The organism is Methylobacterium sp. R2-1, from assembly GCF_014191355.1.
In the GTDB taxonomy this organism is placed as follows: Bacteria; Pseudomonadota; Alphaproteobacteria; order Rhizobiales; family Beijerinckiaceae; genus Methylobacterium.
Genome location: NZ_JACHWM010000016.1, coordinates 1 through 57,406 on the forward strand (window position 1 = coordinate 1; position 57,406 = coordinate 57,406).

Sequence of the window (57,406 nt, forward strand, 5' to 3'; positions counted from 1 at the left end):
GCCCGACTCCGCCAGAACCTTCGTGATCGCTGCCGTCAGCGACGTTTTGCCGTGATCGACGTGTCCGATCGTGCCGATGTTGCAGTGCGGCTTCGAACGGGTGAACTTTTCCTTGGCCATCGTGCAATCCTACCGCGGGACCGGCCGCAGCCGGGCGTAAAGGCGCGGTCCGCTTAGAGGCTTGCGCGGCGATGATCAAGCGGCAGGTTTGCCGGGAGCGAGAATTGCCACGGTCACAGGCTCAGGACGAGCCCTCACCGACCGGTTCGTAGAGCCGCTGCGCCTCCGGGGCACCGCCGCGGCGCTCGCCGAGATCGAGTACCCGCACCAGCATCGTGCCGTGAGGGGCGGCGACGGTGAGCACGTCGCCGCAATGGACCGCCTTGGCCGGCGCGTCAGCGCGGGTGCCGTTCACCCGGACATGGCCCTCGGTGACGAGCCGGGCCGCCATCGAGCGGGTCCGCGCGAAGCGCGCGAACCACAACCACTTGTCGAGGCGCTGACGCCCCGCGCTCATTCCGCTCTCGGAGCCCGCGCCCTCAGCGCTTGCCCCCGTCGGATTCGAGCTTCGCCTTCAGTGCGGCGAGCGCTGCGAAGGGCGAATCAGGATCGGGCTGGCGCTCGCGGCGCGGCGGGCGCTGCTCGGCATTGGGGCGGCGGTTCTCGTCGCGACGGTCCGGCCGGTTGCGGTTGCCCGGATGATCGCGGCGCGGACCGCCCTCACCCTGACCGTCCCGACGTCCATCGCCCCTGCCCTCGGCACGGGCAGGACGCCCGCCCTCCGGACGATCCTCGCGAGGACGGCGCGGAGCATCCCCCCGGCGCTCGCCATGCCGGCCATCCTGACGACCGTCTTGCCGGCCCTCTTGCCGACCACCCTCTTGCCGTCCGTCCTGTCGGCCCTGGCCGCGGCCGTGCCGCGAGCCGGAATGGCGCTGCGGACGGTGCAGGTGCCAGACCTCGACGGTCTCGGGTGCAGCCGGCTCGGAGCCGGCTTCGGTGGTCGTCGCCTCCGTGGCGGTCGCCTCGACAGCCTCCTCGACAGCCTCCTCGGTGGGGAGCGCCGAATCGGCGGCGTCGACGGCCTCGACCTCACCGGTTGCTGCAGCGTCCTCCGCGGCGGCCGCGGTTTCGGCCGGCATCGGGGCGGCGGCTTCAGAGGCGGCAACCGCGGGGGCTGAGTCCTCGGTTGCGGCCTCGGCCGGTGCCGGTTCTTCCGCCGGAGCCGCCGCGTCGGTTGATGCCTCGGTCGATTCGGCCGCGTCGGGTTCGACCTCGGGAGCAGCCGTCTCGGTCGGCACCTCGACGCGCTCGTCGGAGGTCGGCTCGGCGGCGGACTCGCTCGCCGGTTCGACGGCGGTGTCGCCCTCGGCCGCCTCCAGCGCGGACTCCTGACCCGCTTCCTCGGTCGAGCCCTCCTCGTCCGTGTCCTTCGGTGCGGCCTCGGCGGGCGGGGCGGCGGGCACGGTCGGGGCGGCGGCGAGCAGCGGCACGGTGATGGCCGGGCCGGGGCGGGTTTGCGCCACGTAGCCGAGCGATTTCAGGATCGAGGCGAAGTCCTCACCCGAGCAGCCGACCAGCGAGGTCATGTTGACGGTGGCGACGAAACCGTCGCCGTCGGCGCTGCCGGCCGGCGGCTCGCCCGGCGTGGTGCCGGGACGGTAGGCGATGGCCGGGCGGATCAGGTCGGCGAGCCGCTCGAGGATGTCGACCCGCACCGCACGCTCGCCACAGACCCGGAAGCCGGCGGCGCGGTAGAGACCCTTGGCGATGGTCGGATCGACCTTGATCGAGGTGCGGCCGGAACTGGCCAGATGCGCGATCTCGTCGAGGCCGGGCTGGTCGAGGCCGCCGTTCTTCAGCGCCCAGAGCTGGGCGGCGAGCGTGCGCGGGGCCGGCTTCAGCAGCGCGGGCAGGAAGATGTGGTAGGCGCCGAACCGGACGCCGTGACGGCGCAGATTCGCCCGCCCGTCCTGATCGAGGCTGCGCATCTCATGCGCCACCTTGGCCCGCTCCAGCACGCCGAGCGCCTCGACCACCTGGTAGCCGATGCCGCGGGCGAGCCCGGTGAGGTCGGCCGCCGTCTCGATCTCCATCAGCGGCCCGAGCAGGCGCACGACATGGGCGCGCAGCCATGCGGCCAGCCGCGTCTCGACCTTCTCGCGCGCGGCGCCGGACAGGCTGTCGTCGGCGATGAGGCGGATGCCGGGCTCGAACAGCTTGTCGCCCGGCGTCAGCTTCGCGACCGGATCGCCGGTCCAGCGGATGATGCCGTCATGCGAGAGCACCAGCGCGGCGTCGGCCGCCGAGGCGAAGCGGTCGGCCCGCGCCTCGATCTCGCCGGCCAGCGCCTTGTCGGCGGCAGAGCGCAGGGTCTTGGCTTCGTGGCCCTCGGCTTGCGGGTCGGGCACGAATTGGAAGCCGTGAAGACGGCCCACATGTTGACCCTCGACGGTGACGTCACCGCCGGAGGTGATTTCGGCTTCCAGCATCGTCTTCTCTCTCAAGCGCCGCATCAGGACGCTGGTGCGCCTGTCAACGAAGCGGCTCGCGAGGCGCTCGTGCAGGGCGTCGGACAATCTGTCCTCTACCCGACGCGTCTCGCCCTGCCAATGCAGAGGATCGAGCAACCAGTCGGGTCTGTTTGCCACGAAGGTCCAGGTTCGCCCCTGCGCGATGCGCTGGGACAGGGCGTCGATGTCGCCATCGGTGCGGTCGATCATCGCCACGTGGCGGGCGAACCAGTCGTTGGGGATGCGGCCGGCCATGCCGCGCATCAGGAAGCGGTAGAGCTGCGCCACGAGGTCGGCATGGGTCTGCGGGTGGACCTTGCGGTAGTCCGGCACGCCGCAGGTGTCCCATAGGCGCCGCACCGCCGCCGGCCCTTTCGCCATGTCGCGGATGTCGTCCTCGCGCATCAGGATTTCGAGCGCCTGCTGGTCCTCACCCATGGGGGCGCGGGTCAGACCCTGCTCGTGCGGGTGCTCGTCGAGGCTCGCCTGAAGCTTTTCGAGCGAGGCGAACTCGAGATCCGGGTTGCGCCATTGCAGCATGCGCACCGGATCGAAATCGTGCGTCTCCAGCGCCTCGACCATCTCCGGCTCGAAGGGCGGGCAGCGCCCCGTCGAACCGAAGGTGCCGTCGGAGGTGTGACGGCCGGCCCGGCCCGCGATCTGTCCCATCTCGGCCGGGGTCAGCTTGCGGAAGCGGCTGCCGTCGTACTTCCAGTTGGCAGCGAACGCCACGTGATCGACGTCGAGGTTGAGCCCCATCCCGACCGCGTCGGTGGCCACGAGGTAATCGACCTCACCCGACTGGTAGAGTTCGACCTGGGCGTTGCGGGTCCGGGGCGAGAGCGCGCCGAGTACCACGGCCGCCCCGCCGCGCTGGCGCCGGATCAGCTCGGCGATGGCGTAGACCTCTTCGGCCGAGAAGGCGACGATCGCCGTGCGGTGCGGCAGCCGCGAGATCTTTTTCTCACCCGCGAATGTGAGTTGCGACAGGCGTGGGCGCGTCGTCGTCTGCGCACCGGGGATCAGCGCCTGCACCAGCGGTAGCATGGTCGAGGAGCCGATCAGCAGCGTCTCCTCGCGCCCGCGCCGGTAGAGCAGGCGGTCGGTGAAGACGTGGCCGCGGTCCATGTCCGCGGCGAGCTGGATCTCGTCGATCGCCACGAAGGCGACCTCGAGGTCGCGCGGCATCGCCTCGATGGTGCAGATCCAGTAGCGCGGCCGGTCCGGCTTGATCTTCTCCTCGCCCGTGACGAGGGCGACGTTCTCGGCGCCGACCTTGGCGACGACGCGCAGATACACCTCGCGGGCGAGCAGCCGCAGCGGCAGGCCGATCATGCCGGTCGGATGCAGGAGCATCCGCTCGATCGCCATGTGGGTCTTGCCCGTGTTCGTCGGGCCGAGCACCGCCGTGACGCCGCGCGCGCGGGCCTCGCGGTGAAGGGTACGGAGCGTCATGCGGAGGGCGGCGATCCCTGCGGCGCTGAGGGCCGTCGGCGGAGCGGAGGGCCGCCGGGCCGGCAAGCCCTGCGACGGAGAACGGCCGCTAGCGGGACGGGGCGAATCGCTGCGGCCGTCTCTCATATGGGACGCCAGGGCCCGGCTCGCCAGCCGGAGCGCCGAGGCTGGGATAGGCGTAGATGTCGATCCGGGGCTGCGGCTGCTGCGGCGTCAGGTCGGTGCAGAGGGTTTCGGGCATCGCCGTCAGCGGGCCGCGGCGGGGCGGGCGACCTTCGATCACCTGGGCCGAGGAGAAGGCGTCGGGGCCGCAATCCGGCCCGGCCGTGAGCGGGCCGCCGGCTCGTGCGGCGCCGGAGGTGAGAAGCGGTACGGCGATGCAGACGATCCGGAGCGCGTTCGTGCGGATCGTGGGAGGCGTGCCTCGGAGCATGGAAAACCCTCTGACCGCCTCGGGCCTCATTCGGATTCGCGTGCCCAACCCGAATCCCTCATCCCGAGGTGCCGCCGCTTCCCGCCGGCACCTCGGGATGAGAGCGCGACGGAGATTTTCGTGCCGCAGAGACTCTCGGTCCGAAAAACTACCGCTGCGACAGGCTCGCATCGGCGACGGCGGCCGGCTGCGCGTCGCCGTTCGTTGCGGTCGCGGTGCCGGTCCGCGTCCAGCGGGTCGCCTCGATGATGTTGGTGCCGAGCGTCGTGCGCACGGCGATCCGCATCGGCACCAGCACCCGTGTTCCCTCCACGGGCGCGAGCCAGACCGACATATCGCGGTTCTCTTCCATGAACCTCACCCCCGGACGGTCGGGCCGGTGGCCGGCGATGGCGACGTAGCGGGCGTTGCAGACCAGCACGGGGCCGCTGTAGCCGGGCTTCTCCACCTGCCGGGTCTCGCCGTAGCTCAGCACCACGTTGAAACGGGTCGCGCCGTCGAAGACGGGGAGCGTGCGGTTGCAGTTCTCAGGATCGGTGAGGTCGGCGCGGACGCGGGCCGGCATCATCAGGGCGCTCGCCGGATCGATCACGCCGCGCTTGGCAGCGGCCGTGACCGGCACCCGGTCGCCGGTATCGAGCAGCGGCGGCGTCACCTCGGCCTGGGTGACATTGCCGTTCGCTAGCGCCATGCGCACGGCGATGCCCGAGCTGCTGGTGCGGGTGGCGATCGAGAAGGCGTTCGGCAGCGGCGCGGCGGCGATGCTGCCCGAGGAACGGGCCGAGCCCTGCCCGCCGGTGACCGCGCCGACGAGGCCGGTCAGCACCGCCGAGACGTCCATGCGGTAGCGCGAACCGTCGAAGGCGCCCGTCAGCTGGGCGTTGCCGATCGGAATGCCGGCGAGATTGACGCTGTAATCGACGGCGACGCCCGCGGGCGCGGCCTTGGTCTTGTGGGCCCGCGACGCGGCCTGTGCCGCGGCCGGAAGAGCGAGCGCCCCCGCGAGGACGAGGAGGCGGGCGCAAAGGGAAGGCTTGGCGCGCATGGTCGGGACTCTGGGCGGTTCCACGCTCCGGCCGTCTCGGGACGAGGCGGGCCGGACGGTCGAGCTTATCGCGACCCATGGTTAACAGACCGTTCGGCCGGCGCCAGTGGCAGGGCGATCGCTTGGAAGCGCTCGCCCTCGTTCGCGCTGGCCTCCGTCGCCGTCGCTCAGCTCTGCGGCGGTCGAGCCCCTCGGGCTTTCGCTCCGCTCAGTGCTTTCCAGGGCTGATGCCCCGAAAACTCCGCTCCGCGCAGCACTCTTCGCGCCGCGAAGCGGCGGCTGGCGCGGCTTCGAGCGATTGCCGTACCGGGCCGTCACCCTCGTCAGCCTTCGGGCTTCCAGGCCTGCCCGTGATAGACGAAGCGCCCGCTCTCGCTTGCCAACGCCGCGAGGCCGCTGAAGGCGGGGTCTTCCACCGTGATCACGCTGGTGGGGATGGCGCGCATCTGCTCTGCGAAGGGCGCCTTGCGCTCGAAGGCCGCGCGGAACCCGCCCTCGCGCAGGACGGGGACGATCCGCGGGGCGATGCCGCCACCGATATAGACGCCGCCAGTGGCAAGGAACGTCAGGGCGAGATCACCGCAGACCCGGCCCAGCAGCTTGGCGAACAGGGCGAGCGCGGCGTGTGCGTGCGGATCCTCCCCCGAGAGCCCGGTGCTCGTGATCTCGGCCGGGTCGCACAGGGAGCCATCACCGCCTGCCCGCACCGCGCGGATCGCCGCGCAGAGTCGGGCAAGTCCCGGGCCGGAGAGCAGCGTCTCCACCGTCACCCGCTCCTCGACGCGCTCGACCGCCGGCCAGATCTCGGCCTCTTCGGCATCGATCGGCCCGAGATCGGTATGGCCCGCCTCCGTCGAGACGATGGCGAGGCGGTCCTCGTAGGGGATCAGGGCGGCGGCGCCGAAGCCGGTGCCCGGACCCAGAACGAGGCGGGGGCCGCGGGCATTGCCCAGCTCCGGGCCGATCGGTGTGAGTTCGTCGGGCGCGATGCCGGCCGCGCCGGCGGCCACCGGCACGTAATCGTTGACAAGGGCAACGCGGGCGAGCCCGAAATCCCGGCCGATCGCGGCGGCGTCCACCAGCCAATCGGCATTGGTGAGCTGGACGGCCGGGGCATCGACCCGGCCCGCGATCGCCAGGATCGCCGAGCGGGGCGCCGGCGCGCCGCTCTGGGTCAGGGAGGCCCGGATCGCTGCGCTCGGATGAGGGTGGCCGTGGGTCGCCTCGCGGGAGAGGAGACGCGGCGGCGCGCCCTTCGTCTCGATCAGGCCGAAGCGGGCATTGGTCCCGCCGATATCGCCGATCAGCACCGGGAATTCGAACATCCGCCTCTCGCTTCTCGCCGTTCTTCGCCACGACCTTAACAGAGGGTGCGCGGGCCATTCGACAAGCGGTGAGCGAGGCGGTGAACGGCGTCAGGCAGCGGGCAGCGCGTCCGGATCGATCGGCGTGCCCTCCGCCCAGGCGGCGAGCAGCGCGCGCACCGCGGCCGGGTCGGCAAGGCGGCGACCGGCTACCGTCTCGCCGTCGCCGATGCGCACGCTGATACCGCCATCCTCGTTGACGGAGGCGAAGGCGATTTCGTCGGTGCGGTCGTCGCCGAGGAAAATCGCCTGGCGGCCGGCATAGGGGGCAGCCTCCAGGAAGGCGCGGATCGCGTGGCCCTTGGTGGCATCGGCCGGCACGATCTCGCCGACCGCCTTGCCGAGCTGGAGCCGGTAGGCGGAGCCGAGATCGCTCGCCACGGCCTTGACGATGGCTTCAGCTGCCGCCGCATCGCTCGGCGCGGCGAGCCGCCAGTGGACCGCAACCGAGGCGCCCTTGTCCTCGATCAGCACGGCTTCGTAGCGGGCCGTCTCCGCGTGCAGCCGCTCGACGCCCGCGCGCAGATCCGGGTGATCCTCCGGTCGTCCGCCGCCGAGATGTCCGTCCACCCGGCGCTCGACCCCGTGCAGCCCGGCCACGTCGAACCGAGCCGGTGTCAGGAAATTGTCGATCACCGTGACCGGCCGCCCCGTGACGATCGCGAGTGCCCCGCCGAGTCGTTCGCGCAGGCGCTCCAGAGTGCCTACGAGATCGGGATCGACCCGCACCGCATCGGGCCGCGGCGCGATCTCGACCAGGGTACCGTCGAAATCAAGGAACAGCGCATAATCTGCGGTTTGGCGTGCCTCTTGGCTCACGGCGTCGTCCTTCTCTCCGGCTGTCCATGCGCTAGCATGAGGGGCGGTTGCGACAAACCGCTGATGCGACACCAACGGAGGAGCTCGTGCGGCCCATCCCCGTCCGCCCCGGCCCGGGGCAGGAGAGCGTCTGGGACTATCCCCGCCCGCCCCGCCTGGAGCCGGTGCCGGAGCGGCTGACCGTCATCCTCGGCGGCCAGACCATCGCCGCGACCGCGGCCGGCTTCCGGGTGCTGGAGACGAGCCACCCGCCGACCTACTACGTCCCGCCCGAGGATGTCGCGGAGGGAGTGCTCGGGCTCCCACGCTGGGCCGGGATCTGTGAGTGGAAAGGCAGGGCCGTGCTGTTCGACGTGACGGGCGGCGGAGAACGGGCGCCGGGGGCGGCCTGGGCCTATCCCGACCCAACGCCGGGCTTCCGGCCCATCGCAGGTTACGTCGCCTTCTATGCCGGGCCGATGGATGCCTGCCTCGTCGGCGACGCGCGGGCCGAGCCGCAGCCCGGCGGCTTCTACGGCGGCTGGATCACGCCGGGGCTCGTCGGCCCGTTCAAGGGCGCGCCCGGTACGATGGGCTGGTGACGGTTTTCGGGCTGGCGCCACTCCGTGCGAGGCCGCTACACGGGCCTCGGACACGAACGCGAGGAGCCGCGCATGCAGGTCGAGACCGATCCCCGAGACGTCGGCCTCTGCCCTGACCGCCTCGAGCGGATCGATGCCTGGATGCGGGGCTACGTCGACAGCGGGCGCCTCGCCGGCCTCTCGGTGAGCGTGGTGCGCGGTGGCAAGACCGCCTTCTTCCGCGCCCACGGCCATGCCGACCTCGCACGGGAGAGGCCGTTTGCCGCCGACACCATCACCCGCATCTACTCGATGACGAAGCCGCTGACCTCGCTCGCAGTGCTGATGCTCTACGAGGAGGGGCGGTTCCAGCTCGACGATCCGGTCGCGCGCTTCCTGCCCGAGTTCGCGGAGATGCGGGTGATGACCGGCGGCAACCGAGCCAAGCTCGAGACCGAGCCGGCGCTTCGCCCGATCACCATCCGCGACCTCCTCACCCATACCAGCGGCCTGACCTACGGCTTCATGGAGGCGACCCTCGTCGACGCGCTCTACCGCCAGAACGAGATCGACTTCCAGACCTCGACCCTGCCGCTCGGCGAACTGGTCGCGCGGCTCGCGCAGCAGCCGCTGCTGGCCCAGCCGGGGGCGGAGTGGAATTACTCGGTCGCCACCGACGTGCTCGGTCACTTCGTGGCGGTGGTGTCGGGCCAGGACTTCGCGGATTTCATGCGCACGCGCATCCTGCGGCCGCTCGGCATGGACGATACCGACTTCTTCGTGTCGGAGGAGAAGCAGGCCCGATTTGCGGCGAACTACGCCTTCGACCGCGCCGGAAGACTCCGGCTCTACGACGACAGCGTCGGCAGCCGGTTCCTGACACCGCCGCCGCTGGCCTCGGGCGGGGGCGGGCTCGTCTCCACGGCGACCGATTACCTGCGTTTCTGTCGCCTGATCCTCAATCTCGGCGAACTCGACGGCGTGCGGCTTCTCGGGCGCAAGACCGTCGAATTGATGCTCATGAACCACCTGCCCGGCGATCTCGCCGCGATGGGCCAGCCGCGCTTCGCCGAATCGTCTTACGCCGGCATCGGCTTCGGGCTCGGCCTCTCGGTCATGCTCGATCCCGCGCGCGCCCAGATCCTCGGGACGCCGGGCGAGGTCTCCTGGGGCGGAGTGGCGAGCACCTCGTTCTGGATCGATCCGGACGAGGACATGGCGGTGCTGCTGCTCGCCCAACTCGTCCCGTCGTCCGCCCTGCCCCTGCGCCGCGAATTGCGGGTGCTGACCTACGCCGCCATCGAGAGCTGAGGCGATTCGCTGTCCCCGCCGCGTCTCGGGAGCGGAAGCGCGGCCATGAGCAGAGGTCCGATGAGCCTTTTCTCGGCCTCGGGGCGGATCGCGCCTCCGCTCCGACGGCGTGCCGCCGTGATCTCGGACGTCGTCAGGGACAACATGCCTGCCGCCCTGCTGCTGTTGGTGGGCGGGCCGGAGGCGCTTCAGACCGCCGCTATCGCGAGCGCCCTGCCCTTCTCTTGGTGCTGATCTTCATCGGCTGCGGCCTGTTGCGGACGCCGAGCTTCGCCTGAGCGGACAATCCAGCGAAATCACCGGACGAGCGCGATTACCGCGCCCTCGCCCCGGCCTCCGAGGGCGAGCGCCCGCACGACGTGACCGGCTACAGCCACGAGCGGATGATCGACGACCTACTGAAGCGATACGCGCAGTTCCGGGCGGTCCGAGGCTGGCTCTGCCGGTACCCTTGCAACGGTCTCAGCGATGCCGCCTTCGACGAGAACCGGACCATCACGCAGGAGTAGTATCGCGTTGGTGTGCAAGAAAATTTGGGTCGGCATCAAAATTTTTGTCGAGAGCCGTTTGATCGATTGATGCAGCGCAAACAGCACGTTTTGATCGATGATTTTTGTCAAGCCACGAGACAGCTTGATTGAACTTTAGTGCCGACCCTGTTTGGATTCGGCCTTAGAACAAACCAAGTTGGGCAGGAAAACATGGCTGGTTCCGAGCCTTGGAACGCCTCACTCGCGGCTGGGGTAATCGCCGAGCTGCAATCTCTTGAGGGCGCGACTCTCCCTATATTGCATGCTCTGCAGGAGACCTTCGGTTACGTTGACGCGGAAGCGGTGCCGATGATCGCCGACGCGCTGAACTTGTCGCGTGCCGAAGTTCACGGCTGCCTGACCTTCTACCACGACTTCCGTCGCGAGCCGCCGGCCGGGCGCCACCACGTGAAGCTGTGTCGGGCTGAGGCCTGCCAGGCGATGGGTTCCGATCGGCTCCACGGCGAAATCCTCTCCCGCATGGGTTGCGACTGGCACGGCACCAGCGCCGATGGCGTCACCGTCGAGCCCGTCTACTGCCTCGGTCTCTGCGCCAATGCCCCCGCCGCGCTCGTCGACGATGAGCCGTTGGCCCGCTTGAGCGCCGAAGCCCTCGACGCCGCCCTCAAGGAGGCCCGCGCGTGAGCATCACCGTCACCGTCCCACAGGACGCCGTCGCGCTCGGCCTGGGGGCCAACCGCGTCGCCCGTGCGATCTTCGCCGGCGCCGAGCGGCGCGGCCTCGACGTCCGCATCGTCCGCACCGGCACCCGCGGCCTGCTCTGGCTCGAGCCGATGGTCGAAGTGGCGACCCCTGAGGGCCGCATCGCCTACGGCCCCGTCACCCCGGCCGATGTCGAGAGCCTGTTCGACGCGAATTTCGTCGAGGGCGGCGAGCACAAGCTCCGCCTCGGAAAACCGGAAGAAATTCCGTTCCTCGCCAAGCAGCACCGGCTCACCTTCCACCGCTGCGGCGTGGTCGATCCGGTCTCGGTCGAGGATTACCGGGCCCATGGCGGCTATCGCGGCCTCGAAGCCGCGTTGAAGCTCGACGCCGAGGGCATTGTCGCCCAGGTGCGCGAGTCGGGCCTGCGCGGGCGCGGCGGCGCCGGCTTCCCGGCGGGCATCAAGTGGAACACGGTGATGCTGGCCCAATCGGACCAGAAATACGTGGTCTGCAACGCCGACGAGGGCGATTCCGGCACCTTCGCCGACCGGATCATGATGGAGGGCGACCCCTTCAACCTGATCGAGGGCATGACCATCGCCGCCGTCGCGACCGGCGCGACGCGGGGCTACATCTACTGCCGCTCCGAGTACCCGCAGAGCTTCAAGACTCTGCGCGACGCGATCGCCAACGGCGTCAAGGCCGGCGTCCTCGGCGACAACATTCTGGGTTCCGGCAAAGCCTTCCACCTGGAAGTCCGGCTCGGGGCCGGCGCCTATATCTGCGGCGAGGAGACCTCGCTGCTGGAGAGCCTCGAGGGCAAGCGCGGCATCGTCCGGGCCAAGCCCCCGATCCCGGCGCTGAAGGGGTTTCTCGGCAAGCCGACGCTGGTCAACAACGTGATGACCTTCACCGCCGTGCCCTACATCCTGGAGCACGGTGCCAAGGCCTATGCCGAGTACGGCATGGGCCGCTCGCTCGGCACCCTGCCGATCCAGCTCGCCGGCAACGTCCGCCACGGCGGCCTGATCGAGTACGCCTTCGGCATCACCATCCGTCAGGTGATCGAGGAGTTCGGCGGCGGCACGGCCTCGGGCCGGCCGGTGCGCGCGGTGCAGGTCGGCGGTCCGCTCGGCGCCTACTTCCCCGACGACTTGCTCGACACGCCCCTCGATTACGAGGCGATGGCGGCCAAGAAGGGCCTCGTCGGCCATGGCGGCATCGTCGTGTTCGACGATACCGTGGATATGGCGCGTCAGGCGCGCTTCGCCTTCGAGTTCTGCGCCACCGAATCCTGCGGCAAGTGCACCCCCTGCCGCGTCGGCGCGACCCGCGGTGTCGAGACCATGGACAAGGTCATCTCCGGCATCCGCCCGGAGGCCAATCTCAAGCTCGTCGAGGATCTCTGCGAGATCATGACCGACGGCTCGCTCTGCGCCATGGGCGGCCTGACGCCGATGCCCGTGATGAGCGCGATCACCAACTTTCCGGAAGATTTTCGGCGCGCGGGCGATCTGCCTGTCGCGGCCGAGTGAGGAGGCCGTCACATGACCCTCATCAAGGAAATCGACTACGGCACGCCGATCCGGCTCAACGAGCAGACGGTAACGCTGACCATCGACGGCGAGAGCGTGACGGTGCCCGCCGGCACTTCGCTCATGGCCGCCGCGATGCATATGGGGACCAAGATCCCCAAGCTCTGCGCGACCGATTCGCTAGAGCCGTTCGGCTCCTGCCGCATGTGTCTGGTGGAGATCGAGGGGCGGCGCGGCACGCCCGCCTCCTGCACCACCCCGGCCGAGAACGGCATGGTCGTGCGCACGCAGACCGACAAGCTGCACCGCCTGCGCAAGGGCGTGATGGAGCTCTACATCTCCGACCACCCGCTCGACTGCCTGACCTGCGCCGCCAACGGCGATTGCGAGCTGCAGGATACTGCAGGTCAGGTCGGCCTGCGCGAGGTTCGCTACGGCTATGATGGCGACAACCACGTCAAGCCGGCCTCCGACCGCTACCTGCCGAAGGACGAGTCGAACCCCTACTTCACCTACGACCCGTCGAAGTGCATCGTCTGCAACCGCTGCGTCCGCGCCTGCGAGGAGGTGCAGGGCACCTTCGCGCTGACCATCGAGGGCCGCGGCTTCGACAGCCGCGTGGCAGCGGGCCCGACCGACTTCATGCAGTCCGAATGCGTGTCTTGCGGTGCCTGCGTTCAGGCCTGCCCGACCGCGACGCTGCAGGAGAAGACGATCCACGAATTCGGCCAGCCGGACCATTCCGAGGTCACGACCTGCGCCTATTGCGGTGTCGGTTGCGCCTTCAAGGCCGAGATGCAGGGCGACAAGGTCGTGCGCATGGTGCCCTACAAGGGCGGCAAGGCCAACGAGGGCCATTCCTGCGTCAAGGGTCGCTTCGCCTACGGCTACGCCACCCACAAGGACCGCATCACCAAGCCGATGATCCGCGAGAAGATCACGGATCCGTGGCGGGAAGTGTCCTGGGAGGAGGCGGTCAACCACGCCGCGTCCGAGTTCAAGCGCATCCAGGCGGAATACGGTCGCGACGCGGTCGGCGGCATCACCTCGTCGCGCTGCACCAACGAGGAGGCCTACCTCGTCCAGAAGCTGGTGCGCGCCGCTTTCGGCAACAACAACGTCGATACCTGCGCCCGCGTCTGCCACTCGCCGACCGGCTACGGCCTGATGTCCACGCTCGGCACCTCGGCCGGCACGCAGGACTTCAAGTCGGTCGAGGAATCCGACGTGATCCTCGTCATCGGCGCCAACCCGACCGACGGCCACCCGGTCTTCGGGTCGCGAATGAAGAAGCGGCTTCGCGAGGGCGCAAGGCTCATCGTCGCGGATCCAAGAAAAATCGACCTCGTGAAGTCGCCCCACATCCGGGCCGACCATCACCTGCCGCTCAAGCCCGGCTCCAACGTCGCCTTCATCAACGCCTTCGCCCACGTCATCGTCACGGAAGGCCTGATCGCGGAGGACTACGTCCGCGAGCGCTGCGACCTCGCCGAGTTTGAGTCCTGGGCCCGGTTCATCGCCGAGGAGCGCAACTCGCCGGAAGCCGCGCAGGCCATCACCGGAGTCGATCCGCAGGAAATCCGTGCGGCGGCCCGGCTCTACGCTACAGGGGGCAAGGCTGCGATCTACTACGGGCTTGGCGTGACCGAGCACAGCCAAGGCTCGACCATGGTGATGGGCATGGCCAACATCGCCATGGCCACGGGCAATATCGGCATGGTGGGCGCCGGCGTGAACCCGCTGCGCGGCCAGAACAACGTGCAGGGCTCCTGCGACATGGGCTCGTTCCCGCACGAGCTGCCGGGCTACCGCCACGTCTCGGACGACGCCACCCGCGAGAGCTTCGAGGCGATCTGGGGGGCCAAGCTCGACAACGCGCCCGGCCTACGCATCACCAACATGCTGGATGAGGCCGTCGGCGGCACCTTCAAGGGCCTCTACATCCAGGGCGAGGACATCGCCCAGTCCGACCCTGACACTCATCACGTGACCTCCGGCCTCAAGGCCATGGAGTGCATCGTGATCCAGGACATCTTCCTGAACGAGACCGCCAAATACGCTCACGTCTTCCTGCCGGGCGCCTCGTTCCTGGAGAAGGACGGCACCTTCACCAACGCCGAGCGGCGCATCAGCCGCGTGCGCAAGGTGATGGCCCCGCTCGGCGGCTACGGCGACTGGGAGGGCACGATCCTGCTCGCCAAGGCGCTCGGCTACGAGATGAACTACAGCCACCCGTCCGAGATCATGGACGAGATCGCCCGGCTGACGCCGAGCTTCGCGAACGTCTCCTACCAGAAGCTGGAGGAACTCGGCTCGATCCAGTGGCCATGCAACGAGAAGGCGCCGCTCGGCACGCCGATGATGCACGTGGACCGGTTCGTGCGCGGCAAGGGCCGCTTCATGATCACGGAATACGTGCCCACCGACGAGCGGACCACGGGCAAGTTCCCGCTGATCCTGACCACGGGCCGCATCCTCTCGCAGTACAATGTCGGAGCGCAGACGCGGCGGACCGAGAACTCCCGCTGGCACGAGGAGGACGTGCTGGAGATCCACCCCTTCGATGCGGAGATGCGCGGCATCGTCGATGGCGACCTCGTCTCGCTGGAGAGCCGCTCGGGCGACATCGCGCTGAAGGCCAAGGTGACCGAGCGGATGCAGCCGGGGATCGTCTACACGACCTTCCACCACGCCAAGACCGGCGCCAACGTCATCACCACCGACTATTCGGACTGGGCCACCAACTGCCCCGAATACAAGGTGACGGCGGTGCAGGTGCGGCGCACCAACCGTCCCTCCGACTGGCAGGCGAAGTTCTTCGAGGAGGATTTTTCGCTGACTCGCATCGCGGAAGCCGCGGAATAGTCGTTTCGGAGTTCGGGAGCGGGCCTTCGGTCCGCCCTCGCCCAATCCGTTCGTTCGGATCGGCCGCTTCCCCGTCATTGCGAGGCGGAGCCGAAGCAATCCAGGGCGCCGCCACATCCGGACAGGTCGCCCGGCTGGATTGCTTCGCGTCCGCTCGCAATGACGGAACGCCGAACCGGTCCGTCCGGCACGGTACCAAATTCAGAACACACGGGCCCGAGCAGGCGATGAGCGCGACCAATCCCAACGACAAGCTGGTGCGGATGGCCAACCAGATCGCCCTGTTCTTCCGGTCCTATCCGGAGGCCGAGGCAGTGTCGGGCATCCACAAGCATATCGTGGCGTTCTGGACGCCGAAGATGCGACGCGATCTCGAAGGCTACGCCGACGAGGCCGGCGAGCGACTCGACGCGCTGGTGCATAAAGCGCTGCACGAGGAGCCGGCGGTCGAGAGCCCGGTGCGCCCGGCCACCCGCAATCCCCAGCTCGCGGGCGATGGCGCCAGCGATGCGGGGTAGGGGCCGGCGGCCTGCGGCTTGAGGAGCCTCCCGCATTCGGCCTACCAAGGCGGGAGTCCGCCCTCCCCGCGGGCGTCGGGGCGGCGCATACGTGATCGACAAACTGGAGTTCCTGCTGGCGCTCGCCCGCGAGCAGCATTTCGGGCGCGCCGCCGAGACCTGCGGCGTGACCCAGCAGACGCTGTCCGCGGGGGTGAAGAGCCTGGAGGACCGCTTCGGCGTGCGTCTCGTCCAGCGCGGCTCGCGCTTCCAGGGGTTCACGCCCGAGGGCGACCGGGTGCTCGCCTGGGGCCGGCGCATCGTCGGCGACGCGCGCGCGATGCAGGACGACGTGGCGGCGCTCCGCAAGGGCCTCTCGGGCCACCTGCGCATCGCTGCCGTGCCGACCGCGTTGCCGATGGTGGCCGCGCTCACCACGCCCTACCGGGCGCGCTACCCGAACGTGCGCTTCAGCGTGATCTCAACAACCTCGGAAGAGATTTTTTCGCTGATCGACAACCTCGAGGCCGATGCGGGGCTGACCTATCTCGACAACGAGCCGCTCGGGCGGGTCATCGCCGTGCCGCTCTACACGGAGCACTATCAGCTTCTCACGGCGGCCGGCGGCCCCTACGACGACCGGGCCAGCGTCACCTGGGCGGAGCTGGCGACGATTCCGCTCTGCCTGCTGACGCCGAACATGCAGAACCGGCGCATCATCGACCAGCAACTCCGCGCGGCCGGCGGCGAGCCGGCGCCGACGCTCGAGTCGAACTCCATGGTCGTGCTGATGACCCATGTGCGCACGCTGCAATGGGCGAGCGTGATGCCGGCGATCCTCGCCGATGCGCTGGGACCCACCGAGGGCTTGCGGGCGATTCCGATCGTCGAGCCCGACCTGCGCCACGCCATCGGCCTCGTCGCCCCGCGCCGCGATCCGGCGACGCCGATGGTGACAGCCCTGGTCAACGTCGCCCGCACCGTGGCCCGCACCCTCGATGCCGACGATCCGGCCCCGACGGTTCTGCAGGCTCCTTGAGATCGGGATTCCAAAGGAATCATCCCTTTGGCGGGGCTGTCGGGGCAGCGCCCCGACGTCCCTCCCGAAGCGATCAGGTGCTGGGTCGCTGAAGGACGGCGCATTGAGTCAGCGCGCCCTGATCCTTGCGCATGAAGGCGCAGGTGACCCGGGCACCGTCCACGTCGACGGTGCTGTGGCGCTTGGCCTGCGCACCGTCGCGGGCCTGCCGGGCGGCCTCCCGCAGGCGATCCGGCGCGATCCCCGTCACGGCGTGGCCCGCCTGCACGAACAGCGTGTCGTAGCCCGCCGGCACGGTCTCGCCCTTGTACTGCGCGCCGACGGAGGATTGGTCCCCGACGCAGGAGAGCGTCAGCGAGGTCTGCGGGCCGGCATCGAACCGGGCGAAGTCGGCGCTGCGCTCGGCGACCTCGGCCTTGGTAGCGGCCCGTACCCGCTCGATCAGGTCGGTGCAGGAGGCCTCCGCCCATGCGGGGGAGGCGGCTAGAACGAGGAGAAGGGCGAGGGTGCTGCGCATGGCCCGATGTTAGGACAAACCGGAGAGACCCGTCGCCGGGAATGGGCTGAGGCGTAGCGCCGCTCCGCTCACGGGTGCCGGTTCACGGATGCCAAGGCTCGGCGGGCGCGTCCGCCTCCTCCGTCGCGTCCTGTCCGTCGAGTTGCGCCTGGATCGCGCGCAAAGCCTCCTGCACCCCCTGCCCCGAGGCCGCCGACAGAACGAGCGGCTTGCCGCCCGCGGCCCGCTTCAGCCGGGCCATCTGCTGCTTGAGCGTCTCGGCATCGAGCGCGTCCGCCTTGGAAAGGGCGACGATCTCGGGTTTGTCGGCGAGGCCGCCGCCATAGGCTTCGAGTTCGCGCCGCACCAGCTTGTAGGCCTTGCCGGCGTGCTCGCTCGTGCCCTCTACGAGGTGCAGCAGCACGCGGCAGCGCTCGACATGGGCGAGGAAGCGGTCGCCGAGGCCGACGCCCTCGTGTGCGCCCTCGATCAGGCCGGGAATGTCGGCGAGCACGAACTCGCGGGCATCCGAGCGCACCACGCCGAGGCCGGGATGGAGCGTCGTGAAGGGGTAGTCGGCAATTTTCGGCTTGGCGGCGGTGACGGTCGCCAGGAAAGTCGACTTGCCCGCATTCGGCAGGCCGACGAGGCCGGCATCGGCGATGAGCTTGAGGCGCAGGATCAGCCACATCTCCTGCCCCTCGAGGCCTGGATTGGCATGGCGCGGGGCGCGGTTGGTCGAGGTGGTGAAGTATGCGTTGCCGAAGCCGCCATTGCCGCCCTTGGCGAGCCGCACCCGCTGGCCGACTTCCGTCATGTCGGCGATCAGCGTCTCGCCGTCCTCGGCGAAGACCTGCGTACCCGCCGGCACTTGCAGCACGGCGTCGTCGCCTTTGGCGCCGTGGCAGTTCGAGCCCATGCCGTGCTCGCCCTTCTTCGCCTTGAAGTGCTGCCGGTAACGGTAATCGATCAGGGTGTTGAGCCCCTGCACGCACTCGATCCAGACATCGCCGCCCCGTCCACCGTCGCCGCCATTCGGGCCGCCGAACTCGATGAACTTTTCCCGCCGGAACGAGACGCAGCCGGGACCGCCGTCGCCGGAGCGGACGTAGACCTTGGCTTCGTCGAGGAATTTCACGGTGCTTCTCTCAGGTACGGGACGCGGATGGTGCTGGTCATCGAGGGGTGATGATCCCGATCATCACCCCTCGAGCATCGTCCTGGATATCGGATCCAGGACGATGCTCGAGGCTTTTGTTCTTGCATCGTTCCGAAAGCCGATGGTCACCTTTCGGGACGATGCTCTAGCCCGCGCGAACGGCGCGGCGGCGGCCATCCGCCGGACGCAGGCCGATCGACCAAAGATCGAGCGGACTGCACTGTCGTTTCAACTCTCGGTACGACGGCACTGGCCGTCGAGGTTGAGGTACTGGATGCTGCGCAGGCCCGCCTCGAACCACCCGCCGGCATCCGGCTGGCGGCCGTTGGCACCGCCGTCGCCGTAGAGGTTGATCTGGATCGCGCCGTCCGGCGAGCGCAGGATCGGCGCCTCGCCCGATCGGTCGTAGGTCCAGGTCGGGCGCTCGTCGAACAGGGTCTGCGATCCGTCCGCCTCCCGTTGGAACAACTGTCCGTATTCGGTGCCGCCGCCCGGAGGCCCGGCGAAGTAGAACCCGACCTTCGGCGTGCGGCCCGCGAAGTTGTAGAACTCGCAGTAGAGCCGGGTTTCTCCCCGAGACGGCGGTGCGGGCGCTGCCACGGGTTCGATCGGCGGTGGCGGTACCTCGCGGGTGATGGCGAAGATCAGGCTGCCGAGGGCGATCGCGGTCAGGCCGGCTCCGATGCCGGCGATCGTCCGTGTCCTCATAACGAGGGTCCCCCCACGACCGTCCCGCGCCGGTCGAGCCACGCCGCCCGGTCAAGCCGGAACGTGTAGCTCGGCACGGCACCGCCCCGCGCCTCGAAGACCGGTGCGGCTTCCCCGGTGAGGCGGAACCCACATTTCTCCAGCACCCGCCGCGAACCGGTGTTTCGGATTATCGCTGCCGAAGCGAGCGTCCGCCCCCCGGCATAGGCGAAGGTGGCGTCCACGATCGCGCTGGCCGCCTCGGTCATCAGCCCCTCGCCCCAGAACGAGCGCCCGAGCCAGTAGCCGAGATGCGGCTCCGGCTCGCTCGGCCGGTTCTCGACCGAGATGACACCGATCAGGTTCGCGGGCGCCCCCCGCCGGCAGAGGGCCATGATCAGCCCTTCGCCTGCGGTGTTCGTGGCCCGGGCCCGGATCACGAAGCGCTCCGCCTCGTGCAGAGGAAGCGGCGTCGGAATCCGTGCGGTCATCTCGGCCACGGCCGGATCGCCCGCGAGCCGCGAGACGGCCTCGGCGTCGCGGGCCATGGGCCAGCGCAGCCAGAGCCGTCGCGTCTCGATGCGGAAGACGTCGTCGCGAGTGAGATCGGGGAACATCGTGAGCCGGTCATGTGAGGGCGCCGCGGCGCCGTCCGGGACGACGAAGGGGGAGGATGGTGCCCCATCCTCCCCCGTGTTCCGATCCGCTCGAAGCTTCGCGCGAAGCCTTCAGCGATCGTCCGCCGGTTCGGTGTGGGACACCGGCGGGACGCTCGCTTCGTCGTCAGCGACAAGCGTCCGCCGTTACTCCGCGGCCTGGGCCAGCGGCACTACGGTTACGAACTCGCGGCCGCGCCGGGTCTCGAACTGCACCTTGCCCGGGACGAGGGCGAACAGGGTATGGTCCTTGCCCATGCCGACGTTCGTGCCGGGGTGCCACTTCGTGCCGCGCTGGCGCACGATGATGTTGCCCGGAATCACGGCCTCGGAGCCGAACTTCTTGACTCCGAGGCGCCGGCCGGCGGAGTCGCGGCCGTTGCGGGACGAGCCGCCTGCTTTTTTGTGTGCCATGGGATTGCTCCGGAATTCTGCTGGATCTGCGTTCGGGAGGCGTGCCGATTACTCGGCGGCGGCCGGGGCGGACTCGGCGGCCGGCTCGGCCTTCCGGGTCTTGCGCGGCTCGGCCTTCGAGGTCTTGCCGCCGGCGCTGATCTCGGTGATGCGCACGACCGTGAAGTCCTGACGGTGACCGCGGCGGCGGCGCGAGTTCTGGCGACGGCGCTTCTTGAAGGCGATGACCTTCCGCGTGCGGCCGTGCTGAACGATCTCGCCGGTGACGCCGACGCCCGACAGGAGCGGGGTGCCGACCTGGGTGGCATCGCCGTCGGTGAACAGCAGCACGTCGCCGAAGGTGACGGAGGCGCCGGCCTCACCCTCGAGGGTGGCCACGGTGATGACGTCGTTGGCGGCAACGCGATACTGCTTGCCGCCGGTCTTGATGACTGCGAACATCGTTGTCTCTCGTGTTCTCTGCCGGCCTCCGGCGCCATGAGGGCCTGGGCCGTCTTCTTGTTCAGGTCATCCGCGCGGGTCAGGCTGGGCCGTGAGCGCACGAACGCGAAACGCGCGGACTTCGTCGAGGAAGCCGCGCGGTGCCGGCCGGATAGTCGGGCGCGGGGGTTCTGTCAAGAAGACAGGGATTGCACCTACCGCTTCGTCAGCCCGCCGAGGACGTTCCGCAGGATCGCATCGCCGACCTCCGTGCCGACCTTGCGCGCCATCGAGCGGGCGGCGTTGCCGATGACCTGCTCGGCGAGGCTCGGCGGCGGGCGCCGGCCGCGGCCCTTTCCGGGACCATTGTGCTTGGGCGCCTCTTCGCCGCCGCCGAAGATTCCGCCGAGCAGCCCGCCGAGCATGCCCGTGAGGCCGCCCTCGCTCTGGCTCGCGGCTTCCGCCGTGGAGGAATCGAGGTGCTTGCGCTGGGCCAGCATCTCATAGGCGCTCTCGTTGTCGACCGCCTCGTCGTATTTTCCGCGCAACGGGCTCTGCTGAATGATCGCGGCGCGCTCGGCCGGTGTCAGCGGCCCGACTCGCCCCTGCGGCGGGGCGATCAACGCCCGCTCGACCATGGAGGGCGTGCCCTTCGCCTCCAGAAAACTCACCAGCGCCTCGCCGACGGCGAGTTCGGTGATCGCCTTGCCGACATCGAAGCCGGGGTTCTGGCGAAAGGTCTCGGCGGCGGCGCGCACGGCGCGCTGATCGCGGGGAGTGAAGGCGCGCAGCGCGTGCTGCACCCGGTTGCCGAGCTGACCGAGCACCGTCTCCGGCACGTCGAGCGGATTCTGTGTCACGAAATAGACGCCGACGCCCTTCGAGCGGATCAGGCGCACCACCTGCTCCACCGCGTCGAGCAGCGCCTTGGGCGCATCGTTGAACAGCAGGTGCGCCTCGTCGAAGAAGAACACGAGCTTCGGCTTGTCGAGATCGCCGACCTCGGGGAGCTGCTCGAACAGTTCGGAGAGCATCCACAGCAGGAACGAGGCGTAGAGGCGCGGCCGCTGCATCAGCTTGTCGGCGGCCAGGATGTTGACGAAGCCCCGTCCCTCCCGGTCGGTGCGCATGAAGTCTTCGAGATTGAGCGCCGGCTCGCCGAGGAATTTGTCGGCGCCCTGGTTCTCCAGCACGAGCAGCGCCCGCTGGATCGCGCCGATCGAGGCGCCCGAGACGTTGCCGTAGGTCGCGGAGAGCTCCTTGGCGTTCTCGGACAGGAAGGTGAGAAGCGCGCGCAGATCCTTCAGGTCGATCAGCGGCCACTGATTCTCGTCGGCGACGCGGAAGGCGATGTTGAGCACGCCCTCCTGCGTGTCGTTGAGTTCGAGCAGGCGGGCGAGCAGGAGCGGGCCCATCTCGGTGACGGTGCAGCGGATCGGATGGCCCTGCTCGCCGAACACGTCCCAGAACACAGTCGGGAAGCGGTCGGGCTCGTAGGTGATCCCGAGTTCCTCGGCGCGCTTGACGAAGTGGGGCTTCGCCTCGCCCGCGGCGGCCAGTCCGGATAGATCGCCCTTGATGTCGGCAGCGAAGACCGGGACGCCCGCATTCGAAAAACCTTCCGCCAGCACCTGCAGCGTCACGGTCTTGCCGGTGCCGGTGGCGCCCGCCACGAGACCGTGACGGTTGGCGAGCCGCAGGGTCAATATCTCGGGCTTCGGTCGCGGACCCGTGCTCCGGCCGACCAGAATCGTCCCCTCGCCTGCCGCCATGCTGCCCTCGTTCGAACCGTCACCGTTGCGGCGAACAGGGTATGGCGCCCCACGCGCCTGATCCAGGGCCCCTGGCAACGGGCAACCCTTGATTTCGCCGCCGCCGCATCGGACAGACGAAAAACCTGCCAGAGAGGACATATTTCATGGAAGAGCTGATTGCCCGCGTCACAAACCGCACGGGCCTCGACGCCGCGACCGCGAAGACTGCGATCGGGCACATCCTCGCTTTCCTGCAGAAGGAGGGACCGGCGACGGAGGTGAGCCAGCTGCTGGCCGCGCTTCCGGGCTCCGAGACGGCACTGGCCGAGGCGAACGCGTCGGACGGCGGCGGCGGGCTGATGGGCATGCTCGGCGGCATGATGGGAGGCGGCGTGATGGCGCTCGGCCAGAAGCTGATCTCGGCCGGTGTGCCGATGAACCAGATGCAGCCGCTCGGGCAGGAACTGTTCGCCTATGGCCGCGAGAAGGCGGGCGAGGACGTGATGGGTCCGATCGTCGGCTCGATCCCGGGCCTGAACCAGTTCGTCTGAGCCGGCAGGATCTTCCGACAAGCCCTTGCGATCGTTAGCCAGATTTCATTCGTCGGCTACCACGGGAACTTCGCGCGGAGCCCCGCAATGGCTTCGCGCAAGTCTCTGTCAAGACGAGAAGATCTCCGTCATAAAAGCGTGCGGCCTTCGTGGTGTTGTCGCCGCGCAAGAGGGCGCATCGCGCGGCCTCCGCCACGACGGGATCGTGTCGACCATGCTGCCGAATTTTTCCCCGCGTGAGGCGACGGCGGCGTGGAAGGCCGGTTGGGAGAGCAAGGTCCAGGCTCCCTTCGCCCGCTTCCGTCAGACCTTCGAGGGCGGCGACCTCGCCCTTCCCGGCGGTGCGCCGATCCTCCTGAAGAACCGGGCGAAGCGCCCTCTGCTCGAGCCGGGGCTCGATCCCAGTCTTGGCCGGATCGGCCCGCTCGAAGTACGGCTCGCCACCACCAAGGCCGAGATCCGGCGGGCGCAACGCCTGCGCTTCCGCGTGTTCTACGAGGAGATGTCGGCCGTGCCGACGGGCATGGCCGCATTCAAGCGCCGGGATGTCGATGCCTACGATGCGATCTGCGACCACCTCCTGGTGATCGACCACACCGCGACCGAGGCGAAGCCCTTCCGCAAGTCCCGGCCGAAGGTGGTCGGCACCTACCGCCTGCTGCGCCAGGACCGGGCGGAGGCGCATTTCGGCTTCTACTCCTCGGGCGAGTACGACCTCGCGCCTCTGCTGGAGCGCCATCCGGGAAAGCGCTTCCTCGAACTCGGCCGCTCCTGCGTGCTGAAGGCCTACCGCACCAAGCGCACCGTCGAACTCCTGTGGCACGGCATCTGGACCTACGTGCTGCACCACCGCATCGACGCGATGCTCGGCTGCGCCAGCCTGGAGGGGACCGATCCGGATCGCTTGGCGCTGCCCTTGAGCTTCCTCCATCATCACGCCCGCGCCCCCGAGGCGTGGCGGGCCTGCGCCCTGCCGGAGCGCTACGTCGCGATGGACCGGCTGGCGAAGGAGGCGGTCGATCCGAAGGCGGCGCTGATGGTGCTGCCGCCGCTGGTGAAGGGGTATCTCCGGGTCGGGGCGACCTTCGGCGACGGCGCCGTGGTGGACCGCCAGTTCGGCACCACCGACGTGCTCGTGGTGCTGCCGGTCTCGGCGATCTCCGCGCGCTATATCGGCCATTTCGGCGCGGGTGCGGATCGGCACGCCGCCTGATCGCGGCGGGTTGCGGAGGAGGCCGGGGCCTGCTGAGGCGGACGCCCTCCACCCCTAAGTTTCGTCGCAAGGTCATGACCGCCGTCTCCGCCCCCTTCTCCGATCGCGACCGGCTCGGCGCGATGGCCGCCGCGATCACCTGCGTGGCGGTGGTGGGCACGGGGCTCGGCCTGTCGATCCCGCTCCTGTCGCTGGAAATGGAGCGGATGGGCGCGTCGAGCGTCGTCATCGGCCTCAACACGGCGGTGGCGGGGTTCGCGGCGATCGTCACGGTGCCGTTCGTGCCGCGGCTCGCCGCGCGGGTCGGCGTGGTGCGCCTGCTGATCCTGGCGATCGTGCTCGGCGGCCTGTGCCTCACCGCCTTCAGGCTCCTGCCCGACCTCGTCGTGTGGTTTCCCCTCCGCTTCGTCTTCTCGACGACGATGGGCGTGCTGTTCGTCCTCTCCGAGTACTGGATCAACGACGCGGCCCCGCCCGAGCGGCGCGGCCTGGTGATGGGCGTCTACGCCACGGTCCTGGCGATCGGCTTCGCCATCGGGCCGACCCTGCTGACCCTGCTCGGCACAGAGGGCCTCGCGCCGTATCTCGCCGGCTCGGCCCTGTTCTTCCTCGGCCTCACGCCGCTGGTGCTGGCTCGCAACCTCTCGCCCGCACTCGGGCACGACGAGGGGGGCGGGATCGTGACCTATCTGCGCCTCGCGCCGCTCGCGGTGCTGGCCGCTGCCCTCTACGGAGCGGTGGAGGCGGGCGCCTTCGCGATCCTGCCGCTCTACGGCCTGCGCATCGGCCTCGACGCGCAGATCGCCGCTGCCCTGGTGAGCGCCGTAGCGCTCGGCAACGTGGTGTTCCAGATCCCCATCGGTCTCCTCGCCGACCGGGTGGACCGGCGCCTCGTCCTGCTCGGCGGCAGCCTTGCAGGTGCGCTCGGCGCGGCCCTGATCCCGGCGGTTTCCGCCTCGCTGCCGGGGCTCACCGCACTGCTCTTCATCTGGGGCGGGATCGTCGGCACGCTCTACACTGTGGGCCTCGCCCATCTCGGTGCGACCTTGCGCGGGCCGGATCTGGCGGGCGCCAACGCCGCCTTCGTGATGCTCTACAATGCCGGGCTGATGCTCGGGCCGCCGCTGATCGGCGGCGGCATGGACCTCGCCCCGCCCCAGGGCTTCGCCGTCGCCATGAGCCTGCTCTTCGCGCTTTACGCAGTGCCGGTGGTTCGAAGCCTCATGCGGGGAGGTGCCGGCTGAGGATCGGGTGCGACGGGCCACGGAACGCTGCCCCGGCGGCACCCGTTATCTCGTCGAAGCTGCACCGTTGTTATGTCCCTACGAAGCGAAGGAGCCCGACCATGAGCCTCATCGGACGCATCGTCACCAAGATCCTCGGCACCGACGACCGCGTCGTCGCCCGCGACGACCGCAACACCGAATCGAGCAGCCCGATCGGCCGCCTCGTGACGAAGATCCTGCGCAGGTAGTCTCGCCGCGAGGCAACGACCCGAGGGCCGGCCGCTCGAAAGGGCGGCGCGGCCCATTTTTCACGCACGCAGAGCGCCTCGGCTCCGAGCCGCTGCGTTTCGCCCTGCGAGACCGACGAAGCGGGGGTCAGCGCCCCGCCACCGCCTCCCGCACGACGCTCTTGACCAACGGCGCGGCCGGCACGTTCGGCTGCCAGAATTGGCCGGTGCGGCCGGCCTCGTAGCCGTACTGATAGAGGCTGCGCATGTAGGCGGTGTCGAAGCCGCGGGCCGTGGTGGTCTGCGGCGCGGTCTCGTCGATATAGGTCAGATTGAAGCCCATCCCGTTGCGCCGGGCGAACACGTCCGTGGCCAGCAGCGTCGTCCGGGAGCGGGCGCGGCTGGCGGTGGTGAAGGACTTCTCGACGATCGACAGGGTGTTGTTCTTGGTCACCTCGAATTCGGGCTCCAGCCGCCCGTTGATGACAACGTAGATGTCGGCCTTGCCGGCGCTCCGGAAGCGCCCGTCGCGCACCAGGAAGGATTGCGGCAAGGTGAAGACCGGTGTCACCACCGAGCCGTCGACGTGCATCTCCTGGAAGGCGCGGCCCTCGGCCTGCACGTCGAGGAGTTGGGGCGGGAACACCGCCGGGATGCTGGCCGAGGCGGTCAGCACGTCGGTGAAGAGGGAGACCGCGTTGGGCGCGCCGCTCGCGGCGATGGCGCCCATGTTCCAGATCACCGCGCGCTGCGTATCGAGATTCGTCGTCACAACGAGCAGGCGGCGACCCTTGGCGTGCTCCTCGGCAATCGCCTGGAGCAGGTCGGGCGTGACGTAGCGGGCGATCAGGTTGCGCAGCCTCCCATCGCCGAACAGGCCGGAGCCGAACAGCACGTTGGCGAGGCTCGGGCTCTGCACCAGGGATTCGGCGATGCCGCTGGTGTAGATGTCGGTGAGATAGGGATCGTAAGCCGGCCCGAGGAAGGCGAAGGGCGCGATCAGGGCGCCGGTCGAGACGCCGGAGACGATGGTGAATTCCGGCCGCTTGCCCGAGGCGGTCCAGCCGTTGAGCACGCCGGCGCCGTAGGCGCCGTCACCGCCGCCCCCCGAGAGCGCGAGATAGCTGAAGGCTTGACGCTTCTTTTGCGGGTGCGCCGCCATTGCCACGAAGTCGGCAGCACCGGCATCGGCATAGGCCCGCACGCCGACCATGCCGGGGACGGTCGCCGCCTCCGCCTCGTTCTTGGTGTAGCTCGTCCGCGGCAGCGAGGAGCAGGCGGCAGCCTGCCCGGCAACCGCCGCGGCGAGGAGCAGGCGCGACCAGCGGAAACCCTTTGGCATCGACATGACCCGAACAAGCCCGATGGAAGGGGGCCAGCCTACACCAAACGAGCTTGGCCGTATTGCGTTCCCGCATGGGGCCGCGGTGCTTGGGCGTCCGCTGGTGCCGCATTGTCACAACGTGAGCCGAGGTCGCCCGGAGCGATCGCCTCGCGCGGCCCCTCCTGTGCTCGCTCGCTTGTGCGGGACTTTGAGGGAGGGATGCCCCGACGGCCGGTGCAGCATCGTGTCCTGTCTCTCGGATTTGTCATATGTTCGAGCCGTGCCCGCAGGTTAGAGTCCCAGCGATGTCCGGAGCCGAGCACGAGACCTCGATGTTGTCCCGCGTGCGTGTTTCGGCGGGGAGGCCACTATGCTGAGCGGATCGGCGATCCTGCGGGTCGTCCTCCTGATCGTGGCGGCGGCGGGCCTGGCCTGGATCGTCCAGTCGGTCTGGCTGCATGGCCCGGAGCCGGGGAGTACGGCGCCGGCCGCCGCGACCACTCCCTCCGGCCAGCCGACGAGACCTGCGCCCGTACCGCCTCCGCCCGAGCCGGTGCGTGTGGTGAGGCCGGTCGAGCCGGCAAAGGAGCAGATGAGGGAGCCGACACGGCCCGTCGCCGAGGCCCCGCCTCCACCCGCCCCGCTGCCGGCCGATCCCGCACCGGCCCTACCCCCGGCCGCGCAGACGGCGACATCCGCTCCGCCGGACCCGGCCGTCGAGGCCGAGGAGAACGCTCCGCCCGCCGCAGTCGCCGTGGTCGATCTCAACACCGCCTCGCTCGCCGACCTGAACGGGCTGAAGGGCGGCGGCGCCATCGGTCGTGCCATCATCCAGCACCGGCCCTACACGTCCGTCGACCAACTCCTCAGCAAGCGCGTCCTCAACCGGGCCACCTACCAGCGCATCAAAGATCAGGTGACGGTGCAGTAGCGGCCCCGATCCTGTGAAGGCCTCGCGCCGATGGGCGCTTCCGGTTCGTGAGGAGGCATTTCCAAGAGCTTTTTCCAGGAGACAAGTGGGCTTGAGAGAAACCGGAAGACCGCTCTGCGGTGACCGCACCGTGCATCCGACCCTGGTACAGCGCGCGCCGAGGCCCTAAACAGGGGCGACGTTCTCTCAAGCTAAGGCCGAGGCCGCTCCATGCAAACGACATCCGGCGCACCGATCCTCCGTCGGGATCTGGGCGTCGAGGAGACGACGGAATCCGACAACATCGTCCGCTGGGACGGCGAGCGGCTCTACGTCGAGCAGGACATCTACCACAACGGCCAGCTCGTCCACCGCAAGTACCGGCGCACCATCACCGAGCCGGTTGCCCGAGCCCTGCAGGCGATCCTCAAGCGCGCGCAGCAATGACGGCGGCGGCGCGCGCCCGGCTGGTGGTGCTGGCCGCCGCGCTCTCCATGCCCCTCGCTGCCTCGACCGCAGCGGCGCAGGTGCGGGTGACCTTCGTCGCGCCCGAGCGCTACACCGATGCCCAGAACCGCTTCGGCTCGGGCCTGTCGCCGCGGGTCGTGCTGGCCGAGATGCGCCGTCTGTTCGAGGCGCTCGGCAACCCGGTGCTGGCGCCGGGCCAGACGCTGGACATCGCGGTGCTCGACATCGACCTCGCCGGGCTCGACCAGCCGAGCTTCGGCGCTGCCCAGGGCGTACGGGTGGTGACCGACATCACCCCGCCCCGCTTCCGCCTGCGCTACGCCCTGAAGGAGCGTGGTCGCACGGTGCTGGCGGCGGAGGAGACCGTCAGCGACATCAACTTCCTGCTGCGTGCCAACCGCCTCTCGTCCGGGCAGACCTTCTTCTACGAGCGCGAGGTGCTGCGGGACTGGTTCCAGGCGCGCTTCGTGCAGCGGCGTCCGCCGCCGGGCTGATCACGGGTTCCGTCACACGCCCGACGCCCGAGCCTGCGATGTCCGTATCATCACAGGCCGGACACGGGCGAGTCTCGGAGCAACATGCGGATCGTCCTCGTCGCCAACGCCGCGTCGGGCACCTTCGCCGCCGGCCTGACGACGGACGCGATCCGCGCGCGGCTGTGGGCGGCCGGTCTCGACCTCCTCCCCGAACCGGACGAAACCCTGCCCTTGCCCGAGCGACTACGGGCCGCTCTCCGTACCGAGGGCGTCACGGTCGTGGCGGTGGCGGGTGGAGACGGGACGCTCAATTGCGCGGCCGGAATGCTCGCGGGCAGCGGCGTGGCGCTCGGAATCCTACCCTTCGGCACCATGAACCTGCTGGCCAAGGATCTCGGCGTCCCGCTCGACCTCGACGCGGCGATCAGGGTGCTCGCGGCGGGGCATACCCGTGCGGTCGATGTCGGCACCGTCAACGGACACCTCTTCCTCATCAACTCGGTGCTCGGCATGCCCGCCCGCATGGTCCGTCACCGCGAAGCCTTTCGCGGGGGGCGCATCGGCATTTCGGCGCTTCTGCGACTTGCGGCGGTGGCCCTGCGCCATCTCGGACCCTATCCGCGCCTCTCCGCCGTGCTCTCGGAAGGCCGGCGGCGGACCCGACTGCGCTTTCGACTGCTCGCGGTGGTCAACAACGACTACGCGGAGGGGCCGGGAAAAATTCTGGAACGGACCCAGGTCGATGGCGGCGAGTTGACGCTTTACATCGCCCGCGGTCTCTCGCCGTGGCGCGTCGCCCGTCTGGCGCTCGGGCTCGGGCTCGGCCGCTGGCGCCACCTGCCGGGCCTGGAGCGCCGCGGTGTGACCCGCTTCGCCGTCTCCGCCCGGAGGCGCGCGCTGCGCGTGATGAACGATGGAGAGGTCCGCTTGATTGCCCCGCCCCTGCGCTACCGCCTGATGCCCCGTGCGTTCACCGTGATCGTGCCGGACCCGGTCCAGTGAGACGGCTCGCCCACATCTCCGACCTGCATTTCGGGCGCACCGACCCAGCGGTGGTCGAGGGGCTCGCCGCCGAGTTGAACCGCGATCCGCCGGACCTGATCGTGGCATCCGGCGACTTCACCATGCGGGCGCGGCGCAGGGAGTACGCGCAGGCGCGCGCCTTCCTCGACCGGCTGTCGGCGCCCTGGATCGCGGTGCCGGGCAACCACGACATCGCTTATTTCAAGCTCTTCACCCGCTTCTTCCATCCGTTCGGCCGCTACCGCCGCTTCATCGCGCAGAATACCGAGCCGACCTTCCTCGACGACGAGATCGCGGTGGTCTGCCTCAACACGGTGCGGACCTGGGCGCCGGAGACGGATTGGTCGCAGGGAAAGATCACCCGGGCGCAGATCGCCCGCACCGAGGAGCGGCTGGCGGCTTTGCCGGACCACGTCTTCCGGATCGTGGTCGGCCACCATCCCTTCATGCCGCCGCCCTGGGACGCGGAGGCCCGCCTGGTCGGGCGCGCCGACGAGGCGCTGGACGCCTTTCGTCGCCACGGTGTCGGACTGACGCTGGCCGGCCATCTCCACCGGCACTATTCCCGCTTCGCCGAGGCGCCGGAGACCGGCGTCGAACCCGATGCGGTCGCGGTCGATCGCGGCCGGGCGGAAGCATGCGGCGCGCGGCTGCTCGCGGTGCAGGCAGGCTCGGCCACCTCGACGCGGCTGCGCGGCAACGAGCCCAACGCCTATAACCGCATCGTCGTCGAGGATGGGCGAGCCACCGTCACCGTGCGGATCTGGACCGGTAAGGCCTTCGAGGATGCGCGGGAGGACGATTCCCTGCCCGCTGCCGCGGAGGCGCCGACGGGCGAACCGGCACCGGCCGGGCGCTGACCGCCCGGCCTCGTGTTTCCGAGACTCACGAAGCTCAGGGCAGCGCCGTCCGCCGCGCGCTTCCGCCCGTGAGGCTGACGGCGAAGGCCACCGCGAGGTTGAGCGCCAGCGCTACGACGCCGATGTTCAGATCCTGCACCGGCCCCGGCAGGCCGGGGGCGAGCTTGGCGAGCGTGTAGCCGCCGACCACCGTCACCGCCACCGCGGCCACGCCGGCCAGGATGCCCGCGATTGCACCCGCGCGGGTGAGCGGGTTGTTGGCCCACAGGCTGAAGAAGAAGGCCGGGAAGAGCTGCGTGACGACCGCGTAGCCGATCAGCAGGAGCTGCACGATGGTCTCGCCGCCGTAGAGGGTGAAGCCGACGCAGGCGAGCGCCAGCAGCGGTGCGATCCCCTTGGCGAGCCGGCCGGTGGTGGCGTCGGTCGCGTTCCGCGCCAGCGGCCGGTAGAGGTTCTGTGCGATCAAGGTCGAACCGGCGATCAGGATCATCGAACCCGGCACCAGGGCGGTCAGAACGCCGGTGGCGCCGATGACGCCGACGAACCACGGCGGGAAGGTCTGGAGCGCGATCTTGAACAGAGAGAGATCGACGTCCGGCCCCGTCAGCCCCGGCACTTGGAGCACGGCTGCGAAACCGGCGAAGAACACGAACAGCAGCATGAGCTGGTAGAGCGGCAGGAACACTGCGTTGCGCCGGAACGTGCGCGCATCGCTCGCGGTGTAGATCGAGGCGAAGATGTGCGGGAACATCCAGCCGCCGAGCGCCGTGAGCAGCGTGGTCGAGGCGAACCACGTCGCGCTCTGGCCACGATCCGGCAGCGCGAGGAAGCCGGGCTTCGCCGTATCGATCGCAGTGAACATCTCCCCGATGCCGCCGTAGTAGTGATAGGGCAAGTAGATCCCGAGAAACATCACCACGAACAGGATCATGAAATCCTTGAGCACGGCGGTCCAGGCCGAGCCGCGCACGCCGGAGACCATCACGTAGACGGTCAGCACCGCCGCGCCGATCCAGATCGCCAGGGTCTGCGAGATCGCGCCGTAGGAGGCCGTGGCGACGATGATGCCGAGCCCCTTGAGCTGAAGCACCATGTAGGGAACGAGCGCCACGATCCCGACCAGCGCGACCAAGATGCCGAGGCTGCGGCTGTCGTAGCGCGCGGCGAAATAATCGGGCTGCGAGAACAGGTTGCGCTCCTTGGCGAAGCGCCAGGCCGGCGGCAGGATCCAGTAGGAGATGACGTAGATCAGCGTCAGGTAGCAGAGGATGTAGTAGGTCGGCCCGCCCTTGCCGTAGGCCCAGCCCGAGCCGCCGAGGAAGGTGAAGGTGGTGTAGATCTCCCCCGCCATCAGCAGGAAGACGAGCAGCGTGCCGAAGCCGCGCTTGCCCACGCTCCACTGCTCCATGTCCATGTCGTGCCCGGAGCGCGCCCGAAGCCCGAGGCCGAGCGCCACGACGACGGCGAGCGCGATGATCGGAAGCGCCGCGTTCATGCTCCCTCCTCCGGCCCACGATTGGCGGGATCGGTGAGGTAGATCAGCGCCATGATCGCTGAGGTCGCCACGGTGCAGCCGACGAGCCACGCCAGCAGCAGCGGCATGCCGAGCACCATCGGCTCGACCCGGTTGAGGAAGAACGGCCCCGCCAGCATCCCGAGAGCGGGCAAAGCCGCGAGCCATCGAAGCTGCTTCATCGCCCGGCCCTCCCGGGTAATACCTCAGGATAACAGCCTCGTGGTCCGGTCATGCGTTCCCCGTCGGTTCGGCGCAGGACCATGAGGCAGAATTTGCACCAGGGCGAGGGGACGGATTCCTCTTTTCTGTTTGGCCGCCTCGCAAACCGCCTCTCAGGCCGCCTCGGCGCGGCGCTGCAACAGCCCCGGCAAGGCCCGCAAATTGAGCGGCTTGGGCAGGAAGCCGTCGAAGCCGGCGGCGAAGGCCGCGGCAACGTCCTCGCGGCCGGTATTGGCGGTGAGTGCCACGAGGTGGAGCGGCGCTGCGCCAGTCTCGGCCTCGCGGGCGCGGATGCGGCGGGCGGCTTCCAGGCCGTCGAGGCCGGGCATGCGGATGTCGATCAGCGCGAGATCAAACGGCCCCTTTCCTTCCGCCGCTGCCAGTGCCTCGACACCGTCGCGGGCGTGGATCACCTGTGCGCCGAGCCGCTCCAGTGCCTTGGTGGCGAGCAGCGCGTTGATCGGGTTGTCCTCGGCCAGCAGAACCCGGCGGCCCGGCTCGGCGGTCGCGGCCAGTGCTGGCCCGGCCGCCGGCTCGGCCATTGCGGGCTGGGGCGGCGCGCCGGTGGGGCCGCGGGCCGGGGTGGCCCTCGGCTCCAGCAGGCGATCGAACAGCGAGCGGGCGCGCACCGGCTTGATCAGGTAGCTGTCGAAGCCCGCCGCATTCGGGGCGCCGAACTCCCGTCGGTCGAAGGGTGAGAGCAGGATCAGGCTGCAGCGCACGCCGCTGCGGGCGGCCTCGGCGGCGAGCCGCCGCACGGCGGCGTCGCCCAGGCTGCGGTCGGCGATGAGCGCGTCGAAGGCCACGCCCGCGAGCGCGTCGAGGCCGGCTTCCGCGCTGCCGGCGACCACCGCCGCCGCGCCCGAGCGGCTGAGCCGCCGTGCCAGGAACGGCGCCTGAAACGGTGAGGCGGCGACGATCAGCACCTTCCGCGGAGCGAGGCTCGGGGCACCGGGGGCCTTTGCGCCCTCCGCCGCCGGCAGCGGCAGCACGACCCGGAAGGTCGAGCCGCGCCCCACCGTCGAACGCGCCTCGATCGTGCCGTTCATGCGCTCCACGAGGCGGCGGGTGATGGCGAGGCCGAGGCCGGTGCCCTCGTGGCTCGCGCTGTCGTCGCCCTGCTCGAACTCCTCGAACAGGATCGGGATGCGATCTTCCGGGATGCCCGGCCCGGTATCCTCGACCGTGAGGACGAATCCCTCCTCCGCTTGGGCCAGGCTGACGCCGACGCCGCCCCCTTGCGTGAACTTGATGGCGTTGCCTGCGAGGTTGACGAGGATCTGCCGCACCCGGTCGGCGTCGCCCACGCGCAGGGCCGCGAGGTCGTCGGCGATGTCGAGGGCGATCTCCAGGCCCTTGTCCTGGGCGCGAGGTGCCAGCAGCTCGACCACGCCCTCGACCAGGGCGGCGACATCGAAGGGCTCGGCGGCGAGGTCGAGACGGCCGGCCTCGATACGAGAGAAGTCGAGAATGCCGTCGACGAGGCCGAGCAGTGCCTTGCCGCTGGTGCGGAACGCCTCGACATAGGTGCGCTGCTCGGGGTCGAGCCGCGTCTCCAGCAACAGGTCGGCCATGCCCAGAATGCCGTTCAAGGGCGTGCGCAACTCGTGGCTGACGGTGGCGAGAAAGCGGGATTTCGCGACATTGGCGGCCTCCGCCCGGCTCTTCGCCTCGTCGAGGGAGCGCGCCGCCTCGACGCGTTCGGTGACGTCCTTGCCCGCCCGCAGCCAGCTCGGCCCGTCCGCGGTGCCGGCCGCCGGCATCTCGATGAAGGAGAACCAGCGGGGCACGCCGTCCACCGGCACCAGACGCTCTTCGACCACCCGCACGCCGTCGGCTCGTTGCTCGACCGCGCCGCGCTCGATCACCTGCGGCGTCAGCGTCGAGCCGATCAGCTCCAGCGGCTTCATGCCGAGCAGCGCGGCAAAACCCTCGCTGGCGAAGGTGATCCGCCCCTGCCCGTCCCGCTGCACCACGGCCTGGGTCGTGGCCTCGACCAGTACCCGGTAGCGCTCCTCGCTCTCGGCGATCTGCCAGAGCCGGTCCTGGAGCGCCTCCGTCATGTCCGACTCCGGCACGACCGGTTCGCGGCGGCGCAGCGACGCCAGGATCAGCGCCAGCATCGCCGCCGCGATGCTCAGGCCCATCACGCTCACCGCAAGGGTCATCGGTTCCACGGAAGTCCCCCAAGCCCGGCCGAGACCGGAAGCCCGGCTCGTCAGGGGAGCGACAGTGCCAGCCGCGCGTGAAGCACCGCTTGAGAAAGACGCTTAAGGGTGGATGAGCGGTAAAGGTGGATTTGTCTCGGTCGGATACCGCAGGGCTTCTCCAAGCGCCGTAAGCGGGGCGAGGGGAAGCACACAACCAAACCGATCCACTTGCAACCGGCTCACACCTCCGGAAACCGCGTGAGCAGCACGTTTCCGTCGAGCCGGAGCGCCGCGCCGACCTCGGCCAGGGCCGCATACTCCTCGCGGCCGATGCCCTCGTGGTCGGCGACATCCGCTGCGACGAGGAAGACGTTGCGGCGCTGCTCCTCGGGCCGCTCGGCGATCGCGCCGATCCGCACGAGGTTCTCGGCGCGGCCGGCACGGGTGCGGGCGCGGCCGAGCCCCTTGTAGAGCGCATGCTCCAGCATCAGGCTGTCGTAGCCCTTCTCGATGATCGGGTTCGCCCGAATGCCGGCGAGCGCCGTCTCGAATTCTTCGCTCATCAGCTCGCCGTCCGCGACCGCGACATTGGCGCAGGCCGAGACCGCCGCCTGCATCAGCGCCTCGTCGCCGGCATAGGCCTTGAGAGTGGTGCGGAACCGCTCGACCGCGTCGTGAAGAAGGCCCATATCTGACAAAACCCTGCCGTAGAGCCCCGACAACGGAGCTGCCGGTCAAACGATCCGCGCGCTTTCCCGCACCCGCGCCTCGGCCGCCTCGATCGCCTCCGGCGTGCCGACATGCAGCCATTGCCCGTCCAGGCGCAGGCCCTGGAGCCGGTTCCGCTTGATCGCCCGGTCGAACAGCAGGGTCAGGGAGAAGGATCCCTCCGGTGTGTCGGCGAACAGCTCCGGCTTCAGGATCGCCACGCCGGCGTAGATGAAGGGCGCGACCTCGCGCTCGCCGCGCCAGCTCAGCCGGCCGTCCGAGTCCATGTCGAAGTCGCCCGCCCCGTCGTAGCCGAGGCTCGTCGCGGTCGGGGCGACGAGGAGCAGGATGTCCGTCGTGTCGGGATCCCAGGTTTCGATGAGCCGGCCGAGATTGGGCCGCGGCCCCTCCAGCCAGAACGAATCGGAGTTGAACACCACGAAGGGCTCGCCGTCGAACCGGTCGAGCGCCTTCTTCACGCCGCCGCCGGTCTCGAGCAGTGCGTCCCGCTCGTCGGATACGACGATGGTCGGTGCCCCGGTGCGGTGAGAAAGGTGGCCCTCCATCAGGTCGGCAAGCCAGTGGACGTTGACCACCGCGGTCTCGATGCCGCCTTGGGCAGCCCGGTCGAGGGCGTGGTCGATCAGCGCCTTGCCGGCGACCTCGACGAGGGGCTTCGGCACCGTCGCGGTGATCGGGCGCATGCGCTTGCCCAGTCCCGCCGCGAGCACGAAGGCGCGGGTGATTTTTTTGGGATTCTGCTCGTCGCTCATGACGCGTTCACGGGTCGGTGCGGGAGGAGCGCTCAGGGCGCGGCGAGGTCGATGTCCGGCCGCGGCGCAACGAGGCTCGGCAGGTGGGTCTCGTGCCACGCCCTCAAGGGCGCCAGCGCCGGATGGGCGAGGTTGCGCGCGAGATAGCCCTCGACGCGCGGCAGGTGGGCGAGATAGCCCGGCTTGCCGTCGCGCTTGTCGAGGCGGGCGAAGATGCCGAGAATCTTGGTGGCGCGCTGCGCCGCCAGCACCGCATAGGCGCGGGCGAAGGCCTGCATGTCGAAGCCGATATCCCGGCCGCGGCGCTCGCGGATGTAGAGGCCGAGCAGCCGCAGCTCGAAATCGGCGCTGGCGTCGACTCGGGCGTCCTGAAGCAGCGAGGCGACATCGTAGGCCGGATGGCCCATCACCGCATCCTGGAAGTCGATCACGCCCACCCGCTCCAGCCCGGTTCGCTCGGCAAGCCAGATCAGGTTGGGCGAATGATAGTCGCGCAGCGTCCAAGTGGCGGGCTCGGCGATCAGGTCCTTCAGCGCCTCGGCCCACAGGTCGCGGAAGGTGCCGCGCGCCGCCAGTGACAGGGTCGTGCCGCGGATCGCCGGCGCGTACCACTCGGGCAGCAGATCCGCCTCGAACAGCAGGGCTTCAAGGTCGTAGGGCGGAATGACGTGGTCGATCCCCTCGCTCACCGGCACGGCGGCGGGAAGGTCGGTGGCATGCAGCTTGGCCAGCAGCCGAACGGCTTCGGCGTAGCGCTCCGGCCGCGGCGCGCCATTCTCGATCACCGGCTCGGCACCGAGATCCTCCAGGATCAGCAGTCCGGCATCCAGGTTCTCGCCCAGGATCTTCGGTGCGGAGAAGCCGATCGCGCGCAGCGCCCGGTCCATGCCGACGAAGGCATGGATGCTCTCGGCAAGTTTCACGATCGCGCTATAGGGCTTCCCGTCCTTGACCGGCGGTCCGTCGGACCGGGGCGGAGAGATCATCAGCACGGCGGTCTCGCCGCCCGGCTTCACCAGCCGCTCGTAGGCGCGGGACGACGCGTCGCCCTGCATCAGCACCCGCTCGGCCTCGTCCCAGCCGCTGCGGGCGAGCAGCGCCCGGATGGCGCGGGCACGCTCCAGGCGCTCGCGCATGTCGCCCGTGCCGTCGATCCGCACGAGACGGGCCTCCTCGCCGTACTCCGCCCGGAGCGACAGTTCGACGGTAAGCGTGGGGTTGTCGCGCAGGCCGAGCCGCTCCGGCCATTCGACCAAGGTGATCGCGGTCTCGGAGAGTTCGTCGAAGCCGAGTTCCACCAATTCGTCCGGCCCGCGCAAGCGGTAGAGGTCGGCGTGGATCACCGTTCGGCCGGAGCGGGTCTCATAGGGCTGCATCAGGGTGAAGGTCGGGCTCGGCACTTCGAGCCGCGGATCACCCGCGAGTTCGCGGATCATCGCGCGGGCGAGCGTGGTCTTGCCCGCTCCGAGCCCGCCGGACAGGGCCACGAGGTCACCGGGCATGAGGATACCGGCCAGGAAGGCGGCCATGTCCTCGGTCGCGCCCTCCTCGGGCAGCAGCACCTCCCAGGCGGCGCGCCGCGGAGCGGATGGCGTCGCTGATGCCGGCTGAGCCTCACCCTGCGACGGGCCGGGCCGCGGGCTTCCCGCCGTGCTGTCCGGAACCTCGCTCAACGCCCCAATCCTCCGCAAAGCCGCGAACAGCCAACCCGATCAGGGTTAAGCCTCAACCATCCTAGCGGGGGATGTTTAACCGTTTTCGGCACAAGCGGTGAGCCCCGCCCTGCGACCGAAGCCAACCTCATCCCAATCCCGTGAAGGCCCGCTCCTACTCGGCGGCCTCGGCGAGTTCGTCATTGCCCGGCGGCGTCTCGACCGGGAACAGGCAGGTGACGCGGGTGCCCGCCCCCGGCGCCGAATGGATCTCGACGCGGCCGCCGTGCAGTTCGACGAAGGAGCGCACGATCGAGAGGCCGAGGCCGACGCCGCGGTGCTTGGTGCCCAGCGTGTTGCTCTCGAAACGGTCGAACACCCGGTCGATGATTTCGGGCGCGATGCCGCGGCCGCGGTCGATCACCGTCAGCCTCAGCGCCGTGCCCTCGCGCCGCGCCTCGACGCGGACCTGCTGGCCGGGCGCGGAGAAGCCAACGGCGTTGGAGAGCAGGTTGAACAGGATCTGGCGCACCCGCTTGCCGTCGGCGAAGACGCTGCCGATGTCCTCCGGCACATCGAGGTCGAGACCGATATCGGATTCCGCCAGCCGGTCCTCGATGCCGCGGGCGGCGGCCTCCACGGTGGAGCGCACGTCAATGGTCTCGCGCTGGAGTTCCAGCGAGCCGGCATCGATCGAGGCGAGGTCTAGGATGTCGTTGATGATGACCAGCAGCGCGGCGGACGAGCGCATGATGTGCTCGGAATACTCGCGCTGGCGCTCGTTGAGGGCGCCGACGGTCTCGTCGCCGAGAAGTTGGGTGAAGCCGATGATGTTGGTGAGCGGCGAACGCAGCTCGTAGGAGACGTGGTGGACGAAGGTGTCGCGCAGCTGCGAGGCGCGCTCCAGGGCGTCGTTCTTCTCGGTCAGCGCGCGCTCGACATTGGCGCTCGCGGTGACATCGATGAAGGTCAGCAGCGTCGCGCCGAGCGGCAGGGGCTGCGAGGAGCAGTCGAGCACCGTGCCGTCGTTGATGTCGAGGCGGCAGCCATGGCCGCTCCGAGTTTCGGAGAGGCCGGTGATCGACTGGCGGATGCCGGCCCATGGGCTCTGGTCGGGCGTCAGCGCCCGGCAGGCGGCGATCACCGCATCGACATGCGGCTTGCCCGCGAGCGTCGCCGGATCGAGGCGCCAGGTCGCGGCGAAGGCGCGGTTGGCGACCGTCAAGCGCCCGTCGGCGCCGAACACCGCCACCGGCTCCTTGAGCGCTTCCAGCGTTTCGGCCTGCTCCTTCATCAGCGCGTCGTAGCGTGAGGCGAGCTTCATGCTCTCCGAGACGTCGTGGTAGAGATAGGTCAGGCCGCCCTGCGGGTTGGGGTCGGCGACGACGCGCAGGGTGCGTCCGTCGGGCAGGTACCACGGCGTGTCGGTCGGCTCGACCGCGCGGTAGGCAGCCAGAACATCGGTCTTCCACGAGCGGAAATCGGCCTGCTCGGGCAGCTTGCGGGCGGCACGCAGCCGGTCGAGGATCTCGCCATCGAGCGGGCGGCCTTCGAGGAAGGCCGGGTCGAGATCCCACAGCCGCTGGTAGGCGGCGTTGTGGAAGATCAGGCGCTGGCGCGCGTCGAACATCGCCACCGCGGTCGGCAGCTGGTCGAGGGTGCGGACGTTGGCATCCATCTGCCGCTGCAGGTCGGCCCGCACGCTCTCCAGCTCCGAGACATCCACGGCGATGCCGACGCGGCCGGTCTCCAGGGTGCTCTCGCTGACATCGAGAGTGCGGCGCGCGCCCGCCACGACTGCCGAGAGGCGCAAGGGCTGGGGAACGAGGCCGGGCCGGCGCGGCTGGCGGGCGATCTGCTCGCGGGCGCCGCGGTCGAGGAGTTCCAGGCCGTGGTTCAGGGCAGCCTCGCGGCTCGGGGCCTCGACGGCGGCGGCGTAGGCGGCGTTGACGAAGGCGAGCGCCCCCTCCGGACTCCGGTGCCAGACCGGCTGCGGAAGTGCGTCGAGCAGGCTGGCGAGCGCGCTGAAGCCGCGCTTGGTCTCGTCCAGCGTGTGGCGCAGCTCGATCAGTTCGCGGCGCTCTTCGGTGGTCTCGCGCAGGCGCAGCAGCGCCCGGCCGCCCACCGCCTGCCCCTGCGCCTCGATGTATCGCCCGGCGAGGCTGCGCAGGTTCATCCGGAAGCCGGTGCCGCGCTCGCGCAGCGTCGCGACCCCCGCCTCGAGAAGCTGCGCGTCCTGGGGAGTGAGCCAAGTGCCGAAGGTCAGCAGGTGCCGGGAGCCGCCCTGGATCCCACGCGAGTCCTGAGTCCGAAGATCCTGGGCGAAGCCCGCATCGCCGACGAGCGTCGGCTCGCCCCGCCCTGCCCAGGTGACGAGAACCTGGCGCTCGGAATGGAGCAGCATCTCGGCACGGTCGTGCGCGCCGCGGAGCTGGGCGAGTTCGTCCTGAAGCGCACGCTCCTTGCGCATCCAGCCGACGCGCTCGCGCAGGTAGACCAGCGACAGGATGGTCGCGAACAGGATGAGGCCGAGGACGACGGCGAGGCCGGCAACGTTGTGCGTCTGCATCGCTCCCAGCATCGGCCTCGCCTCGATGGACGGAGCGCCCTCGGCGAGTGCCGCGACCGGCGCCGCGACGACGAGGACGCAGACGCGCGACAGAACGCGCGCCGCCCGTTCCAGACCCATGTCCCGCCCCCACCCATACCCGGCGCTCCGCGGAGCTTGCGCCCACGGCCTGGAAAGCTCCCGGAAAGCGCCGGGCAAATGCCTGCCGTCGCGTCCGGCTTGCCGCCGCCGCGCGGGCACCTGCTTCCGAAGATTCGCGCCACTGTAACGCGGGGTCGATTCCGGCTGGAAGCGCCTTTATGGCCCCGGACGGGTGCGCCCTGCATTCCGGCGGCGCACAGCACCCAAAAGCCACACTACCGAAATGGCCCCTTGACGAATTCTTAAGAATGATCGGCGCGCCGGAGGGTACCGAGATCTGCCGTCCCGCGTTCGGCGTCGCCGGGAAAACAATCTCGCCGGAGCCGCCCTTGCCGGCCGGCGCTGGCGACGAGCGTCCGGCAAAACGAGAGAAGCCCGGCCGTGGGCCGGGCTTCTCTCGCGAATCTTGCTGTTGAGCCCGATCGGGTCGGGCACCCGGCTTGCTGCGAAGGTGCCGGGTGCTCGAACCCCGATCAGTAGCGGTAATGCTCGGGCTTGAACGGGCCGGTCTGCGGCACGCCGATATAGGCGGCCTGATCGGGGCGCAGCTTCGAGAGCTTCACGCCGATCTTCTCGAGGTGCAGCGCCGCGACCTTCTCATCGAGGGCCTTGGGCAGGGTGTAGACCTGACGCTCGTACTTGCCGGGGTTGGTCCAGAGCTCGATCTGGGCGAGCGTCTGGTTGGTAAAGGAGGCCGACATCACGAAGGACGGGTGGCCCGTCGCGTTGCCGAGGTTCACCAGGCGGCCCTCCGAGAGGAGGATGATGCGGTGGCCGTCGGCGAACTCGATCTCGTCGACCTGCGGCTTGATGTTCTGCCACTTGAGATTCTTCAGACCGGCGACCTGGATCTCGTTGTCGAAGTGGCCGATGTTGCACACGATGGCGCGGTCCTTCATCGCCCGCATGTGCTCGATGGTGATGATGTCCTTGTTGCCGGTCGCGGTCACGAAGATGTCGGCGCGGGGCGCCGCGTCTTCCATCGTGACGACCTCGTAGCCCTCCATCGCCGCCTGCAGGGCGCAGATCGGGTCGATCTCGGAGACGAGCACGCGGCAGCCGGCATTGCGCAGCGAAGCGGCCGAGCCCTTGCCCACGTCACCGAAGCCCGCGACCATGGCGACCTTGCCGGCCATCATCACGTCGGTGCCGCGACGGATGCCGTCGACCAGCGACTCCTTGCAGCCGTAGAGGTTGTCGAACTTCGACTTGGTGACCGAGTCGTTCACGTTGATCGCCGGGAAGAGCAGCTTGCCCTCCTTGGCGAGGTTGTAGAGACGGTGCACGCCCGTGGTGGTCTCCTCGGAGACACCCTTGATCGAGTCGGCCAGACCCGCGAACCAGCCCTTCGGCTTCTCCGCGAGCTTCTTCTTCAGGAGAGCGAAGAAGATCTCCTCCTCCTCCGATTCCGGCTTGTCGAGGAAGGCGGTGTCGCCGTTCTCGGCGCGGAGACCCAGGTGGACGAACATGGTGGCATCGCCGCCGTCGTCGAGGATCATGTTCGGCATGCCGCCGTCATGCCAGTCGAACAGCTTCGAGGTGTAGTCCCAGTACTCGGTCAGCGTCTCGCCCTTCACGGCGAAGACCGGGATGCCGGCGGCGGCGATCGCGGCGGCGGCGTGGTCCTGGGTCGAGTAGATGTTGCAAGACACCCAGCGGATATCGGCGCCGAGCGCCTTCAGCGTCTCGATCAGCACCGCGGTCTGGATCGTCATGTGCAGCGAGCCGGCGATCTTGGCGCCCTTCAGCGGCTGGCTCGCGCCGTACTCGGCGCGGGTCGCCATCAGGCCCGGCATCTCGGTCTCGGCGATCGAGATCTCCTTGCGGCCGTAATCGGCCAGCCCGATGTCGCGGACGATGTAATCGTTGGCAGCTGCCATCTCGGTATCCCTTTTCAGTCGTGGCCGGCGCGAAACGGTCAATCGTTTCGGCACTTCGGCCCGGCGCATCGGCCGGTTCACCCGGCCGGGTCGGCCATCCCTGTAGCAGGGCTCGCTCTAGGGAGCAATCAAGACATAAAGATGTCTTTATGCGTTTAATTCCAGGGTGAGCGATGCGTGGAAGGGAGACCCGTTCATAGGCCCTGATAGGAGACGAACCCTTTCACCCAAACCACCTGTCCGTTCGTTGTCCGCTTCCAGGCAACGACGGCGTGAATGGGAAAGCTGCTCAAACCCCCGCCATCTTGGATGAAGGCAGCCCGATGGACCGACGGGTCATCCCCACAAGGCTCTTTTGTTCGGAAGCCCTCAGTCAGTACCACTGCCTGTAGAGCGTCGGCGTCGCTGCCTGCTGGAAAGGTCGTCGCGAGACGCGACGTGAGGTCAGGGGATACCGCCTCCCGTCGATCGGCAAAGATCTTCTCAGCGGTAGGATCCTGACACCCTTCACTGAACCAGCCGCCGGCCGCGGTGACACCTTGCAGGAGCGGTGGCGTCGCAGGTTCCAGAGGAGCCGCGGAGATCGACAGGAGTACTAGGACCGGCCCCCGATCACCAGCGCCAATGCGAACAACACCGCCGCGCCGAGCGAGAGGATGTATGTTCTACCTTTCATGGGCCGGCATCCGGGACGGAAGAGTTTCCCGCCAGAAATGCACCGATTTTCTGGGTTGCGTCACCCCTCGTCACGCAACTGCCGCCGGATGATCTTGCCGCTCGTCGTCATCGGCAGGGTGTCGCGGAAGGCCAGCGTCCGCGGCACCTCGTGGGCGGAGAGCCGAGCCTTGGCGAAGGCGAGGATCTCGGCGGCGAGCGCCTCGGAAGGCGAGAAGCCGGCGCGCAGGGTGACGAAGGCCTTCACGACCTCGGTGCGCAGCGGATCGGGTACGCCCACCGCGGCGGCGAGCGCCACCGCCGGGTGAGCCGAGAGGCAAGCCTCGATCTCGGCCGGGCCGATCCGGTAGGCCGCCGAGGTGATGAGGTCGTCCTCGCGGCCGACGAAGCGGATGTAACCGTCGGCGTCGCGCCGCGCCTGGTCGCCGGTCATCCACCAGCCGTCGCGGAATTTTTTGGCCGTCGCCTCCGGTTGGCGCCAGTAGCCGAGGAACAGCACCGGGTCGGGCGCGCGCACGGCGATCTCGCCGGTCTCGTCGATGTCCGCCTCGGTTCCGTCCTCGCGCAGGACCGCGACGCGGTGGCCGGGCACCGGCTTGCCCGTCGCGCCGGCCCGCGCCACGCCGATCCGCGCGCTGGAGGCGAGGACGAGGTTGCACTCGGTCTGGCCGTAGGCCTCCCCGATGGTGAGGCCGAGTGCGTCGCGTGCCCATCCGAAGGTCTCGGCCCCCAGCGCCTCGCCGGCGGAGGCGATGTTGCGCAAGCGCGAGAGGTCGAATTTCTGACGCGGGTCGGCGAGCCCGCGCAGCATGCGGAGCGCCGTCGGCGGCAGGAAGGCGTGGGTGACGCCGAGATCCGCCATCAGACGGAACGCCGCCTCCGGCTCGAACCGGCCAAGCGGCCGGGCGACCACCGGCATGCCGAGGCGGAGAGACGGCATCAGCACGTTGAGGAGCCCCCCGGCCCAGGCCCAGTCGGAGGGCGTCCACATCAGCCCAGTGCCCGTTCTTTGGGACGCGCTCTCGGACGCCGAACCGGCGGCCCCTTCGGCGGAGAGCGCTTGAGGCGCGAAGCCGTGCATCACGCTCCAGCCCGGCAGGTGGCCGAGCAGGACCCGATGGCCGTGCAGCGCCCCCTTGGCGAGGCCGGTCGTGCCGGAGGTGTAGATCATCAGCGCCGGGTCGTCCGGTCCGGTTGCCCGCGTCTCGAACCCTTCCGAGGCGCCCTCCAGAACCGCGAAAAAGTCCTCGGCCGTGCCGACAGCGCCATCGACCGAGAGGATGGTGGTGAGATCAGGCAGGTCCGCGCGCAGCCGTTCCAGCTTGGCCAGCCCGGCCGTGTCGGTGACGACGGCACGCGCCCCGGAATCGGCGAGCCGGTGCTGCAGGGCCGCCTCGCCGAACAGGCCGGCCAGCGGGAGCGCGATCGCGCCCAGCCGGTAAGCGGCGAAGTGGGTCACCACCACCGCCGCCGATTGCGGCAGCAGGATCGCCACCCGGTCGCCCGGCCCGACGCCGCGCGCCGCGAGCGCTGCCGCGAGCCGCAGCGAGTCCGCGCGCAGCCGGCCATAGCTCACCGGCTCGGGCCGGTCATCGGCCCCCAGCACAAGGAGCGCGGTGCGGTCGGGCTCGGTCAGCGTCCAGCGGTCGCAGACATCGGCCGCGATGTTGTAGCGCTCCGGGATCTCCCAGCGGAAACCCGCAACGAGCTCTTCGTAGGTGTCGGCCGGCTGCAGCACGGCAATGTCCTCGAACCTGCGGCGGTGCCGCGCCGGCCCCGCCCCTTCTCCTGCCCGCGTCACATCCGTGCCTGGCCGGGCTCCCTCGTCCGCTTTCGCGCAGACCGGCGCAATCCGCCTTCTGCACCCAGTCTTCTGCGCTCAGTCTTGGCGCTGCGGAAAACCACCGCGGAAGGTGAAGTCGGTGATCGGGCGGCGGGCATTCGGGCGCTCCTTGGCCCTCTGCTCCTCGGTCAGGTCCGCCCAGGGCGTGGCGCGCCCAACGCCGTAGGCCGCCTCGACCCGGTGGTGCTCGGGCACGTTCAGCACCGTCACCGCCCGCTCCCGATCGAAGCCGCCCATGCCGTGGACGTGCCAGCCCTGCCGGTTGGCCTGAAGCGCGAAGGCGAGCGAGGCCGCGCCCGCATCGAGCGAGTGGCTGGCGGAGGGCTTGAACTCGTCGCCGACCTTCATCCGGCTGTTCGAGACGAGGAAGACGAGGGCGCCGGTGCCTTCAGCCCATTTCTGGTTGCCCGGCACCAGGAGATCGAAGAAGGCGTCCCATTCCGGCGTGCCGCGCAGCGCATAGAGGAAGCGCCAGGGCTGCGAGTTGTAGGAAGAGGGTGACCAGCGCGCCGCCTCGAACATCCTGAGCAGCTCGGCCTCCGGCACCGCCTCCCCGGTGAAGGCGCGGGGCGACCAGCGCTCGGCGAAGATCGGGTCGATGGCTTGGTCGGGCGTGCGAGTGATGGGACGGGTCGTCTCTTCGGTCACCGGGGGCGGTCTCCAGGCTGGCAGGGCTTTGGTGCAGCGCACGGTATGGCAGTGCCCATGGGCGGGCTAGGGGGATGTTGCCGCCTTCCTCCTGGCGCGCGAGAACAAGGTGGACGACATCGGCGCAACGAGGATGCCGACAAGGATGCCCGTGAGCGAGACCGGCCTGAACCCCCTCCTGTTGCGCGCGGACCGCGACGGCGTCGCGACTCTGACGCTTAACCGGCCGGAGGCCCGCAACGCCCTCTCCCTCCCCCTGCTCGAAGCCCTGCGCGACGCCTTCGCTGCGATGGCGGAGGACGGGAGCGTGCGCGCCGTGGTGCTGGCGGCGGCGGGCCCCGCCTTCTGCGCCGGCCACGACCTCAAGGAGATGACCGGCTACCGGCGAGAGGCCGACCGCGGCGCGAAGCAGTTCGAAGAGCTGTTCGCGCTGTGCTCAGGGGTGATGATGGCGATCCCTGCCCTGCCCCAGCCGGTGATCGCGGCAGTGGAGGGCGTCGCGACTGCGGCCGGCTGCCAACTCGTGGCCTCCTGCGACCTTGCGGTGGCGGGGGCTCAGGCACGTTTCGCTACGCCGGGCGTGCAGATCGGCCTGTTCTGCTCGACGCCGATGGTCGCACTCTCGCGCAACCTCCCGCGCAAGGCGGCGCTGCGGATGCTGCTCACCGCCGACATGGCGGACGCGGAGGAGGCGCAGCGCCTCGGCCTGGTCAACGACGTGGTGGAGGCGGGCGGCGCTCTGGCCGCCGCGCAGGCGCTCGCCGCGGGAATCGCCGCGCGCAGCCCTGACACGGTGCGGATCGGCAAGCGGGCCTTCTACGAGCAACTGGAGATGCCACTCGCCGAGGCCTACGCTCATGCCGGCCGGGTGATGACGGAGAACATGCTGGCGCGGGCGGCGGAAGAGGGAATCGGCGCCTTCCTCAGCCGCAAGGCGCGCTGACGGGCGAACCGATCGACGGCTGGCGCATTGCCTCCGCGCCGCCCTGAAGCCGTCACGAGCCCTGGGCAAACGGACTCGCATGCTCCTCAGACGCTCCCCTCCAATCCTCCCCGAGCCGGGTCCGAACACGAAGAAAATCGTGAGCTGGAACCTGCTGCGCCGCACCGGCGCGGCGGTGGATTGCCTCGTCACGCTGATCGAGCAGGAGCGGCCAGACCTGCTGCTGATGCAGGAGGCGACGAAAGAGATCGCCGCCCTGAAGGACAGGGTCGGCGGCGTCTACGCCTGGGCGCAATTGCCGGGGCGCATCCACGGGCTGGCGATGTGGAGCCCGACCCCTTGGGTGAAGCCGCCCGAGATCGTCACCCTCCCCCCGGGCGTGCTGATCGACCGGGTCTGCCAAGTGCTCGACTGGGGCCCGTTCGGCGTCGCCAACGTGCATCTCTCCCATGGGCAGGTGCTGAACCGGCGCCAACTCCGGCGGATCGAGAGCCACTTGCCGGTCCGTGCGGCGGTGCTCGGCGACTACAACATCGTCGGCCCGGCCCTGTTGCCGGGGTTTCGCGACGTCGGCCCCCGGCGGCCGACCCACGCCATGGTCGACGTGCTGCCGCTGCGGCTCGACCGCTGCCTCGTGCGCGGGCTCGTCTGCCACGAGCGCGCGGTGCTGCCGCGCGGCTTGTCCGATCATCACCCGATCGTGGTGCGCCTCTCGCCCGCATCGGAGGGCGCCGTCGCGGTCGGGCGGCTCAGAGGTATGGCAGAAGCAGTCGGACGGCTGCGTCGCGCAGGCGCACGGGGAGCGGGCGGGCGCCGACGTCGTCCAGCGTCAGACGGGACTGGCGCTTTCCCATGATGAAGGCTTCGAGGGTCCGAGCAAGGTCGGTGTCGTAGACCTCGACGTTCAATTCGAAGTTCAGGCGGAAACTGCGCGAGTCCCAGTTCGCGCTGCCGATGAAGCACCATTGTCCGTCGACGGTCATCGCCTTCGAATGGTCGAAGGGCGGACCGTCGATCCAAATCCGCACGCCGCTCTTGAGGAGCGGGTCGATATGGCCGCGGGTCGCCCAGTCCACGAAGCGATGGTCGCTCTCCTTCGGAATGACGACATCGACCTCGATGCCCCGCGTCGCAGCGAGGCAAAGCGCGTTCACGACGAGGTCGTTGGGCAGGAAATAGGGCGTCGTCAGCCGGATCGATCGTTTTGCGCAGGCGATCACCTGCAGGATCACGGTCGCGATCTTCTCGATGTCGGCGTCGGGCCCGGAGGTGACGACACGGGCGGTGACCGTGCCGGCCGGCGCCAGCGGCGGCAGCCACACCTCGCCCTCCAGTTCCTCGTCACTGACGAACAGCCAGTCGGCGATGAAGGCCTGGGTCAGGTGCTCGACCACCGGCCCCTCGATCCGGAAATGGGTATCGCGGATCGGAAAGTCCGGCTTCTCGCGGACGCGGTTGCCGTCGGAGATGTTGACGCCGCCGGTAAAGGCCACCTTCCCGTCGAGGATCAGCAGCTTCTTGTGGGTGCGCAGGTTCAGGAACGGCATCCGCCAGGGCAGCACGGAATGCATGAACAGGCCGGCCGGCACGCCGAGCCGGCGCAGGCGCCGCCACGCCGCGGGAAAGAAGTAGCCGCTGCCGATACCGTCGAGGATGACGCGCACCTCGGCGCCCCGCTCCTGCGCCGCGTGCAGCGCCGCGCAGAAGGCCCGGCCGATCTCGTCATCGCGGAAGATGTAGCTCGAGAGGGCGACGCTGCGGTGCGCCTCGCCGATCGCCGCCAGCATCGCCGGATAGGCCTCGTCTCCGTTGCGGAACATCGCGACCCGGTTGCCCGCCACCGTCGGCAGGCCGGTGATCACCTGCACCGCCCGGTCGAGGGCGTGGTAGGGCTCGGGCACGTGGGCAGAGGGCTGCGGGGTGTCGTCGAGGGCCTGCGAGGGACGCCGCTTCAGCCTCCGGGCGCGCCGCTCGACCCGGTTGATGCCGAAGGTGAGGTAGAGCAGGGTGCCGAAGACCGGTGCGAGCCACGCCAGCCCGATCCAGCCGATCGCCGCACCCACCACCCGCTTGCGCAGCAGTACGTGAACGCTGACGCCGAGCGACAGCACGAGGCCGATGGCCGCGACGATCTCGGTTCGAAGCGAGGCTGTCGTGCCGAGCCATCGGGTGAGGACTTCTTCCACCGGTCCGCCTGTCGCCCTGCCCTGTCGGGAACGGCCGAGGTGATAAGCCAAGCCTGGGGCGGCGAACAGCCGGCCCTCCACAAATCGCCGCTGCGTGCTAGAACAAACCTCGAACGGAGGGTGAGCTGGTCCGAGCCGGCGGGCGCGCCTTTCGAAAGCCTTCACCATCTTGTCCTCAGGTGATCGACCAAGGGTCTCGGCTATTGGTCGGTCACGATCCTCACAGCGTCAGGTCTCACACCGTCGAGCATGTCCGCGAGCGTCGCCCCCCGCGTCTTCACGATTCCCTCCGGCGCTCCGTTCCTGCCGACGCTGGCGGATGCGCTCGTCTCGGGTCGCCTCATCGGGGAGGTCGGCCACGATCCCTTCGCGCTGGCCTCGGTCACGCTCTACCTGCCGACGCAGCGGGCGGTGCGGGCGCTCTCGACCGTTCTCGCCCAGAGGCTCGGCGGGGCGGCCCTGCTGCCGCGGATGATCCCGCTGGGCGAGGCCGACGAGGCGGAACTCGACCTCTCCTCCAACACGCTTCTGGAGACACCGGAAGACCTGCTCTACCCCTCGATCCCGGCCCTGGAGCGCCGGCTGATCCTGGCCCGGCTCGTCCAGAAATGGGCGGAGACGGTGGACCGCGAACTTCTGCCGATCGACGACGAGGTGCCCTTCCTCGTGCCCTCCTCCCCCGCCGACGCGGTGGCGCTCGCCGCCGATCTCGAAGGGCTGATGGACGCGCTCACCGTCGAGGGTCTGCCCTGGAGCGAGATCGCCGCCGCGGTGGAGGCCGAGCATTCCCGCTATTTCCGCCTCACCCTCGACTTTCTGAGGATCGCCGCCGAGCACTGGCCCGACATCCTCGCCGCCCGCTCGCTGGCCGATCCCGCCGCCCGCGCCCGCCGCCTCGTGCTCGCCGAGGCCGACCGGCTCGACCGCGACCGGCCGGATGATCCGGTGATCGTCGCCGGCTCTACCGGCTCGGTGCCGGCGACCGCCCGACTGATTGCGGCGGTGGCCCGCCTCCCCCGCGGCGCCGTGGTGCTGCCGGGGCTCGACCTGCATCTCGACGCCGAGGGCTGGGAGGCGATCGACGGCGCGGGCGGGACGCGGGAGGAGGTCGCCCACGGCCATCCGCAGGCGATCCTGCGGGCGCTGACGGGGCCGAGGGGCCTCGCCGTCGGCCGAGCGGAGGTCGAGACTCTCGGCGATCTTTCGGCCGAGGCGCTGGCGCGGGAAAAGCTGCTGTCGCAGGCGCTGCGCCCGGCCGAGACGACCGATGCCTGGGCCCGGCTCGACCCAGCCGAGCGGCTGGCCCTGGCGCGGGAGGGGATGGCCGGCCTCGCCGTGGTCGAGGCGGCGGACGAGCGGGAGGAGGCGCTGGTGGCAGCGCTCGCTTTGCGTGAGACCCTGGAGACGCCCGGCGCCACCGCCGCGCTGGTCACGCCCGACCGGGGGCTGGCGCTCCGCGTCTCCGCCGAACTCGCCCGCTGGGGCATCGCGGCGGAGGATTCGGCGGGCCTGAGCCTTGCCCGCTCGCAGGCGGGGCGCTTCGCTCGCCTCGTGGCCGAGCTCGCTGCCGAGGTGGCGCCGGCCCGCGTCATCGCGCTGCTGGCCCATCCCTTCGTCCGGCTGGGGTTGACCCGCGGCGAGGTGGTGCGCGCGGCCGCCGCCCTGGAGATCGGCGGCCTGCGCGGCCCGGCCCCGATTCCGAAGAACAGCTTCGACGGCATGCGCGCCGCGGTCGCCCTGCAGCGCAACGCCACCGAGCGCGTGCCGCGGGCGAAGAAGCGCCTGAAGGCGATCGATTGGGATCTCGCGGAAGGCATTCTCAACCGATTGGAAATCGCGCTCGATGATTTCCGCACCGACCTCCAACCCGCCACCGGCAACCTCGTGGCGCTCGCCGCCGGGCATCGCGCGGCCTGCGAGCGGATGATGGGCGGGGCCGAGGATGCGGAGGACGAGATCGACGATCCCTCCCTCGACACGCTCGACGGCCTGTTCGACGATCTCGAAACGGCCGCGCAGGAGGATCTGCCGGGACGCTTCTCCGACTACGCCGCCTTCTTCACCGCGCTGGCACGCGACCGCACGGTGGCCTGCGCGCAGCGGGACGCGCATCCGCGCCTGCGGATCCTCGGCCCGCTCGAGGCTCGCCTGCTCTCCGTGGACCGCATCGTGCTCGGCGGGCTCGACGAGGCGGTCTGGCCGGTGCGCCAGACCACCGATGCCTTCCTCAACCGGCCGATGCGTGGGGAGGTGGGCCTGAGCCCGCCGGAGCGCCGGATCGGGCAGGCCGCCCACGACTTCGTGCAGGGGTTGGGCACCCACGACGCCGTGGTGACCCGCGCGGCCAAGCGCGAGGGCTCGCCGACCGTGCCGTCGCGCTTCCTCCAGCGCCTGCGTGCCTTCGGCGGCGACGCCGTCTGGGCCGACGTGATCGCCCGTGGTCAGCGCCTGCGCCGGCTTGCGGCCATCCTCGACCGCGGTCAGGAGGCGCCGCCGCCGCGCCTCAAGCGCCCGGCGCCGAAGCCCGACCCGGAACTGTTCCCGCCGCGCCTCAGCGTCACCGAGATCGAGACGCTGGTGCGCGACCCCTACTCGATCTTCGCCCGGCATATTCTGGGATTGGAGGCGCTGGAGCCGATGGCCGTGGTGCCGGGGGCGGCCGAGCGCGGCAGCCTGATCCACAAGATCCTCGGCGACTTTTCGCAGGCCCATCCCGGCCCGCTGCCGGCCGATGCGGAGACTCTGCTCTACACCATCGCGTTCGAGGCCTTCGGCCCGCTCCAGGACCAGTATCCGGAACTCTACGCCGAGTGGTTTCCCCGCTACGAGCGCATGGCGGTCGCCTTCCTCGAATGGGAGGCGAGCCAGCGCCAGGGCTTGCACGCGATCCACGCCGAGCGTTCGGGCAAACTCGTCATCCCGCTCGGCGAAAAGACCTTCACCCTCTCGGCGCGGGCAGACCGCATCGAGGCCCGCGCGGATGGCGGCTATTGCATCGTCGATTTCAAGACCGGCACCCCACCGAGCAACCGCACCGTCTTCGCCGGCTTCTCGCCGCAACTGACCCTGGAGGCGGCGATGCTGATGCACGGCGCCTTCGAGGGGCTCAAGGCAACCTCACCCCCGGATCTGCTCTACGTCCACGCCTCGGGCGGACGCGAGCCGTTCCGGCCGATCCCGGTCAAGGCGCCGCCGGGCGACGGCCGGGCGGTGGAGGCCATCGTCACCGAGCATCTTGAGCGCCTGCGCGGGCTGATTGCCCGCTACATGACCGGCGAGGCCGCCTACCTGTCGCGCCCCTACCCGCAATATGTGCGTGCCTATAACGAGTACGATCACCTCGCCCGCGTGCTGGAATGGTCGCTGGCGGGCGAAGGAGAGGCCGCGTGAACGCCCCTCTAACCGGATTCACCGTCGACGATCTCACCAAGGCGGCCCAGCGCCGGGCCGCCGACCCGCGCCTCTCGGCCTGGGTCTCGGCCAATGCCGGTGCGGGCAAGACCAAGGTGCTTACCGACCGTGTGCTGCGCCTGCTCCTCGACGGGGCGCCGCCCGGCCGCATCCTCTGCCTCACCTTCACCAAGGCGGCGGCTGCCAACATGTCGATCCGTGTGTTCCAGCGCCTCGGCCGCTGGGTGACGCTGGACGATGCGGCACTGAGCCTCGAGCTTACCGAGCTCACCGGCGAGCGGCCCGCCCGCGACACACTGCGGCTGGCCCGCCGCCTGTTCGCCCGCGCCGTCGAGACGCCGGGTGGTCTCAAGATCGAGACCCTGCACGCGCTCTGCGAGCGGCTGCTGCACATGTTCCCGTTCGAGGCCAACGTGCCGGCCCGCTTCGTCGTGCTCGACGACAACCAGTCGCGCGAGGCGTTCGAGATCGAGACCGACAACGTGCTCGCCGATGCGATCCTCGGCGGCAATCAAGCGCTCTCCGACGCGCTGGCCGTCGTCGGCGCGGAAGCCTCCGGCGACACACTTCGCGACGCGATCCGCTCGGCCATGCGGACCCGCGCCCTGTTCTCGGACCACCGTGCCCTGGAGCCGGCGCTCGCCCGCCTGCCTCGCGCGCTCGCGCTGCGGGACGGAGCCAGTGTCGAGACCATCGAGGCGGAAATCCTGCAAGGCAGCAGCCTCGGCGACTGGCGCGCGATCGCGGCCAGGCTGCGCACCGGCAAGGCGACGGACGAGAAACTCGCCGATGGGCTCGTGGAGGCGCACGCTGCCCTCGGCGCGGGCAAGGCGCTGGCGCCCTACCGCTCGGTCTTCTTCACCGACAAGGACGAGCCTCGGGCGGCGAAATCCTTCGGCACCAAGGCGGTGCCGGAGGACGTCAAGCAGGCGCTGCTCGATGAGCAGGCCCGGCTGATCCCGCTCTTCGACGACCTCCGCGCCGCCCGCGCGCTCGCCCGGACGCAGGGATTGTTTCGCCTCGCCGCCGAGATCCACCGCCGGGTCGAGGCGCAGAAGACCCGGCTCGGCGCCCTCGATTTCGACGACCTGATCCACAAGACGCTCGACCTGCTCTCGCGGGTCGGCGCCTCCTGGGTCCTGTACAAGCTCGACCGCGGTGTCGATCACGTCCTCGTCGACGAGGCGCAGGACACCAACCCGCAGCAATGGGAGATCCTGCGCACGCTCACCGCCGAGTTCGCGGCGGGCGAAGGCGCGCGCGGTCTCACCCGCACCCGCTTCGCCGTGGGTGATCCGAAGCAGTCGATCTACAGCTTCCAGGGCGCCGACCCGCGCGAATTCGAACTGACCCGTCGCGCCTGGGGCCGGGCGGCGGAGGGGGCCGGGCACGACTTCGCCGATGTCAGCCTGCGGCTCTCGTTCCGCACCGCGAGCCACGTGCTCGCCGCGGTCGATGCCGTGTTCAGCGTGCCGGAGCACTTCGCCGGCCTCTCCTTCGATGCGGGCGCGCCGGGAACGGTTCACGCCTCTGCCCGCGCCGGGGTGCCCGGCGCGGTCGAACTCTGGGGCATCGAGGAGCCGGCGGACGCGGAAGAACCCGATGCCTGGGCCGCGCCCGTCGATGCGCCGGAGCCCAACGCGCCGGCCATCGTCGTCGCCCGCCGCATCGCCCGCGCGGTCAGGACCTGGACGACGAAGGGCGATGCCTGCGGCCGGGTCTGGCGGCCCGGCGACGTGCTGATCCTCGTGCGCAAGCGTTCGGCCGCCTTCGAGGAGGTGATCCGGGCGCTGAAGGGTCTCGGCGTGCCGGTGGCGGGCCAGGACCGGCTGGAGGTCGCCGGCCACATCGCCGTGCTCGACCTCGTCGCGGTCGGCCGTGCCGGGCTGCTGCCCGCCGACGACCTGACGCTCGCCACCGCCCTCAAGACCCCGCTCGTCGGGCTCACCGACGACGACCTCACCCGCATCTGCGCCCGCCGCCCCTTTGCCGAGACGCTGGAGGATGCGCTCACACGCCACGCGGAAGCCGGCGACGGCGCGGCGATCCGCGGCCTCGTGGCCCTGCGGCTCTGGATCCACCTCGCGGCGGAGAACGGTCCCTTCGGCTTCTACGCGGCCTTGCTCGGCCCTCATGGGGGACGCAGCCGGCTGGTGGCGCGGCTCGGCGGCGAGGCCGGCGACGCCATCGACGTGTTTCTCGCCCAGGCCGCCGAGGCCGAAAACGGGGGCGACGCCCCCTGCCTCGACACGTTTCTGGCCGATTACGTGGTGCGGCCCGGCCGCGGCAAGAGCGGCCTCTCGGTCAAGCGCGACTTGGAAGCCGGCCGCGACGAGGTGCGCGTGATGACGGTGCACGGCGCCAAGGGCCTGGAGGCGCCGGTCGTCGTCGTCATCGACGGCTGCGAGCCGCTCGGCCGCAACGACCCGCCGCTGCTCGGCCTCGACCCCGCCGCCGATGGTCCGCTGCCGCCGGTCTGGACCGGCGGGCGCACGCAGGATTGCGCGGCCACGCTCTCCGCCCGCTCGGCGCTTCAGGCGCGGGCGCGGGAGGAGCATAATCGCCTGCTCTACGTCGCCATGACGCGGGCCGCCGATCATCTCGTCATCGCGCCCTATCGTGGAGCGACGCGGGAGACGCCCGCCTCGTGGTGCGAGATGGTCCGCATCGGCCTGGAGCGAGGTCTCGGCGCCGGCGAGGCGGTCGAGACAGAGCACGGGCCGATCACGATCTGGCGCGACGGCTCGGCCGCCTCGCTCGCCGCTGCGGCGGAAGCCTCGGCCTCAACTGAGCCCGAGGTGGTGCCGGACTGGCTGTTCTCGAAAGCCGCACCGGAGGCCGAGGCCGCGCCGCCGTTAAGTCCTTCGGGCGCGCTCGGCGCGGCGGACGGCCAGCGCCAGCCCCAGCGCCGCCTCGGCGACGCCGAAGCGCGCCGCCGCGGCGCCCTGGTCCACTCGCTGCTCGAACATCTGCCGCGGATCGAGCCGGCCCGCCGGGCGGAAGCAGCCGAACGCTTCGCCCGTGCCCGCGCGCCCGCCCTGGAGGAGAGCAAGCGCAAGGATCTCGTCCGCTCCGTGCTGCGGCTGATCGAGGCGCCGGACCTCGCGCCTCTGTTCTCGGCGCAGGCGCGGGCCGAGGTGGCTTTGTCGGGGCGGATCATCGTCGACGGTGTCGAGCGCGACGTCACCGGCCGGATCGACCGCCTCGTCGTGGAAGACGGCCGGGTGATCCTCTGCGACTTCAAGACCGGCCGCCCGCCTGCCGACAATGCGGCCTTGCCGGAGCGCGAAGCGGCGCAGGTCGCGCTCTACGCGCGGCTGGCCGCCGCGATCTGGCCCGACCACGCGATCACCGCCCTTCTGGTCTGGACCTCGGGACCTGTGGTGCGACGGGTGGAAGGAGCGGGCTGACCCGTCCCGTCATCGCGAGCGGATGCGAAGCGATCCAGCGGCGCGACCTTCCCGGACAGGTCGCGAGCTGGATTGCTCCGGCTTCGCCTCGCAAGGACGGACGACCCGCCTCAACTGCTCTTCTTCGGCGTCAGCTTGACGATCTGCCCGTCATCCTCGGTCACCGCGTAGACGGCGCCGTCGGGGCCGACCCGCACGTCGCGGACGCGATGCTCCAGCGGAATGCGCTCCTCGGTCACCACCTTGTCGCCGTCGAGCTTGAGCGCGACGATCCCGGTGCTGACGAGTCCGCCGATGAGGAACTGGTTCTTCCAGGCCGGGAACGCGTCCTTGTCGTAGAGCGCCATGCCCGAGGGGCCGATCACCGGGTCCCAGTAATAGACCGGCTGCACCGTGCCGCCGGCCTGGGTCTGGCCATCGCCGATCTTCTCGCCGGAATACTCGATGCCGTAGGTGACCACCGGCCAGCCGTAGTTCAGGCCGGGGCGCGGACGGTTCAGCTCGTCGCCGCCGCGGGGACCGTGCTCCACGGTCCAGAGCCGGCCCTGACCGTCCAGGGCGGCGGCCTGGACGTTGCGGTGGCCGTAGGACCAGATCTCGGGCTTGGCCTTCTCGCCGCCGGTGAAGGGGTTGTCCTTCGGGGCGTTGCCGTCGGTGTCGATGCGGAAGACCTTGCCGAGCCCGCTCGTCAGATCCTGTGCCTGCCCCCGAGTCTGCTTGTCGGAACGTTCGCCCACGGTGACGAACAGCTTGCCGTCCGGCGCGAAGACGAGGCGCGAGCCGAAATGCTTGTCGCCGTCATAGGTCGGCATCTGGCGGAAGATGACCTTGACGTCGTCGAGCCGCGCCTTGCCGTCGCTCTCGACCAGCTTGGCCTTGGCCACCGTCGTGCCGTTGCCCTTGTCCCGCGGCTCGCTGTAGCTGAAGTAGATCGTGCGATCCGCGGCGAAGCCCGGGCTCAGCGCGATGTCGAGCAGACCGCCCTGCCCGTTCGGATCGACCTTCGGCACCGCCGCCACCGGCTGACCCACCGTGCCGTCCTTGGCGATCAGGCGGATCTTGCCGGCCTTCTCGGTCACGATCATGCGCCCGTCGGGCAGGAACTCCATCGCCCAGGGGCTTTCCAATCCCTTTGCCACGACCGCGGTCTCGACCTCGGTCTTCTGCGCGGGCTCGGGCGCCCGGGTCTGGTTGGGCAGGAGCGGCTTGTACTCGGTGTTCGGCGGATCCTTCTCGGCGATGGACGTCCCGGCGCTCGGCGCGGCCGGTGCCTGGAACGATTCGCCCTGGATGCGCGGCGCGCGCGTGTCCTCGCTGGTGCCCTGGCTGGAGGGTTGCTGCGCGAAGGCAGAGGCATCGAGGCCGAGGGCCGCGACGGTGGCGAGCAGAAGGGAAAGAGTGCGCGTCACGTCGATTGATCCTTGTGCGGGTCGCCGATCCTGCTCGCCAAATGGGGCGCTGGCTGCATACGGCGAGGGTCGCGCCGCCGCAGGCGTCCGAGGCAAGGGGATTTGTCGGCGGCTGAGAGAGGATTGCGGGGACGAGCGACCCATACCTATGTGGGTTCGGCGCCTCAGCCCCGCGGCCGGAGCGGGACGCCTTGACCGGGGCGGATGGCGTCGCCAATTCTCGCCTCACCGTGAGGCGCCGAACCCGCTCCCCGGTGCCCTCCATGCCGGGGCCTCCAATGCACCCGCATGGGACCGCGTGTCGAAAGGACGTACGATGGCGACCGTGAAAGTGACCGATGCGAGCTTCGAGCAGGACGTTCTGCAGTCCGCCGAGCCCGTCGTGGTGGATTTCTGGGCGGAGTGGTGCGGCCCCTGCCGGCAGATCGGCCCGGCGTTGGAGGAGATCTCCGTCGATCTCCAGGGCAAGGTGAAGATCGTCAAGGTCAACGTCGATGAGAACCCCGGCATCGCCTCGACCTACGGCATCCGCTCGATCCCGACGCTGATGATCTTCAAGGACGGCAAGCTCGCCAGCCAGAAGGTTGGCGCTGCTCCCAAGGGCGACCTGTCCCGCTGGATCCAGGCAAGCGCCTGACGCGCTGCCGTAGCCCAACGGGGCCCAACCCGAGACAGCCCGGCCGAGAGGCCGGGCTTTTTCGTGGCTGAATGGCGAGCGCCGCCTGCTTCAGGTTTCCAAATGCAAGAAGCCCGGCCTTGCGGCCGGGCTTCCTGGTT

Annotated in this window: 49 protein-coding genes and 1 pseudogene; 22 read left to right on the forward strand and 28 right to left on the reverse strand. The window is 69.8% G+C overall.

Annotated elements, in window-relative coordinates; genetic code table 11:
* From FHU13_RS21080 to otsB, 7 genes are all read right to left on the reverse strand, one after another.
* Positions 1–120, reverse strand: a 120-nt coding sequence (locus FHU13_RS21080; protein ID WP_246714785.1) for a GTP-binding protein, incomplete at its 3' end; no start/stop codon positions are given.
* Between the two features lie 121 nt (positions 121–241).
* Complete coding sequence (locus tag FHU13_RS21085) at positions 242–517, reverse strand: RNA-binding S4 domain-containing protein (protein WP_183437807.1); 276 nt, start codon at positions 515–517, stop codon at positions 242–244.
* A gap of 22 nt (positions 518–539) precedes the next feature.
* Complete coding sequence (locus FHU13_RS21090) at positions 540–3,968, reverse strand: helicase-related protein (RefSeq protein WP_183437808.1); 3,429 nt, start codon at positions 3,966–3,968, stop codon at positions 540–542.
* Between the two features lie 88 nt (positions 3,969–4,056).
* Positions 4,057–4,401, reverse strand: a complete 345-nt coding sequence (locus FHU13_RS21095; protein ID WP_183437809.1) for a hypothetical protein — start codon at positions 4,399–4,401, stop codon at positions 4,057–4,059.
* A 148-nt stretch (positions 4,402–4,549) separates the two neighbouring features.
* Positions 4,550–5,446, reverse strand: coding sequence for a DUF3108 domain-containing protein (locus FHU13_RS21100; protein WP_183437810.1), 897 nt, complete (start codon positions 5,444–5,446; stop codon positions 4,550–4,552).
* 323 nt (positions 5,447–5,769) lie between these two features.
* A complete protein-coding gene (locus tag FHU13_RS21105; protein ID WP_183437811.1) occupies positions 5,770–6,771 on the reverse strand; it encodes a glucokinase in 1,002 nt (333 codons plus the stop codon).
* 90 nt (positions 6,772–6,861) lie between these two features.
* Positions 6,862–7,629 (reverse strand): trehalose-phosphatase, encoded by a 768-nt coding sequence (gene otsB / locus FHU13_RS21110; RefSeq protein ID WP_183437812.1) that lies wholly within the window; start codon positions 7,627–7,629, stop codon positions 6,862–6,864.
* An 86-nt stretch (positions 7,630–7,715) separates the two neighbouring features.
* Between otsB and FHU13_RS21115 the strand changes: the two genes are divergently transcribed.
* From FHU13_RS21115 to FHU13_RS21125, 3 genes are all read left to right on the forward strand, one after another.
* Positions 7,716–8,210 carry a DUF427 domain-containing protein gene (locus FHU13_RS21115; protein WP_183437813.1) on the forward strand — a complete coding sequence of 165 codons (495 nt, stop codon included), beginning with the start codon at positions 7,716–7,718 and terminating at the stop codon, positions 8,208–8,210.
* Positions 8,211–8,282: 72 nt separating this feature from the next.
* Entirely contained in the window at positions 8,283–9,500 is a 1,218-nt protein-coding gene (locus FHU13_RS21120; RefSeq protein ID WP_183437814.1) for a serine hydrolase, read from the forward strand.
* 45 nt (positions 9,501–9,545) lie between these two features.
* Positions 9,546–9,734 carry a hypothetical protein gene (locus FHU13_RS21125; RefSeq protein WP_183437815.1) on the forward strand — a complete coding sequence of 63 codons (189 nt, stop codon included), beginning with the start codon at positions 9,546–9,548 and terminating at the stop codon, positions 9,732–9,734.
* A 161-nt stretch (positions 9,735–9,895) separates the two neighbouring features.
* Here the strand turns inward: FHU13_RS21125 and FHU13_RS21130 are convergent, their stop codons facing one another.
* On the reverse strand, positions 9,896–10,120 hold the full coding sequence (locus FHU13_RS21130; RefSeq protein ID WP_183437816.1) for a hypothetical protein: 225 nt from the start codon (positions 10,118–10,120) through the stop codon (positions 9,896–9,898).
* Between the two features lie 81 nt (positions 10,121–10,201).
* On the opposite strand from FHU13_RS21130, the gene FHU13_RS21135 reads away from it, so the two are divergent.
* The 5 genes from FHU13_RS21135 (at position 10,202) to FHU13_RS21155 (ending at position 16,632) form a co-directional block, all read left to right on the forward strand.
* On the forward strand, positions 10,202–10,675 hold the full coding sequence (locus FHU13_RS21135) for a formate dehydrogenase subunit gamma (protein ID WP_183437817.1): 474 nt from the start codon (positions 10,202–10,204) through the stop codon (positions 10,673–10,675).
* On the forward strand, positions 10,672–12,231 hold the full coding sequence (locus FHU13_RS21140; RefSeq protein WP_183437818.1) for a formate dehydrogenase beta subunit: 1,560 nt from the start codon (positions 10,672–10,674) through the stop codon (positions 12,229–12,231). The genes FHU13_RS21135 and FHU13_RS21140 overlap by 4 nt, the downstream gene beginning before the upstream one ends.
* Positions 12,232–12,243: 12 nt before the next feature.
* Positions 12,244–15,096, forward strand: a complete 2,853-nt coding sequence (gene fdhF / locus FHU13_RS21145) for a formate dehydrogenase subunit alpha (RefSeq protein WP_183437819.1) — start codon at positions 12,244–12,246, stop codon at positions 15,094–15,096.
* A gap of 227 nt (positions 15,097–15,323) precedes the next feature.
* Positions 15,324–15,614 (forward strand): formate dehydrogenase subunit delta, encoded by a 291-nt coding sequence (locus tag FHU13_RS21150; protein WP_183437820.1) that lies wholly within the window; start codon positions 15,324–15,326, stop codon positions 15,612–15,614.
* 91 nt (positions 15,615–15,705) lie between these two features.
* A complete protein-coding gene (locus tag FHU13_RS21155; RefSeq protein ID WP_183437821.1) occupies positions 15,706–16,632 on the forward strand; it encodes a LysR family transcriptional regulator in 927 nt (308 codons plus the stop codon).
* A gap of 73 nt (positions 16,633–16,705) precedes the next feature.
* Here FHU13_RS21155 and FHU13_RS21160 read toward each other — a convergent pair whose 3' ends face one another.
* From FHU13_RS21160 to FHU13_RS21190, 7 genes and pseudogenes are all read right to left on the reverse strand, one after another.
* Positions 16,706–17,149: a hypothetical protein gene (locus FHU13_RS21160; RefSeq protein WP_183437822.1), complete on the reverse strand. Its 444-nt coding sequence runs from the start codon at positions 17,147–17,149 to the stop codon at positions 16,706–16,708.
* A gap of 82 nt (positions 17,150–17,231) precedes the next feature.
* The gene (gene obgE / locus FHU13_RS21165) at positions 17,232–18,266 is read right to left on the reverse strand and encodes a GTPase ObgE (protein ID WP_183437823.1); all 1,035 of its coding nucleotides are present in this window, start codon (positions 18,264–18,266) and stop codon (positions 17,232–17,234) included.
* Between the two features lie 249 nt (positions 18,267–18,515).
* The gene (locus FHU13_RS21170; protein ID WP_183437824.1) at positions 18,516–18,995 is read right to left on the reverse strand and encodes a hypothetical protein; all 480 of its coding nucleotides are present in this window, start codon (positions 18,993–18,995) and stop codon (positions 18,516–18,518) included.
* Positions 18,992–19,591, reverse strand: coding sequence for a GNAT family N-acetyltransferase (locus FHU13_RS21175; RefSeq protein ID WP_183437825.1), 600 nt, complete (start codon positions 19,589–19,591; stop codon positions 18,992–18,994). The genes FHU13_RS21170 and FHU13_RS21175 overlap by 4 nt, the downstream gene beginning before the upstream one ends.
* Before the next feature lie 186 nt (positions 19,592–19,777).
* The gene (gene rpmA, locus FHU13_RS21180) at positions 19,778–20,044 is read right to left on the reverse strand and encodes a 50S ribosomal protein L27 (protein ID WP_012456615.1); all 267 of its coding nucleotides are present in this window, start codon (positions 20,042–20,044) and stop codon (positions 19,778–19,780) included.
* Positions 20,045–20,176: 132 nt separating this feature from the next.
* Positions 20,177–20,485: pseudogene (rplU, locus tag FHU13_RS21185) on the reverse strand (50S ribosomal protein L21); the annotation flags it as partial.
* 194 nt (positions 20,486–20,679) lie between these two features.
* Positions 20,680–22,236 (reverse strand): helicase HerA-like domain-containing protein, encoded by a 1,557-nt coding sequence (locus tag FHU13_RS21190; protein ID WP_183437827.1) that lies wholly within the window; start codon positions 22,234–22,236, stop codon positions 20,680–20,682.
* A gap of 146 nt (positions 22,237–22,382) precedes the next feature.
* On the opposite strand from FHU13_RS21190, the gene FHU13_RS21195 reads away from it, so the two are divergent.
* The 4 genes from FHU13_RS21195 to FHU13_RS21210 all read left to right on the forward strand — a co-directional run bounded on the left by FHU13_RS21195 (position 22,383) and on the right by FHU13_RS21210 (position 25,456).
* Positions 22,383–22,769: a DUF2267 domain-containing protein gene (locus tag FHU13_RS21195; protein ID WP_183437828.1), complete on the forward strand. Its 387-nt coding sequence runs from the start codon at positions 22,383–22,385 to the stop codon at positions 22,767–22,769.
* A 214-nt stretch (positions 22,770–22,983) separates the two neighbouring features.
* Entirely contained in the window at positions 22,984–23,982 is a 999-nt protein-coding gene (locus tag FHU13_RS21200) for a GNAT family N-acetyltransferase (RefSeq protein ID WP_183437939.1), read from the forward strand.
* A gap of 74 nt (positions 23,983–24,056) precedes the next feature.
* Positions 24,057–25,226 (forward strand): MFS transporter, encoded by a 1,170-nt coding sequence (locus FHU13_RS21205; protein ID WP_183437829.1) that lies wholly within the window; start codon positions 24,057–24,059, stop codon positions 25,224–25,226.
* 101 nt (positions 25,227–25,327) lie between these two features.
* The gene (locus FHU13_RS21210; protein WP_183437830.1) at positions 25,328–25,456 is read left to right on the forward strand and encodes a TFIIS helical bundle-like domain containing protein; all 129 of its coding nucleotides are present in this window, start codon (positions 25,328–25,330) and stop codon (positions 25,454–25,456) included.
* Between the two features lie 127 nt (positions 25,457–25,583).
* On the opposite strand, the gene FHU13_RS21215 is transcribed toward FHU13_RS21210, so the two are convergent.
* On the reverse strand, positions 25,584–26,777 hold the full coding sequence (locus FHU13_RS21215) for a patatin-like phospholipase family protein (RefSeq protein ID WP_183437831.1): 1,194 nt from the start codon (positions 26,775–26,777) through the stop codon (positions 25,584–25,586).
* A 352-nt stretch (positions 26,778–27,129) separates the two neighbouring features.
* On the opposite strand from FHU13_RS21215, the gene FHU13_RS21220 reads away from it, so the two are divergent.
* The 5 genes from FHU13_RS21220 (at position 27,130) to FHU13_RS21240 (ending at position 30,496) form a co-directional block, all read left to right on the forward strand.
* Positions 27,130–27,690, forward strand: coding sequence for a helix-hairpin-helix domain-containing protein (locus FHU13_RS21220; RefSeq protein ID WP_183437832.1), 561 nt, complete (start codon positions 27,130–27,132; stop codon positions 27,688–27,690).
* A gap of 210 nt (positions 27,691–27,900) precedes the next feature.
* On the forward strand, positions 27,901–28,116 hold the full coding sequence (locus tag FHU13_RS21225) for a hypothetical protein (RefSeq protein ID WP_183437833.1): 216 nt from the start codon (positions 27,901–27,903) through the stop codon (positions 28,114–28,116).
* Positions 28,113–28,631, forward strand: a complete 519-nt coding sequence (locus tag FHU13_RS21230; RefSeq protein ID WP_183437834.1) for a DUF3016 domain-containing protein — start codon at positions 28,113–28,115, stop codon at positions 28,629–28,631. Before FHU13_RS21225 ends, FHU13_RS21230 begins: the two co-directional genes overlap by 4 nt.
* 84 nt (positions 28,632–28,715) lie before the next feature.
* Positions 28,716–29,615 (forward strand): diacylglycerol/lipid kinase family protein, encoded by a 900-nt coding sequence (locus FHU13_RS21235; protein WP_183437835.1) that lies wholly within the window; start codon positions 28,716–28,718, stop codon positions 29,613–29,615.
* The gene (locus FHU13_RS21240) at positions 29,612–30,496 is read left to right on the forward strand and encodes a metallophosphoesterase (protein ID WP_183437836.1); all 885 of its coding nucleotides are present in this window, start codon (positions 29,612–29,614) and stop codon (positions 30,494–30,496) included. The genes FHU13_RS21235 and FHU13_RS21240 overlap by 4 nt, the downstream gene beginning before the upstream one ends.
* A gap of 34 nt (positions 30,497–30,530) precedes the next feature.
* Here FHU13_RS21240 and FHU13_RS21245 read toward each other — a convergent pair whose 3' ends face one another.
* The 10 genes from FHU13_RS21245 to FHU13_RS21290 form a co-directional block, all read right to left on the reverse strand.
* The gene (locus tag FHU13_RS21245; RefSeq protein WP_183437837.1) at positions 30,531–31,991 is read right to left on the reverse strand and encodes a sodium:solute symporter; all 1,461 of its coding nucleotides are present in this window, start codon (positions 31,989–31,991) and stop codon (positions 30,531–30,533) included.
* Positions 31,988–32,191 carry a DUF3311 domain-containing protein gene (locus FHU13_RS21250; RefSeq protein ID WP_183437838.1) on the reverse strand — a complete coding sequence of 68 codons (204 nt, stop codon included), beginning with the start codon at positions 32,189–32,191 and terminating at the stop codon, positions 31,988–31,990. The genes FHU13_RS21245 and FHU13_RS21250 overlap by 4 nt, the downstream gene beginning before the upstream one ends.
* 153 nt (positions 32,192–32,344) lie before the next feature.
* On the reverse strand, positions 32,345–34,399 hold the full coding sequence (locus FHU13_RS21255) for an ATP-binding protein (RefSeq protein WP_183437839.1): 2,055 nt from the start codon (positions 34,397–34,399) through the stop codon (positions 32,345–32,347).
* 221 nt (positions 34,400–34,620) lie between these two features.
* On the reverse strand, positions 34,621–35,070 hold the full coding sequence (locus FHU13_RS21260; RefSeq protein ID WP_183437840.1) for a tellurite resistance TerB family protein: 450 nt from the start codon (positions 35,068–35,070) through the stop codon (positions 34,621–34,623).
* 45 nt (positions 35,071–35,115) lie between these two features.
* Positions 35,116–35,862, reverse strand: coding sequence for a nucleotidyltransferase family protein (locus tag FHU13_RS21265; protein ID WP_183437841.1), 747 nt, complete (start codon positions 35,860–35,862; stop codon positions 35,116–35,118).
* Between the two features lie 32 nt (positions 35,863–35,894).
* Positions 35,895–37,535 (reverse strand): tRNA (adenosine(37)-N6)-threonylcarbamoyltransferase complex ATPase subunit type 1 TsaE, encoded by a 1,641-nt coding sequence (tsaE, locus tag FHU13_RS21270; RefSeq protein WP_183437842.1) that lies wholly within the window; start codon positions 37,533–37,535, stop codon positions 35,895–35,897.
* 154 nt (positions 37,536–37,689) lie between these two features.
* A complete protein-coding gene (locus FHU13_RS21275; protein ID WP_183437843.1) occupies positions 37,690–40,203 on the reverse strand; it encodes a sensor histidine kinase in 2,514 nt (837 codons plus the stop codon).
* A 494-nt stretch (positions 40,204–40,697) separates the two neighbouring features.
* Complete coding sequence (gene ahcY / locus FHU13_RS21280) at positions 40,698–42,104, reverse strand: adenosylhomocysteinase (protein ID WP_183437844.1); 1,407 nt, start codon at positions 42,102–42,104, stop codon at positions 40,698–40,700.
* 736 nt (positions 42,105–42,840) lie between these two features.
* Positions 42,841–44,517, reverse strand: a complete 1,677-nt coding sequence (locus FHU13_RS21285; RefSeq protein WP_409518519.1) for an AMP-binding protein — start codon at positions 44,515–44,517, stop codon at positions 42,841–42,843.
* Between the two features lie 141 nt (positions 44,518–44,658).
* Positions 44,659–45,270, reverse strand: a complete 612-nt coding sequence (locus FHU13_RS21290) for a nitroreductase family protein (RefSeq protein ID WP_183437846.1) — start codon at positions 45,268–45,270, stop codon at positions 44,659–44,661.
* A gap of 133 nt (positions 45,271–45,403) precedes the next feature.
* On the opposite strand from FHU13_RS21290, the gene FHU13_RS21295 reads away from it, so the two are divergent.
* Positions 45,404–46,213 (forward strand): enoyl-CoA hydratase, encoded by an 810-nt coding sequence (locus FHU13_RS21295; protein ID WP_409518521.1) that lies wholly within the window; start codon positions 45,404–45,406, stop codon positions 46,211–46,213.
* A 79-nt stretch (positions 46,214–46,292) separates the two neighbouring features.
* Entirely contained in the window at positions 46,293–47,069 is a 777-nt protein-coding gene (locus FHU13_RS21300; RefSeq protein WP_183437848.1) for an endonuclease/exonuclease/phosphatase family protein, read from the forward strand.
* Here the strand turns inward: FHU13_RS21300 and cls are convergent.
* Positions 46,963–48,399 carry a cardiolipin synthase gene (gene cls, locus FHU13_RS21305; protein ID WP_183437849.1) on the reverse strand — a complete coding sequence of 479 codons (1,437 nt, stop codon included), beginning with the start codon at positions 48,397–48,399 and terminating at the stop codon, positions 46,963–46,965. The genes FHU13_RS21300 and cls overlap by 107 nt on opposite strands.
* Before the next feature lie 249 nt (positions 48,400–48,648).
* On the opposite strand from cls, the gene addB reads away from it, so the two are divergent.
* Both addB and addA read left to right on the forward strand, forming a co-directional pair.
* Entirely contained in the window at positions 48,649–51,789 is a 3,141-nt protein-coding gene (gene addB / locus FHU13_RS21310; RefSeq protein ID WP_183437850.1) for a double-strand break repair protein AddB, read from the forward strand.
* Positions 51,786–55,220 (forward strand): double-strand break repair helicase AddA, encoded by a 3,435-nt coding sequence (gene addA, locus FHU13_RS21315; protein WP_183437851.1) that lies wholly within the window; start codon positions 51,786–51,788, stop codon positions 55,218–55,220. The genes addB and addA overlap by 4 nt, the downstream gene beginning before the upstream one ends.
* A gap of 110 nt (positions 55,221–55,330) precedes the next feature.
* Here addA and FHU13_RS21320 read toward each other — a convergent pair whose 3' ends face one another.
* Positions 55,331–56,629 carry a PQQ-dependent sugar dehydrogenase gene (locus FHU13_RS21320; protein ID WP_183437852.1) on the reverse strand — a complete coding sequence of 433 codons (1,299 nt, stop codon included), beginning with the start codon at positions 56,627–56,629 and terminating at the stop codon, positions 55,331–55,333.
* Positions 56,630–56,945: 316 nt separating this feature from the next.
* Between FHU13_RS21320 and trxA the strand changes: the two genes are divergently transcribed.
* Positions 56,946–57,266 (forward strand): thioredoxin, encoded by a 321-nt coding sequence (gene trxA / locus FHU13_RS21325; RefSeq protein ID WP_183437853.1) that lies wholly within the window; start codon positions 56,946–56,948, stop codon positions 57,264–57,266.
* Positions 57,267–57,406 lie beyond the last annotated feature (140 nt).

Bases quoted from the DNA above. Each gene is read 5' to 3' on its own strand.
- FHU13_RS21085 (WP_183437807.1), bottom strand. From the start codon at position 517: ATGAGCGCGGGGCGTCAGCGCCTCGACAAGTGGTTGTGGTTCGCGCGC.
- FHU13_RS21090 (WP_183437808.1), bottom strand. From the start codon at position 3,968: ATGACGCTCCGTACCCTTCACCGCGAGGCCCGCGCGCGCGGCGTCACG.
- FHU13_RS21095 (WP_183437809.1), bottom strand. From the start codon at position 4,401: ATGCTCCGAGGCACGCCTCCCACGATCCGCACGAACGCGCTCCGGATC.
- FHU13_RS21100 (WP_183437810.1), bottom strand. From the start codon at position 5,446: ATGCGCGCCAAGCCTTCCCTTTGCGCCCGCCTCCTCGTCCTCGCGGGG.
- FHU13_RS21105 (WP_183437811.1), bottom strand. From the start codon at position 6,771: ATGTTCGAATTCCCGGTGCTGATCGGCGATATCGGCGGGACCAATGCC.
- FHU13_RS21120 (WP_183437814.1), top strand. From the start codon at position 8,283: ATGCAGGTCGAGACCGATCCCCGAGACGTCGGCCTCTGCCCTGACCGC.
- FHU13_RS21125 (WP_183437815.1), top strand. From the start codon at position 9,546: ATGAGCAGAGGTCCGATGAGCCTTTTCTCGGCCTCGGGGCGGATCGCG.
- FHU13_RS21135 (WP_183437817.1), top strand. From the start codon at position 10,202: ATGGCTGGTTCCGAGCCTTGGAACGCCTCACTCGCGGCTGGGGTAATC.
- fdhF (WP_183437819.1), top strand. From the start codon at position 12,244: ATGACCCTCATCAAGGAAATCGACTACGGCACGCCGATCCGGCTCAAC.
- FHU13_RS21150 (WP_183437820.1), top strand. From the start codon at position 15,324: ATGAGCGCGACCAATCCCAACGACAAGCTGGTGCGGATGGCCAACCAG.
- FHU13_RS21160 (WP_183437822.1), bottom strand. From the start codon at position 17,149: ATGCGCAGCACCCTCGCCCTTCTCCTCGTTCTAGCCGCCTCCCCCGCA.
- FHU13_RS21170 (WP_183437824.1), bottom strand. From the start codon at position 18,995: ATGAGGACACGGACGATCGCCGGCATCGGAGCCGGCCTGACCGCGATC.
- FHU13_RS21175 (WP_183437825.1), bottom strand. From the start codon at position 19,591: ATGTTCCCCGATCTCACTCGCGACGACGTCTTCCGCATCGAGACGCGA.
- rpmA (WP_012456615.1), bottom strand. From the start codon at position 20,044: ATGGCACACAAAAAAGCAGGCGGCTCGTCCCGCAACGGCCGCGACTCC.
- FHU13_RS21190 (WP_183437827.1), bottom strand. From the start codon at position 22,236: ATGGCGGCAGGCGAGGGGACGATTCTGGTCGGCCGGAGCACGGGTCCG.
- FHU13_RS21195 (WP_183437828.1), top strand. From the start codon at position 22,383: ATGGAAGAGCTGATTGCCCGCGTCACAAACCGCACGGGCCTCGACGCC.
- FHU13_RS21200 (WP_183437939.1), top strand. From the start codon at position 22,984: ATGCTGCCGAATTTTTCCCCGCGTGAGGCGACGGCGGCGTGGAAGGCC.
- FHU13_RS21205 (WP_183437829.1), top strand. From the start codon at position 24,057: ATGACCGCCGTCTCCGCCCCCTTCTCCGATCGCGACCGGCTCGGCGCG.
- FHU13_RS21210 (WP_183437830.1), top strand. From the start codon at position 25,328: ATGAGCCTCATCGGACGCATCGTCACCAAGATCCTCGGCACCGACGAC.
- FHU13_RS21215 (WP_183437831.1), bottom strand. From the start codon at position 26,777: ATGCCAAAGGGTTTCCGCTGGTCGCGCCTGCTCCTCGCCGCGGCGGTT.
- FHU13_RS21220 (WP_183437832.1), top strand. From the start codon at position 27,130: ATGCTGAGCGGATCGGCGATCCTGCGGGTCGTCCTCCTGATCGTGGCG.
- FHU13_RS21225 (WP_183437833.1), top strand. From the start codon at position 27,901: ATGCAAACGACATCCGGCGCACCGATCCTCCGTCGGGATCTGGGCGTC.
- FHU13_RS21230 (WP_183437834.1), top strand. From the start codon at position 28,113: ATGACGGCGGCGGCGCGCGCCCGGCTGGTGGTGCTGGCCGCCGCGCTC.
- FHU13_RS21235 (WP_183437835.1), top strand. From the start codon at position 28,716: ATGCGGATCGTCCTCGTCGCCAACGCCGCGTCGGGCACCTTCGCCGCC.
- FHU13_RS21245 (WP_183437837.1), bottom strand. From the start codon at position 31,991: ATGAACGCGGCGCTTCCGATCATCGCGCTCGCCGTCGTCGTGGCGCTC.
- FHU13_RS21250 (WP_183437838.1), bottom strand. From the start codon at position 32,191: ATGAAGCAGCTTCGATGGCTCGCGGCTTTGCCCGCTCTCGGGATGCTG.
- FHU13_RS21255 (WP_183437839.1), bottom strand. From the start codon at position 34,399: ATGACCCTTGCGGTGAGCGTGATGGGCCTGAGCATCGCGGCGGCGATG.
- FHU13_RS21260 (WP_183437840.1), bottom strand. From the start codon at position 35,070: ATGGGCCTTCTTCACGACGCGGTCGAGCGGTTCCGCACCACTCTCAAG.
- FHU13_RS21265 (WP_183437841.1), bottom strand. From the start codon at position 35,862: ATGAGCGACGAGCAGAATCCCAAAAAAATCACCCGCGCCTTCGTGCTC.
- FHU13_RS21275 (WP_183437843.1), bottom strand. From the start codon at position 40,203: ATGGGTCTGGAACGGGCGGCGCGCGTTCTGTCGCGCGTCTGCGTCCTC.
- ahcY (WP_183437844.1), bottom strand. From the start codon at position 42,104: ATGGCAGCTGCCAACGATTACATCGTCCGCGACATCGGGCTGGCCGAT.
- FHU13_RS21295 (WP_409518521.1), top strand. From the start codon at position 45,404: ATGCCGACAAGGATGCCCGTGAGCGAGACCGGCCTGAACCCCCTCCTG.
- FHU13_RS21300 (WP_183437848.1), top strand. From the start codon at position 46,293: ATGCTCCTCAGACGCTCCCCTCCAATCCTCCCCGAGCCGGGTCCGAAC.
- addB (WP_183437850.1), top strand. From the start codon at position 48,649: ATGTCCGCGAGCGTCGCCCCCCGCGTCTTCACGATTCCCTCCGGCGCT.
- trxA (WP_183437853.1), top strand. From the start codon at position 56,946: ATGGCGACCGTGAAAGTGACCGATGCGAGCTTCGAGCAGGACGTTCTG.